Source organism: Nonomuraea rosea, from assembly GCF_039539705.1.
GTDB lineage: Bacteria > Actinomycetota > Actinomycetes > Streptosporangiales > Streptosporangiaceae > Nonomuraea > Nonomuraea rosea.
In genome coordinates, this window is record NZ_BAABDQ010000019.1 from 55,690 (window position 1) to 112,317 (window position 56,628).

Below are 56,628 nucleotides of genomic sequence, written 5' to 3' on the forward strand. Positions count from 1 at the left end.
GTCGGCGGAGCCGACCGAGAAGCGGGTGGTCAGCACGGACTCGTCGTAGAGCTCGGGGATGAACCCCTCGTCCACGTTGCGCAGCCCGTAGACCAGCTCGCCGTAACGCGGCTCGGCGGCGACGATCTGCACGCCGGGCACCCGCTCGCGCAGGAACCGCCCGACGCCCATCAGCGTCCCCGTGGTGCCGAGCCCGGCCACGAAGTGGGTGATCCCGGGCATGTCCTCCAGGATCTCCGGACCGGTGCTCTCGTAGTGGGAGCGCCAGTTGGCCGGGTTTCCGTACTGGTAGAGCATCACCCAGGACGGGTTCTCGGCGGCCAGCTCCTTGGCGACGCGCACGGCCTCGTTGGAGCCGCCGGCCGCCGGTGAGGAGATGATCTGCGCGCCCCACATGCGCAGGAGCTGCCGCCGCTCCTCCGAGGTGTTCTCCGGCATCACGCAGATGAGCTTGTAGCCCTTGAGCTTGGCCGACATCGCGAGCGAGATGCCGGTGTTGCCGCTGGTCGGCTCCAGGATCGTGCAGCCGGGCGTGAGCAGCCCGTCCTTCTCCGCCTCCTGGATCATCCAGAGGGCGGGCCTGTCCTTGATCGAGCCGGTGGGGTTGCGGTCTTCGAGCTTCGCCCAGATCCGCACGTCGGCGGCGGGCGACAGTCTCGGCAGCCCGACGAGCGGCGTGCGGCCGACCGAGTCGATCAGCGAGTCGAACCGCATGTCACCCGCCGGCCACGGCCGGCAGCACGGTCACCGTGTCGCCGTCGGACACGGGCGTGCCCAGGCCGCCCAGGAAGCGCACGTCCTCGTCGTTCAGGTAGACGTTGACGAAGCGGCGCAGAGCGCCCTGGTCCACCAGGCGGTCCTTGATGCCGGGGTGCTGCGACTCGAGATTGCTGATCAGCTCGTCGAGGGTGGCGCCCTCGGCGTCGACGGCCTTGGCGCCGTCGGTGTAAGTGCGCAGGATGGTCGGAATGCGAACCTCGATGGCCATCGCGGTCAGTCTCCTCAGGTCAGGTCGTCGTCCCATCGGCAGCAACGCCGACGGCTGGATGCGGATTCCGCCTCAGCGACAGTCGTAGACAACGACGGCGGGAGTGTGCGCGAAGAGGAAGCTCTGCACGGCCCGGACCATCATGGGAGAAACCTTACCTCTTCCTCCGTGACCACCCCATCGAGGATCCGGTACGACCGGAACTCCACCTCGTCCTCCTCCTTCGTGGAGACCAGGACGTAGTGGGCCTCGGGCTCGGAGGCGTAGGACACGTCGGTGCGCGAGGGGTAGGCCTCGGTGGCCGTGTGGGAGTGGTAGATCACGACGGGCTCCTCGTCGCGGTCGTCCATCTCGCGCCAGACCCGCAGCTGCTCCATCGAGTCGAAGCGGTAGAAGGTGGGCGAACGCTCGGCGTTCTCCATCGGGACGAACCGCTCCGGCACACCGCCCTGGCCCGCGACGACGCCGCACGCCTCGTCGGGGTGATCGGCCCGGGCATGAGCGACGATCTTGTCCACCAGTTCCTGCGAGATCGACAGCATGCCCGGAAATTACCAGAGGGCCCGTACCAGGCTGTCCTGGAGGTAGGTCAGCCAGTCGTAGGTGACGAAGGCCGGGTATCTGGGGTCGTCCTCGGACATCAGGGCGATCTCATCGTGGACCTCCTCGGTCACGTCGAGCTTGATGCCGAGCGTGAGGCGGATGTCGTTGAGCGCGCGCAGCCACGCCTGGGCCTGCTCGGGCGTGAGCTCGGCGCGACCCGACGTGGCGGTGTCGAAGACGGTCTGCGCGTCGGCCCGCTTGCCGTCGCGCAGGGTGGCCTCGGTGTAGCGGCGGAACTCGGCCGCCTCCCCCTCGTCCTCGTACGCCGAGGGGAACAGCCGCGCCAGCACCGGGTCCGACGGCACCGCGGCGTCCCCGATGCCCAGGGCGCGCTCCAGCGGGTCGTCGCTCGTCTCGCCCGGCGAGACCAGGCCGAGCATCATCGAGACCAGCGAGCGCAGCAGCGACACCTCCGCGGCCTCGAACTCGGCGAGGACGCCGCCCTTCTTGCCCTTCGAGAACCCCGAGCTCACCGGTGCCGCCTCACTTGACCGAATCCGGCTGGACCGTCGCCCAGAGGCCGTAGGAGTGGAGAATCTGCACATCGCGTTCCATCTCTTCACGTGTGCCGCTGGACACGACCGCCTTGCCCTTGTGATGCACGTCCATCATGAGCTTCTCGGCCTTCTCCTTCGTGTAACCGAAGACCGATTGGAAGACATAGGTCACGTAGGACATGAGGTTGACCGGGTCGTTCCAGACGATGGTCACCCACGGCAGATCGGGCCGGACGTCCGATGACGGACGCTCAACGGAGATTGGAGCGGTGCTACCCACATCCCCGAGTCTGCCCTATCTGAGCCGTAGTCTTCGAGTCGTGACAATGACCATGAGCACTGCGTTGCTCACAGATCACTATGAGCTGACAATGCTGCAGGCCGCCCTCCGGAGCGGGGCGGCGCACCGGCGCGCGGTTTTCGAGGTGTTCGCCAGGCACCTGCCAGGTGGGCGGCGTTACGGGGTTGTCGCCGGCACGGGACGTGTCCTGGACGAGCTGGACGGCTTTCGCTTCGGTGAGGAGGAACTCACCTACTTGCGCGAGAACCAGGTCGTGGACGACGCCACTCTGGCGTTTCTCGCCGATTACCGGTTTTCCGGGAACATCTGCGGCTATCGAGAGGGCGACCTGTACTTCCCCGCCTCCCCGATCATGGTCGTGGAGGGCACGTTCGCGGAGGCCGTGCTGCTGGAGACCATCGCGCTGTCGATACTGAACCACGACTGCGCGATCGCCTCGGCCGCCTCCCGCATGGCCAACGCCGCGGGTGCCCGGCCGCTCATCGAGATGGGCTCGCGCCGTACGCATGAGAGGGCCGCCGTGGCCGCCGCCCGGGCCGCGTACATCGCCGGCTTCGCCTCCACCTCCAACCTGATGGCCGGCCGCCTGTACGGCGTCCCCACGGCCGGTACGGCGGCGCACGCCTTCACGCTGCTGCACGACTCGGAGCGGGCGGCGTTCGAGGCCCAGATCGCCACCCTCGGCCCTGAGACGACGCTGCTGGTGGACACCTACGACGTGGCGGAGGCGGTGCGCACGGCCGTCGAGCTGGCCGGCCCCAAGCTGGGCGCGGTCCGCATCGACTCGGGCGACCTGGCCGCGGCGGCCCAGGAGGTCCGCGAGCAGCTCGACTCGCTCGGCGCCTTCAACACCCGCATCCTGGTCACCTCGGACCTGGACGAGTACGCCATCGCCGCGCTCGCCGCCGCCCCCGTCGACGGCTACGGCGTGGGCACCTCCCTCGTGACCGGCTCGGGCGTCCCCACGGCCGCGCTGGTCTACAAGCTGGTGGCGCGGGAGACGGCCACGGGCAAGCTGGAGCCGGTGGCCAAGCGCTCGGTGGGCAAGCCGTCGCGCGGGGGCCGCAAGGACGCGTACCGGCTGATGGACGAGGCCGGCCACGCCGACACCGAGCTGATCACCACCGGCGGCGTCGCCCCCGAGGGCGGCATTCCCCTGCTGCACGAGCTCGTACGCGACGGGGTGGTCGTCGGCAGGGAGCCGGTGAGCGCCGCCCGCGCCCGGCACGCGCAGGCCGTCGCCACGCTCCCCCAGGACGCCCTGCACCTGGGCAGGGGGTATGCGGCGATCCCCACGGAATTCGCCTGACGTATCGTGCTGTCTATGGGCACCGCGTTGATCATCGTCGATGTGCAGAACGACTTCTGCGAGGGCGGCAGTCTGGCCGTGGCCGGCGGCTCCGAGGTGGCGGCGGCGATCACCCGCCACGTGGCCGAGCACGGCTACGACCACGTGGTGGCGACCCGCGACTACCACGTCCAGCCGGGCGACCACTTCTCCGCCAGGCCCGACTACGCCTCCACATGGCCCGCGCACTGCGTGGCCGGCACGCCGGGGGCGGACTTCCATCCGTCGTTCGACGTGGCCGGGGTGGAGGAGGTCTTCAGCAAGGGCTCGTACGCGGCGGCCTACAGCGGGTTCGAGGGCACGTCGGGAGACGGGGTCTCACTGGCCGACTGGCTCAGCGAACGCAAGGTGCACGAGGTGGACGTGGTGGGCATCGCCACCGACCACTGCGTGCGGGCCACGGCGCTCGACGCGGTCAAGAACGGGCTGGCGGTGCGCGTGCTGCTGGATCTGACGGCGGGCGTCTCGCCGACCACGACGGAGGCCGCCCTGGCCGAGCTGCAGGACGCGGGGGCCGTCCTGCGCGGAGCGCCCGTCCTCGGCTGACACGCCGGGCGGCCGCCTCCTCCCTCCCCGATCACGGATTCCGCTGATCGCGAAGAGTACATGGTTCGCAACTCTGCGATGATGTGATATCCAAGAGAACGAACCCTCTCCGACATCGGAGTAATACGGAGAGTCAACTGTTCTCTGACTCGCGGGAGTTCTCCATGCTGGCGCTCTCTCTTGGTGTGGCCTGGCTTCTCCTCGCCCCGCTCAGCCTGTGGCTGCTGGTCAAGGGCAGCAACCGCGAGCGGGCGGGCGCGCTCGTGACACTGGCGCTGCTGGAGTGCGGCACGATCGCGATGGACTCCACCGTTCGCCCGGCGATCCCGTTGCAGCCGGTGGTGGCGCACGCGCTGCCGGCCGATCCGCTCTCCTGCGAGGCGGGGCTCCCGATCCCCCAGTCCGCCACGGCGGGCAGGGAGCTCGTGCTGACGTGGGCGGCCGGGCCGCGCGAGTGCGGCACCGCCGAGGTCGTCGTCCGCACCAGGGGCAGGAAGCTGCTGGTCTGGCTGCGCGAGAGCCCGGGGCTCGACGAGCGCAAGACGCCGCTCACGCTGCGGCACAAGGACGTCTACGCCCTGCCCGTACGCGTCGAGGACGGCGTGGCCTCGCTGGCCGTCCCCCTTGACGGCAAGCCCGGATACATCCCGATAGACGGCCGCACGGGCCGCCGGATCCCGGCCTCCGTGAGCCGCTAGCGTTCAGGTGTTCGCGACGGCCATCCGCAGCGCGTCGTCGAGCCGCGCGAACACCTCGAACGCGTGCCGCAGCCCGGTGATCGACAGCACCCGCGCCATGACGCCATGCACGCCGCCGAGCAGCAGCCTGGTGCCTCTGGTCTCGCATCGCTGCATGATGCTGATGAGCTCGTTCATCCCCATCGAGTCGCAGAACGAGACCTCGCCGAGGTCCACGATCAGAAAGGGCTTGGGGGGAAGGTCCCATATGCGGTGCAGATGCTCTTTCAGCACCGGGACCGCGTAGACGTCCAGCTCGCCGACGAGCGTGATGATGATGGCGTTTCGAGAGAGGCCGGAAGTGACGCTCAGCGTCGGCTTGCCGGTGGCCTCAGACGACATGGCTTTTAGTCCTTCTGCATATCCCAAGACAGCCAAGAGAAATTGTTGCCGCTCCTGCCGGGCTTCTAACCGGAGGCCACTGCTCTGTGACCAAATGCGCAGAGTCACGCAACGTGACTCTTACTCTCATCCGGGTCACCGTTCCGTCCGGCCCGCGCCTGACCTGGGGCGGGACTCTACGCGCGCAGCGCTGGGGGGTGGCGCGCCGCGCGCGACGGCGGCCTCAGACTGTTCCGAAGGTGATCAGATAGGCGACTACCAGCACGGTGAGGATCACGAGCAGCGCGCTCGTGCCGGTGACCACCATGACGACGTGGGTGCGCCTGAGGAGCCCGCGAATGGCCGCGAGCGACAGGGTGATCATGGTTGCCAGGATGAGGAGCGTCACGTGCTTGGTGTCGGGAAGCACGACGGAGAGGTGGGGGATGAATGGAGCCATGGATGCCCTCCCTGCTTGAACGGAGACTTCCGCGCGGGATGCCGCTCTGCTCGGACGGGGCTACGTGGCTGTGGCCATGTGGTCACCTCCGATTAAATTAACTGAAGTTCAGTTAGATTCCTTATGTACTTCTTACCCTTAACTAAACTCGCTATTCGCGCCCTCTGGCCACAGCCGTCTGGCTAGACTGGAGTTTCTTGTGGCTTCATCGCCGCACGTTGCTGTTTCGTTAGGTCCTAGCTGCAGATTCTCGATGGACTCCGCCGCCGGGCGGATGTTAACTAGACTTCCCTGAAGTTCATACGAGTGAGGCTGGCATGAGCGTCGACGATGACGCGCCGAGACGGATCACGCTGGCGGGCCGGTTGCGTGAGCTCCGTGGCCACCAGTGGCCTGATCTGCCGATCACCCAGGCGCAGCTCAGCTCCGCGCTGGAAGTGAGCGTGCCGCTGATCTCATCCTGGGAGTCGACGCGGACGAGCAGCATCCCGCCCTCACACCGGCTGGAGACGTACGCGGCGTTCTTCGCGACCCGGCGATCGGTCGCCAATGGGCAGGCCCGGGTGCTCCCGCTCTCCGAGATGACGCCTGAGGAGGCCGACGCGCACGGCACGCTGCTCGCCGAGCTGACCCGGCTGCGCAACGAGGCGCTGCGGCTCCAGAGCTCCGGCGGCCCCGTACCGGCGCAGGTCTCTTCGTACGAGGGCCCGCTGCGGTTCGGCGACGGCGAGCCGATCACGATCATCTGCTCGCAGGTCCCCGCGGAAGACCGGGCCAAGATCCCGTACGCGTCGCCGCTGACGCCCGACTACATCGAGCTCTACCGATACTCCGACCTCGACTCCCTGTTCGAGCTGCACGGCCACCTCCGGGCCGCGAACCCCGGCAGCCTGGTCACCGTACGATCCGCGGAGGACCTGCGCTCCGACGACCTCACCACCCATCTGGTGCTGCTGGGCGGGGTGGACTACAACGAGGTCACCGAGTCCATGCTGGCGCGGATCGACCTCCCGGTGCGGCAGGTGGCCGACTGGGACAAGAAGGACGGCACGTACTTCGAGGTCCTTGGGGGCGGCGACACGGGCAGGCATCACCCCGTCGTCAAGGGGACGGGCGACAAGCAGCGGCTGCTGGAGGACGTCGCGTTCTTCTACCACGGCGTCAATCCCGACAACGTCGAACGCACGTTGACCATGTGCAACGGGATGTACGGCAGGGGTGTCTACGGAGCGGTCCGCGCTCTGACCGACGAACGTTTCCGCCAGCGGAATGCCGCGTACCTGCGCGCGCGGTTCGGCGACGCGAAGTCGTACGGCATCCTCACCCGGGTCAGGATCGCCGGCACGGTCGTCGTCACGCCCGACTGGACGCTCGACTTCACGCGGCTCCACGAATGGTCCGGGCCGGCCCGTGGAGACTGAGACAGAACGCGTGAGCACCGAGCACCACCACGGCTCCCACCGGCATCTGGTGGATGTCTTCCCTTCGGACTTCGCGCCCGCGCGGACCGGCGTCGTGGACGCGATCATCGTGCCCACGATCAGGCATCACCGCTGGCTACGGCACGCCACCCGGCTGGCCGCGGCGCTCGGGTGCCCGCTCGTGTCCCTGCACAGCCGCAACTGGAGCAGCGCCGAGAACGCGGCCATCCTGATGCCGCACAACGTCCGCTTCATCGCGATCGACCTCGGCAATCCCGCCTGGCTCAACCTGCCCGATTTCGAGACGACGGCGCTGGTGAAGGCCACTCCGTTCGTCCGCATGACCGACCTCAGCTCCAAGCGCAACATCGGCCTGCTCCTGGCCCGGCTGATGGGCTGGCAGCGCATCATGTTCCTGGACGACGACATCGAGGTCGGCGGGCACGAAGAGGTCGCGCGGGCGGCGGCGCTGCTGGACACGTACGACGTGGTCGGCATGAACATCGGCGGCTATCCGGACAACTCGGTGGTGTGCCACGCGCACCGGCTGACCGGCGGGCGGCAGGACTCGTTCGTCGGCGGTGGCGCCCTGGCCGTGGAGACGACCAGGAGCCCTTCGTTCTTTCCCAACGTCTACAACGAGGACTGGTTCTACCTGCTGGGCGAGACCTCGTTGCGCAGGCTCGCGGTGACGGGGAAGGTGGCGCAACGCCCGTACGATCCCTTCGACCGGCCCATCCGCGCTCGGGACCAGGAGCTCGGCGACGTGCTGGCCGAAGGCGTCTACTGGCTGCTGGACGACGACTCCAGCGGGGGCTGGCGGGCCGCGACCGACCCGGCGCACTGGCAGCGGTTCCTGGCCAGGCGCCGTACGTTCATCGAGGACGTGCTGCGCCGCGTCAGACGGCTCCCGTCCGGGCCAAGCCGTCAGGCCATGGAGAGCTCGCTGCTGGCCGCGTTCGGCCGGCTCAACCGGCTCGATCCGGAGTTCTGTGTCTGCTATCTCAAGGCGTGGATGGTGGACCGTCACCAATGGGCGGCTCATCTCGCCAAGATTCCACAGCTCGATTCGGGTGCCGCTGACGCGATGAAATGGCTGGTCAAGGACGGTGCGAAGCAATTGCGGTGGTGGTCGTCGGTCAATATGGCCCGTTGATTCGCGCGCGCGTCAACCGGGAATCTGGTGTCCGTGGGGGCACTCGAAATACGCCAGGCCGTCCATTCCGAGCTTCCTGCCATGGTTCGGTCACTCGGCCAGTGGGCCTATTTCTCCGACCGCCTGACCAGGCAGGAGGCCGGGCACGGGCTGCTTCTCGTCGCCTGGGACAGGGGCCTGGCGGTGGGGGACGTCTATGTCTGGCTGGCGCCCGCGGAAGAGCCTGAGTTGCGCGTTCATTTACCCGGCGTCGCGCTGCTCACGCATCTGGAAGTTCTGCCGCGGCGGCGTAACCGGGGAATCGGGAGCGAGCTCTTGTGGTCGGCCGAGGAGCGGCTCTACGCCATCGGCCACGAACAGGTCGCCCTCGGGGTGGGGCTGGACAATGACGCTGCTCAGCGGTTGTATCGCCGGCTGGGATACGTCGAATGGCCGTATGGGGAAGTGGCCACCACCGAGGTCGTGTATCACCCGGACGGAGGGCACGAGTTGCGGCCGGAGTTATGCCGCATCATGGTCAGGCAGCTCGGCGAGGACCATTCCGAGAAAAGCGACGACCGCCACGCCGGTTGAGCGTTGACGCGGACTGCTGAGGGATCCTGAAACGCCCGCGAGCCCGTATCGCCGGGCTCGCGGACATTCAAAGGTCAGCGGCGTTGGGTGGCCCAGCGGCGGATGGTGCCGATGCGTTCCTGGATCTGCTCGGCCGTGGCCTGCGCGATCGGCGGCCCGCCGCAGGCGCGGCGCAGGTCCGCGTGGATCACGCCGTGCGGCTGCCCCGTACGGTGGTTCCAGGCGCCGACCAGACCGTTGAGCTCGCGCCTGAGCTCCGCGATCTGCTCGTGCGGCGCCAGCCGCTCCTGCGGCTCGTCCGCCACCACCTTGCGCTTGGCCGCCTGCTGGTCGGACTGCCGCTTGCGGAGCAGCGTGGCCACCTGGTCGGGCTCCAGCAGACCGGGCAGGCCGAGGAAGTCCTCCTCCTCGGCGGAGCCGATCTCGGCGCCCGTGCCGAACTCGCCCCCGTCGAACAGCACCCGGTCGAACGTCGCCGACGTCTCCATCGTCTCGAACGGCAGCTCGTCGCCGAGAACGTCGGGATTGTCCTTCTCCCGGTTGGCCTGCTCCAGCAGGCTGTCGTCGAGCCCGTCCTCCGGAGGCTTCCTGTTGAGCACGTGGTCGCGCTCCACCTCCATCTCGTTGGCCAGCCCCATGAGGGTGGGCACCGAGGGGAGGAAGACCGAGGCCATCTCGCCGCGCTTGCGGGCCCGCACGAAGCGGCCCACCGCCTGGGCGAAGAACAGCGGGGTCGAGATCGAGGTGGCGTAGACGCCCACGCACAGGCGCGGGATGTCGACGCCCTCCGACACCATGCGTACGGCGACCAGCCAGCGATCCTCGGACGCCGTGAACTGCTTGATCTTCTTCGACGCGCCCGGATCGTCGGACAGCACCACCGTCGCGCCCTCGCCGGTGATGTTGCGCAGGTGGCGGGCATAGGCGCGGGCGGTCTCGTGGTCGGTGGCGATGACCAGGCCGCCCGCGTCGGGAACGCCTCTGCGCACCTCCGTCAGCCGGCGGTCGGCGGCCTGCATGACCTGGCGGATCCAGTCGCCCTTGGGGTCGAGCGCGGCCCGCCACGCCTGCGAGAGCTGGTCCTTGGTGAGCGGGGTGCCCAGCGTGGCGGCGATCTCGTCGCCCGCGCGGGTGCGCCACTTCATCTCGCCGGAGTAGGCCAGGAAGATGACCGGCCGGACGACGCCGTCGTCGAGGGCCGGGCCGTAGCCGTAGGAGAAGTCGGCGATGCTGCGCTTGAAGCCCTCAGCGTCCTCCTCGTAGCCGACGAACGGGATCGGGTTGTCATCAGACCTGAACGGCGTGCCGGTGAGCTGGAGCCTGCGTGTGGCGGGCTCGAACGCCTCGCTCACGCCGTCGCCCCACGACTTGGCGTCGCCCGCGTGGTGGATCTCGTCGAAGATCACCAGCGTCCTGCGCGCCTCCGTGCGCGCCCTGTGCAGGGCGGGATGCATGGCGACCTGCGCGTACGTCACCGCGACCCCGGTGTAGTCGCGCGACGTCGTGCCCTGGCTGTTCTTGAACTCCGGGTCGATGCCGATGCCGACCTTCCCGGCGGCGTCGGCCCACTGGCGCTTGAGGTGCTCGGTGGGCGTCACGACCGTGACCGCTTTGATCACCCCGTTGGCGAGCAGCTCGCTGGCGATGCGCAGGGCGTAGGTCGTCTTGCCCGCGCCCGGCGTCGCCACGGTGAGGAAGTCACGCGGCTCGCGACTGAAGTAGAGGTCGAGCGCCTGCTGCTGCCAGGCGCGCAACTTCTGGGCGGTGCCCCACGCGGCCCGGTCAGGATAGGAAGGCGAAAGGTGGGACGCGGCGAAGGTGCTCACCGCATCACCTCTGGGATTCGTGTGCTTCGCTCTCTCACAGTGACCCAAGAGTAATCGGGCCCACCGACAAGACGTGCCGTGAGCCGTGGATTCTGGCCAAGGTCTTTCTCACGTGCTATGCCGCTTATCGGATGCTCGTCATGACCGCATCAAGCGCCTGCCTGCGGGTGTTCTCCTCGGGCTGGAGCAGTCCGACCAGCAGGACGGCCCGGCCGTCACGAGTGAGCAGCATCACTCGGAGGAAGGCCGGGCGGTTGACCACGTCCTGATATTCCGCCCGCATCGCCCGGGTGTGTCCCTCGGGAATCTGCTTGTCCTCGACGACGGTCACGCGGTCGCCCTTGAGCAGCAGCCTGGAGTACAGCTCCGCCGCCTCCGCCGTGGCCTTCTTGACGTTCTCGACCGGCCCGGGAACCGGTCTGGCCATCACGAGCCCGCCGCTCCCGTCCCTGATGACCGAGGTGAACCCCGTCACCGGCGCCACCGGCCCCGCCTGCCACCCTCGCGGCAGCGCCACCGTGATCCCGGCCAGCGAGTCGCTCAGCCGTGCCGTCTGCGGCGGCGCAGTGGTGAGGCGCAGCACCACCACGGTCGCCCCCGTCACGAGCCCCGCCGCGGCCACCAGCGCCACCAGCACGCCCGCCCAGCGCCGCAGGACCCGTCCACCGCCCCGGCGTCGCTCTCCTGGGTCGGCGGGGGAACCGTGCAGGCGGGCCGAGGGCGGCAACGAGTCCCAGGAGGCCGGGACCGTCACCTCGTCATCGCGCTCAAGGCTCCGCTCCCGTCCCCGGTCGCGCTTGGGGCCCTGGCCGAGGCTCCGGGCCGGCGCGTAGGGAGCCGCCCTGCGGATCCGCGGGTTCCACGGCTCCTCCTCCTCGGGCTCCAGGTCCATCGGATGCGGCGCCCGCGGGCTCTCACGCCTGCGCCACCCCCGGTCGGGCTCCGCCGGCTCCGGAAGCCCCCAGCCGAACTCTCCGCCGTCCGCCTCCTGGCGTCCCCATCGGGACGGGGGCGACGTCTCGGGAGGGCTTTCCGCGTCCGGCCCGGGCTCAGGCTCGGGAGCCGGGGCCGGGGCAGGGGAACGTTCCCGGTCGCGTTCGTACGGACTCACGCGCTTCGGCCGCCCCCGCCGTGGCTCCTCGTCACGGCGCGCGCCCCCCGCGGGCTCCGCGTCTTCTGGAGAGGTACGGCGATGCCTGGGCGGCCCCTGCTGAGGCGGCCAGACACGGTGATCACCCTCCATGACACCTCCTGCCCGCTGTCCTATCACTCCTCGCCACGCGGATCCGGCGAACCGTGATCGCTGTGACGGGAGGGACGGAAATCAGCGCGTGCGCCCGGCCAGGAAGGTGGCGGACAACGCGATGGCGGCCATCAGCAGGGAGATGACGACGAACCCGGTGGCGATCTCAGCGGACGAATGCCCGATCAGGTTGACCAGCGCGCCACCCACGCCGATCGCCAGCGCCGACCCGAGCATGTCCGACACCGAGAGCGCGGCGGAGTTCGCCCCCTGCTCGTTCAGCGGCGACTGCCTCAGGGCCGTCACGCTCACCGTGGTCATCCCGAAGCCCATCCCGAACCCGGCCACGATCCACGCCGGCACCGCGATCCACCCGCTCACCCCGGGAAGGACGGACGCCAGGCAGATCAGGATCCCCGCGGCGACGCACCCGGCGCCCAGCCGGATCCTCCGGTACGCCATCCCGTCCTGCTTGCTCTGCAGGTACGACCCCGCCGACCAGCCCAGCGCCCCGGTCGTCAGCGCGATCCCCGCGGCCCCCGCCTCGAACGACTTCACCTCCTGCAACACCAGCGGGATGAACGAGTTGACCCCGAAGAAGGCGGCCGAGAAGAACCCCCGCATCAGCACGGTCGTGGGCAGCCCGCGCCTGAACCGCAGCGCCCCCGGCGGCAGCAGCCGATAGAGCCCGTAGAGCAGGAGCGCCAGCCCGGCCACCGTCTCCACGGCGCCGGACACGAGATGCAGGTGCAGCCGGTCCACCCCGTACAGCAGCAGCCCGGCCCCTCCGGCGGCGGCCGTGGCGGCCAGCGTCATGGCCAGCGGCCTGGACCGCGGCCCGCCCGAAGGCTCCGCCTGAGGAGCGGAGCCGCTCATCCGCAGCGCGGGCAGGAGCATGGCCAGCGCGGGCACCACCAGCGGGATGATCCCGTAGAAGACATAGCGCCACCCCCACTGCGTCCCCACGAACCCGGCCACCGCCGGGCCCACCATCGCGGGCACCACCCAGGCGGCGGAGACGGCCGCGAACGCCTTTGGCCGCACGTTCTCCGGATACACCCGTGCGATCATCACCAGCAGCGCCACGATGGACGCCCCGGCCCCCAGCCCCTGCACGGCCCGGGCCACGAGGAACAGCGCCGACGTGGTGGCCGCCCCCGCGAGCGCCATCCCGGCCACGAAGAGCAGCACCCCCGTCAGGAACGGCACCGGATAGCCCCGCCGGTCGGACCAGAGCCCGGCCACCACGTTCGCGAACAGGCTGGCGATCAGGAAGGCGGAGAAGCTGATCCCGTAGAGGTTGAGCGCGTCGAGGTCCTTGGCGACGTCCGGCATGACGACGCCGACCGACATGCCCTCGAAGGCGATCAGCGTGATCACCAGCAGGATCCCGACCGTGGCCGTACGGTATTCGGGGCCGAAGATTCGCGGGGGGACGTGGGGAGTGTCGAGTGCTTTTGGTGCTGTCACCCACACATGGTAATTTCTCCCGACATTTAGGCAGCGGGGGTCTGCCGGTAGGCCGCCCACATCTCGTGCATCCGATCCGCCTGTCCCTGCGTGAACTCCGACATGCACCGATCGTGGGCGTAGTCCATGAAGTTGTGCATGGGGTCGGCCCCGGCCAGCGTGCAGGTGTCCTTGTCCGGCGGGCACGCCTCCGTCGGCTTCCCCTCCGCCGGCGTGTCGTCGATGCCGTCGCCGGGCAGCTCACAGCCGTTCTCGAACGTGTGGAACAGCCCGAGCCAGTGCCCGATCTCGTGTACGCCGGTGAAGCCGCGGTTGTAGTTGGTCATCGCGCCGCCGGGCAGGCTGCGCCAGTCGATCACCACGCCGTCGAGCTCGGGTGCGCTGGCGTGCCAGTAGGGGTAGCTGGCGAAGCCCAGCATGAGCTCGCTGAGCTGGGCGACGTAGAGGTTGAGCGTGCCGGCTCCGCCCTGGTGCAGTGCCTGCTTCATGGCGTCCTCGTGGCCGACCGGGTCGGTGAACCACGCGGCGTTCTCCTTGACCGAGATGCCGTCCAGCTTGAACCGGACGCCGGTGTCCACGCCGCCGAAGCCGCCGCCGTACGCGGTGTTGAGCGTGTCGATCTGGGTCTGGACCGCCTGGTCGGAGACCTTGCGCTCGCCCCGGGTGAGGAGGTGCACCCGGGTGGGCACGGTGACCTGGGACGGCGGCGTGATCCCGGCGAGCCGCCTGCCGAGCTCGGCGGTGACCTTGCCCACGTCCTCGGGCCTGGGCGAACGCGGCCCCGGCCCCCGCGGCACCGCCGCACCCGCACGCCCGGACGCGCGGAACCCCGGCAGGCGCCCAGACGCGCGGGACTCCGATGGGCGCCCGGACGCGCGGGACTCCGATGGGCGCCCGGACGCACGGGACTCCAGCGGACGCTCGAAACCGCGGGACGCCGGCAGGCTCGCGCGCCCGGACGTGCGCGACGCCCGCGCGTGCGGGACGGCGGCCCTGGCGCAACCGGCCACCCGGTCCACGCGGGCCGCCCCGGAGGCCGCAGCGGCGGCCCCGGCGGCGGAGAGGGCCGGGAGGGCCGGGAGGGCCGGCGGGTGGAGTGGCGGCGTCAGCCCGGCCGCGAGCAGGCATGCCAAAGAGACGGCGGTCGCACGCCGGGCCATTCAGTCCCCCATGACGATATGAGCTGGTCTGGCTACCGACCGTAGCTCTACGTGGAGGAATTACCGCTCAGCAACACTCACTGCTTGCCGTCGTCGCCCTCGTTACCGCCCGAGGGCAGGCCCTCGTAGATCTCCTTGCACTCCGGGCAGACCGGGTATTTCTTGGGATCGCGGCTCGGCACCCAGATTTTGCCGCACAGGGCGCGGATGGGCGTGCCGGTCACCATGCTCTCAGTGATCTTGTGCTTGTCCGCGTAGTGGGCGAACCGCTCGTGATCGCCGTCGCCGTGCGACGTCCGCGGAGTGGTCTCCTGCTCAGGGAGGATCTTCGTGCTCACCCCATTGAGTTTATGCCCGCCGGCGACCGCCTCCCCACAACACCCGCACGGTCCCCCAGGAAAGCCGTACGGCCCCCGCCGCAGGTGGCGGGGGCCGTACGTAGGAGGAAAGCTCAGCCCACGTGGACCGGCGCGCCCTCGGTCTTCCGCCCGGCCCTGACGAACAGCGTCAGGACGGCCGTCAGCACGGCGATGCCGGTGCTCACCAGGAAGGCCACGTGCATGCCGTCCATGAAGGCGAAGTGCACGGCGTCACCGATCTGCTGCGGCAGCCCGGGAGGAGCCGCGCCGAACGCGGCCGCCTTCTCCAGCCCTTCCAGCTGCGCCGGCGGGATCGCCTGGGCCGCGGGGCCGAGGTAGCCGGGCAGCTTGCTGGAGATCTCGGCGGCCATCACGGCGCCCAGGATCGCGGTGCCGAGCGCGCCGCCGACCTGCATGGCCGACTGCTGCAGACCACCGGCGACGCCGCTCAGCTCGACCGGCGCGTTGCCCACGATGATCTCCGTGGCGCCCACGAAGACCGGCGAGAGGCCGAAGGCCAGCAGCAGGAACGGGATGCCGCTCTCGATGAACGTGGCGTCGATGCTGAGCTGCGACATGAGGAACATCGACAGCGCGGTGATCAGCAGACCGGCCGCCATCGTGATCTTCGGTCCGAGCTTGCCGATCGCCATGCCCGCCAGCGGCGAGGCGACGATCATGCCGGCGCTCATCGGCAGCATGCGCAGACCGGCGTCCAGCGGGGACAGCCCGTGCACGCCCTGGAAGAAGAAGCCCAGGAAGAACATGGCGCCGAACATCGCGAACGCGACCATCATCATCAGCACGGTGCCGATGGAGATCGAGGCGTTCCTGAACAGCGACAGCGGCACCAGCGGCTGGCGGGCGCGGCTCTGCCAGAAGATGAACCCGCCGATGAGGACGGCGAACGCGGCCACGAAGGTCAGCGTGGTCGAGTCGCCCCAGCCCCACTCGGGCGCCTTGATGATCGTCCAGACGAGCGAGAACATCGCGCCGGACAGCAGCAGCACGCCGAGCCAGTCGATCCGCGCCAGCGTCTGCGCGCGGTTGTCCTTGATCAGGAAGATGCCCATGACGAGGGCGATGACGCCGACGGGGGCGTTGATGAAGAAGACGGACTCCCAGCTCACGTTCTGGACCAGCACGCCACCCACGATCGGGCCCGCGGCGCTGGACAGACCGATGATGGCGCCCCAGGCCCCCATCGCCTGGTTGAGCCGCTCACCGGGGAAAGCGCTGCGCAGCAGCGCCAGCGCGGCCGGCTGCAGCAACGCGCCGAACAGACCCTGCAGCACCCGCAGGCCGATCAGCGCGCCGACCGGCGAAAGGCCGGGGATGACGTCCGCCAGGTTCGCGCTCAGGCCGATGCCCACGGAGGAGAGCGCGAAGCCTCCCACGCCGATCAGGAAGACGCGCTTGTGGCCGAACAGGTCGCCGAGCTTGCCCGCGGTGATCAGGAACACCGCCAGCGCCAGCAGGTAGCCACTGGTCACCCACTGCAGATCCGACAACGAGGCTTTCAGGTCGGCCTGGATCGCCGGGTTCGCGATGCCGACGACCGTGCCGTCGAGCATCACCATGATGACGCCCAGACTGACCGCCAGCAGCACGAGCCACGGGTTGCCCCCGGTACCCGTCCGCGCAGGGCCGGGCGATGACGGCGCGTCGACCGCCTTCGCGTGAGCCATGAAGTCCCCCTAAGTACACATACAGCCCCGTACTGGGGCATAGATCTCTTAAGCCTCAGGTAATCTATGTCAGTCGGTGACTTATGACAAACGGGTTTTATTCGTCGGGGTATGACTTATGGCACACTGTGCCAGGAAGGTTTCGAGGGAGTGACCGCTGTGGGTCTACGGGAACGCAAGAAGGAGAAGACGCGCCTCGCGCTTCTCGACGCGGCGCTCGACCTGTTCCTCGAACAAGGATACGAGTCGACCACCGTGGAGCAGATCGCGGGGGTCGTCGATGTCTCTCCCCGCACCTTCTTCCGCTACTTCACCAGCAAGGACCACTTGGTGCTCTGGTTCCACGACCACGCGGAGGAGATCCTGCTCGAGACCCTGGAGTCCCGGCCACCCGATGAGGCGCCGTTCACCGCGATGATGCACGCCATTCGTGCGGTGATCGGCGACATGGAAGGGGGAACGCCCGAAGAGGCGGATAGATTCCAGAAACTGCGCCGGTTGATGGACACATATCCGCATCTCATCGGCCAGTCGGTGGCCAGAGGGGCGGAGACCGAGCGCCGCCTGGCCGAGATGATCGCCGGCCGCCGGGGCACCGATCCCGACGCGGACCAGCTCTCCTACCTCATCGTCGCGTTCGCCATGTCCACGATGCGGGTCGGCTTCGAGTGCCCGCGCCGCGACAGCACGATCCAGGAGGTCATGAGCCGGATGACCGAGACCATCGAGCTGGCCGAGCGCTCGCTCCGGCCGGGATGGGACCTCTAGCGGAGGTCAGTTCATCGTGGGATCGTCCGGACAGGTCGCCACGAAGGCCAGCTCACCGGGCTGCCGCCGCAGCACGTGCCGCCAGAGCGAGCCGGGGTCCCCGTGGAAGGTGTCGCCGACCTCGGAGTCGACGACGTACCAGGCGCCCTCGGCGATCTCGCTCTCCAGCTGCCCCGACGTCCACCCCGCGTAGCCGGCGAAGATCCGCATCTGCGCGATCTCCCCCTGCAGGATCTCGGGCGGCGCGTCCAGATCGACCGTGCCCAGCCGCGAGACGGCCGGGGTGCCCGCGTGCAGCCTGCGCCAGCCGAGGGGCTCCTCACCGCTCGGCACCGCCGCCAGCGCCAGCGCGCTGTCCGTCTGCACGGGCCCGCCTTCGAAGAGCACCGAGGGCCCGGTCACCAGGGGATCCCATACGGGCAGGACCTGCGTCACCGAGACGTCGCTCGGCCGGTTGAGCACCACGCCCAGAGTGCCGCCGTCGAGGTCGTGTTCGAGAATCAGCACGACGCTACGCCGGAAGTTGGGGTCATCGAGAAGCGGCGTCGCCACCAACAACCCGCCGACGTAGATCGCTTCCGCCATACATCCATCATGAAGGGTAATCAGGGGCACGCGCTCCCCCAGTGTGTTGATGTTACTTTCTGTGTTGACTTGGGCACCTTACGTAGCAAAGATCACGCCTTGGGGGGAGCGCATGCGCATCGGAACCCGTCTTGCCCTGGCCACCCTGCCGATGAGCGCGGCGCTCCTCTTTCCCACCGCCGCCGCGTGGGCGTGGCCCCGGCCCGACGCCGGCGACCCGTTCACGATGACGGTCGACGACGTGGGCTGCCGTTCCGGACGGGTGGCCGTCACGTTGCGCAACCAGACCCGCCAGCTCGTACGCTTCGACCTCCAGGCCGACGCCGTGAGCGTGGCCACCGGCTCGATCCCGGCGCGCAAGACGATCGTCCGGCAGGTGCCGGTGGACCGGGGCAGTCGCGCCGAGATCGAGGCGTACTCGGTCGCCGAGCACCACCCGGACACGCTCATCGACTCCACCAGCGTCGAGAACGACTGCCCCTGGGGCCACGCGCGCCACGGCCGCCTTCCCTACACGGGTCCGCCCGCCGACCTGATGGGCAAGCTGGCCACGGCCGGCGGGCTGGTCGTCATGGGCGGGATCTTGTGGTGGTACGGCTCCATCTGGCCGCGCGCGGCCTCCTGAGGGCCCGGATCACGCGGCGCCGGGGGCGACGAACGCGCCGGCCTTGGCGGCGGCGAGCGTGCGGGCCGCCGACCGTTCGGCCGCCTCGCGCGTCAGCGGCTCCCTGCTGACCACGAGCCGGTAGTAGAGCGGGGCCGAGACCGCGCGGATCACCTCCATGCCGTCGGTCCCCGCGGGCAGCTCGCCCCGCTTGACCGCCAGCTCCACCACGTGCGCCCACTCCCCGATGCGGCGCGAGTAGAAGGTGTGCAACGCCTGAGCCGCCTGCTCGTCACAGGTGGCGGCGGCGATCACCGCCTGGAACGTGGCCCCGAGCCTTCCGTCGGTGAGCGCGCCCAGGACGGACAGGGCGTTGGCCCGCAGATCGCCCTCGATGCTCCCCGTGTCCGCATGCGGTGAGGACTGGTTGGCCAGCTCGGTCATGAGGTCCGCGACGAGGCCCGCCGTGCTGCCCCATCGCCGGTATACGGTGGTCTTGCCGACACCCGCCCTGGCCGCCACCTGGTCCATGGTCAGGCCGTGGAAGCCGTGCTCCACCAGCTCGTCCTGCGTGGCGTCCAGCACGGCCGCCCGCACCCGCGCCGTACGCCCACCCGGCCGCACGGTTCCCGCCGAGCGGGAAAGTTGTTCCATCTAGTCTCCTCGTCAGAGATGTCCGTCCCCATCATCTTAACGGAACTCTGATCCCATTAGCTAATCTCTTCCCCCGTTCGGCAATACCGAACTCATCTGCGTTATGGTTCGGGCGTGGGAGAGACGATTCAATCGGTCGAGCGGGCCGCCGCGATCCTGCGGCTGCTCGCCTCAGGTCCGCGCCAGCTCGGGGTCGCCGAGCTGGCCAGGGCGCTGGGCCTGCCCAAGGGGACACTGCACGGCATTCTGCGCACGCTGGTCCACGTCGGGTTCGTCGAGCAGGACCAGGCGAGCGGGAAATACCGCCTCGGGGCCACGCTGCTGCATCTCGGCAGCAGCTATCTCGACGTCAACGAGCTGCGCACCCGGTCCATCAACTGGGCCGACGCCCTGGCGGGACGCAGCAGGGAGAGCGCCTGGATCGGCACCCTGCACGAGGGCAACGTGCTGGTGATCCACCACGTGTTCAGGCCCGACGACAGCATGCAGACCCTGCAGGTCGGCACCTACCTGCCGCCGCACGCCAGCGCCCTGGGCAAGGTGCTGCTCGCCCACGACCCGTACGGCGAGACGGCCGGCCCGCCGCTGGAGCCGTTCACCAAGCGCACGATCGTCGACCCTGACGTGCTCGAAGCGGAGCTCGACCTGGTCAGGACGCGCGGCTGGGCGGCCGAGACCGAGGAGCTGACGGAGGGCGAGGTGGCCATCGCCGCGCCCATCAAGGACCCGCGCGGCCTCGTGGTCGGCGCGATCGGCATCCGCGGCGCCGTCGAGCGGCTGGCCGCCGACGGCGCCCTGCACATGGAGTACGTCTCCTACGTGCGCGACGCGGCCCGCGCCATAACGCGCGACCTGGCGCGATGACTTGTACACCCACTAGGCCACCGAATAGCATTCGTTCGGCATTGCCGAACCGGAACGAAGCGAGGAACCAGTGCCTCGACCGCACTACGTCGCAGCCATCGACCAGGGCACCACGTCCAGCAGGTGCATCGTCTTCGATCAGGCCGGCAGCATCATCTCCGTCGCCCAGCGCGAGCACCGCCAGATCTTCCCCAAGCCCGGCTGGGTCGAGCACGACGCCGGCGAGATCTGGCAGGCCGTGCAGACGGTGCTGGCCGAGGCCGTCAGCGGCGCCGGCATCGAGGACGGCCAGATCGCCGCGCTGGGCATCACGAACCAGCGCGAGACGACCGTGCTGTGGGACCGCGAGACCGGCCGGCCCGTGTGTCCCGCCGTGGTCTGGCAGGACACCCGCACCGACGCGCTGACCCGCGCGCTGTCCGAGCACGAGCAGCTGTTCAAGGAGAAGGCCGGGCTGCCGCTGGCGACCTACTTCGCCGGGCCGAAGATCCGCTGGCTGCTCGACGAGATCCCGGGGCTGCGCGAGCGGGCCGAGCGCGGCGAGGTGCTGTTCGGCACCATGGACTCCTGGCTGCTGTGGAACCTGACCGGCCGCCACCTCACCGACGTGACCAACGCCAGCCGTACGATGCTGATGAACATCCACACGCTGGCCTGGGACGACGAGCTGCTCGCCGCGATGGGCGTGCCCCGCGCGATGCTGCCCGAGATCCGCCCGTCCGCCGAGGTCTACGGGCACACGAGCAACGGCGTCCCGGTGGCCTCGGCGCTCGGCGACCAGCAGGCGGCGCTGTTCGGCCAGACCTGCTTCGCCCCCGGCGAGACCAAGAGCACCTACGGCTCCGGCAGCTTCCTGCTGATGAACACCGGCCAGGAGCCGGTCGTCTCCAAGCACGGCCTGCTGACCACGGTCGGCTACCAGATCGGCGACGGCCCGGCCACCTACGCGCTCGAAGGCGCGATCGCGGTCACCGGCTCCCTGGTGCAGTGGCTGCGCGACAACCTGGGGCTGATCTCCAGCGCCGCCGAGATCGAGACGCTGGCCAAGACGGTCGACGACAACGGCGGCTGCTACTTCGTACCGGCCTTCTCCGGGCTGTTCGCGCCGCACTGGCGCTCGGACGCGCGCGGGGTGATCGCGGGGCTGACCGGGTTCGTCAACAAGGGGCACATCGCGCGGGCGGTGCTGGAGGCCACCGCCTGGCAGACCCGCGAGGTGGTGGACGCGATGAACGCCGACTCGGGCCTCGACCTCACCACGCTGCGCGCCGACGGCGGCATGACCGCCGACAACCTGCTCATGCAGACGCTGGCCGACGTGCTCGCGGTGCCGGTGATCCGGCCGATGGTGGCCGAGACCACCGCGCTGGGCGCCGCCTACGCGGCGGGGCTGGCGACCGGCTACTGGCCCGACATCGACAGCCTGCGCGCCAACTGGCACAAGGCCGCCGAATGGCAGCCCGCGATCGACGCGTCCGTACGCGAGCGCGAATACCGCAACTGGAAGAAGGCCGTGGCCCGCACGCTCGGCTGGGTAGAGCAGTAGGGACTGGAGCAAGCATGACGATCACGATCGGGACCGACAGGGCTGAGATCCGGGCGGAGCTTTCGAGCACCACCTACGACCTGCTCGTGATCGGCGGCGGCATCCTCGGCACGTCAGTGACCTGGATGGCCGCTCAAGCGGGGTTGCGGGTGGCCATGGTGGACGCGGGCGACTTCGCCGGCGCCACGTCCAGCGCCTCCTCCAAGCTCGTCCACGGCGGCCTGCGCTACCTGCAGACCGGCAACGTCAAGCTGGTCGCCGAGAACCACCGCGAACGCCGCGCCCTGGCCGCCGACATCGCGCCGCACCTGGTCAAGCCGCTCACGTTCGTGGTGCCGATCTACAAGGGCGGGCCGCACGGAGCCGCCAAGCTCGGCGCGGGCGTGTTCCTGTACTCGGCGCTGTCGGTGTTCGGCGACGGGATGGGCAAGGTGATCACGCCGCACCAGGCCCAGGCCAAGGTGCCCGCGCTGCGTACCGAGGGGCTGCGCGCCGCCGCCGTCTACGGCGACCACCAGATGAACGACAGCCGCGTCGCCGTCATGACCGTGCGCGCCGCCGTGGACGCGGGCGCGATCGTGCTCAACCACGCCGAGGTCGTCGGGCTGCGCAAGACGAACGGCAGCGTGACCGGGGCCGAGCTGCGCGACCGGCTCGACGGCGCCGAGTTCGGCGTGTCGGCCAGGCTCGTGCTGAACGCCACCGGGCCGTGGGTGGACCACCTGCGGCGCATGGAGGACCCGGACGCCGCGCCGAGCATCCGGCTGTCCAAGGGCGCCCACCTGGTCATGCGCCGCCACGAGCCGTGGAAGGCCGCGCTGACCACGCCGATCGACAAGTACCGCGTGTCGTTCGCCATCCCGTGGGAGGACCACCTGCTGCTGGGCACCACCGACGAGGCGTACGAGGGCGACCCGGCGGACGTGCGCGCCACCGACGCCGACATCGCGCAGATCCTCGACGAGGCCGGGCACGCGGTGCGCGACTCCCAGCTCAGGCGCGAGGACATCACCTATGCCTTCGCCGGCCTGCGGGTGCTGCCCGGCGGGCCCGGCCAGGTGACCTCGGCCAAGCGCGAGACCGTGGTCACGCGCGGCACGGGCGGCATGCTGTCCGTGGCCGGCGGCAAGTGGACGACCTATCGCCACATCGGCCGGCACGTCCTCGACACGCTCGCCCACCTGCCGGGCCGGCCACTCGGCGACGACCTGGCCGCCATCCTGCCCGCCGTGCCGCTGCCCGGCCTGGCCAGCCCCGACGCGGTGGCCATGCGGCTGTGGACCGAGCGGGACCCGGGCACGCGCATGGACCCGCTGGTGGCCAGGAACCTGGCCTCGCACTACGGGACCATCGCGTTCGACGTGGCCAGGCTCATCCGCGAGGACCCGGCGCTGGGCGAGCGCATCCACCCCGACGGTCCGGACATCTGGGCCCAGGCCGTCTACGCGCGCGACCACGAGTGGGCGGCCACGGTGGACGACGTCGTACGCCGCCGCACCACCCTCACCGTGCGCGGCCTCGACACGCCCGAGATCCGCACCCGCATCGCCGCCCTGCTGATCGGCTGATCCGACGGGCTGACCTGGGCTCATCTCCCCTTGCCGGGGAAGGGGAGAGGCATGAGCACTGGCATGAACGAAGCCCTGATCCGCCACTTCCGTGACCTGCGTGACGGCAACCACGGCGCGGCCGTCTCGCGGGAGGACAAGGAACGCCTGTTCGGGACGGCCGTCGAGCTTCTCGACCCGGTGGCGCGCACGGCACTCGGCGAGGTCGACGCCGACCTGCTGCTGGGCACCGGAGAGGTGGTGGCCAGCGGGGTCACCAGGTCGCACGAGGGCGGGCTCAACGCCATGTGGTCGCTGACGTGGCCGGAGCAGCGCGAGAGCGGGATCCAGCCGATCGCCGTCGTCGCCCACTACGGCAGCGACTTCCACCATCCGCATCTGCGGGGCAACACGGTCGGGGACTGGCCGCTCAACGTCTTCGACGCGGCGGACGCGGCGGCGCAGCTCGACACGCTACGGGTGATCGCGGCAGGCGACGCCCACAACCTGGTCTTCCAGGAGAGCTATCGCCTGATGCCCGCCATCACGGCCCAGACCGGCTGACCGCCGGCCCGGTGCGGCGGGTGGGGCCCGCCGGCACCGCGTACCGGATGATCTTGGTTGAAAGCTCTACGCCTCGGTGAAGCCGCGGGCGCGGCCGCCGGCGGACTCCCGGACGGCGGCGGCGACGGCGGTGGCCACGTCAGGGTGGAAGACGCTCGGCACGATGTAGTTGGGGCCCAGCTCCTCCGGCGTGACCACGGCGGCCAGCGCGCCCGCGGCGGCCAGCAGCATCTCCTGCGTCACTCCGCCCGCCTGCGCGTCCAGCAGCCCACGGAACACCCCGGGGAAGGCCAGCACGTTGTTGATCTGGTTGGGGTAGTCGGAGCGCCCCGTCGCCACCACGGCGGCGTGCTCGCGCGCGTCGTCGGGCGACACCTCAGGCTCCGGGTTGGCCAGCGCGAACACCACCGCGTCCTTGGCCATCGTCGCGATGTCGTCACCGGTCAGGATGCCCGGCGCGGACACCCCCACGAACACGTCGGCGTCCTTGACCGCGCCCCGCAGGTCGCCCGCGTAGCCCTCGGCGTTGGTGTGCTCGGCGATCCAGCGCAGCGACTCGTCCAGGTCGTCGCGCTTCTGGTGCACGGCCCCGAGGTAGTCGCACACGATCACGTTGCGCGCGCCCGACGCCAGCAGCAGCCGCAGCACGGCGTTGCCCGCCGCGCCCGCGCCCGCCATGGCGATCTTGACGTTGCTGATGTCCTTGCGTACCACGCGCAGCGCGTTGGTCAGCGCCGCCAGCACGCAGATCGCGGTGCCGTGCTGGTCGTCGTGGAAGACGGGGATGTCGAGCAGCTCGCGCAGCCGGCGCTCCACCTCGAAGCAGCGCGGCGCGCCGATGTCCTCCAGGTTGATCCCGCCGAACCCCGGCGCGATGATCTGCACGGTGCGGACGATCTCGTCGACGTCCTGGGTGTCCAGGCAGATCGGCCAGGCGTCGATGCCCGCGAACCGTTTGAACAGCGCCGCCTTGCCCTCCATGACCGGCAGCGCCGCCTCCGGGCCGATGTTGCCCAGCCCCAGCACCGCGGAGCCGTCGGTGACGACCGCGACGCTGTTGCGCTTGATGGTCAGGCGCCGCGCGTCCTCCTTGTTGCGCGCGATCGCCATGGACACCCGGGCCACGCCCGGCGTGTAGGCCATGGACAGCTCGTCGCGGTTGCGCAGCGGCACCTTCGACTTCATCTCGATCTTGCCGCCGAGATGCATGAGGAACGTGCGGTCGGACACCTTGTGGATGACGACGCCCTCGACGGCCTCAAGCTGGTCGACGATGGCCTGGGCATGGTCGGTGTCCCTGGCCGCGCAGGTGACGTCGATGCGGAGCTTCTCGTGGCCCGCGTTGGTGACGTCGAGGGCGGTCACGACGCCCCCTGCCGACTCTACGGCGTGCGTGAGCTGGCTGACGGCCTTGCCGCCGGCCGGCACTTCGAGCCGCACAGTGATGGAATACGACACACTCGGGACGGTGGCCACGTCAATCGCTCCTTCGGGACTGACCAAGAATCCATCCCATGTTAGGGGGCGTTCGGTCAATCCAGTGCCTCGGCCGCGGTGACGATCAGCTCGACGCAGGCCGGAACCGGGATCGTGGTGCTGTCGACGACCAGATGATATTGGCAGGGATCGGCGGGATCCGCCCGGTAGAAGTGGCGTACGTACGCCGTCCTGGCGCGGTCGTTGTCCTCGATGATCCGCCGGGCCTCGCGCTCGCTCAGCTCCCCCAGCGTCGCCGTCTGCCTGATCCTGCGCTTGATCGGCGCGTCGAGCCGGACGTGCAGCGCGCCGGGGTGATCGGCCAGCACCATCGCCCCCGCCCGGCCCAGGAAGACGCCTCCCTGGTTGCGCGCCATGTCCCGCAGCATCCGCTCGGTACGGCGCACGAACTCCTCGGGCGGCAGCGGCATCGCGCCGGGAACGTACATGTCGACGCCCCCGAACGTGACCGTCGGCAGCCGCATCGCCCCCGACAGCAGCCTGCCGAGGCCGTGCTCGGCCCGGTCGTCATGGGCCAGCGCCTCCTCGAGGCTGCAGCCCAGCTCCTCGGCCACGGCGCTCGGGATGGCCCGGTCGACGAAGGGCACGCCAAGCCGCTCGGCCACGGCCGGGCCGATCTGGCTGCCGGCCGTGCCGTACGTCGCCGAGATGGTGACGACCTGCATAACCTCAGGTTAGAACAGGGCGCTCGCCAATGCTCTACGCGCTTTGGCCAAAGATGGGTCGTCTGCCGGCAATGCGTCGAACAGGCCGAGCAGGTGACGCCTGGCCTGGTCGCGCTCGTCGCCCGAGGTGCGCTTGATCACGGCGATGATCCGGCTGAAGGCCTCGTCGACCGAGCCCGACAGCATCTCCAGGTCGGCCGCGAGCAGGTGGGCGGCCACGTCGGCCGGGTCCTGCAGGCGCCGCTGGACGTCGGCGGGATCGGCGTCGGCGGTCCGCTTGATCAGGCTGACCCCCGCGAGCCCCATCTTGGCGTCCTCGTTGCCGGGCGCGCGGGCCAGCAGCCGCTGATAGGCCTCCGCCGCCGCGTCCATGTCGCCGCTGTCGATGGCCTGCTCGGCCGCCACCAGGTCGGGGTCGGCGGGCGGCTCGGGGGGCGCCTCCTGCTGCTCGCCCTCGGCCACCGGGGGCCGGGCGTCGGGGTTGGCCTCGTAGAACTGCTCGACGGCGCCCATCAGCTCGTCGAGCCAGCGGCTCACCTCCTGCTCGGGCAGCACCTGCTGGAAGCCGGTCACGGCCTGGCCCTGGAAGATGGCCAGCACGGTGGGCACCGCCTGGACCCGCAGCGCCTGGGCGATCTGCGGGCTGGCGTCCACGTTGACCTTGGCCAGCACGGCTCGGCCGCCCAGGTCGCCGACCACCTTCTCCAGCACCGGGCTGAGTTGCGCGCTGCCCGGCGCCCGTGGCGACCAGAGGTCGAGGATCACTGGGATGGTCATCGACCGGTCGATGACGTCGGTCGTGAACGTCTCCTCGGTGACGTCGACGACCGAGGCCCCGGACGCCGCCTGGGGACCCGCCGTCTCCCGCCGGGTCTGCGCGTCGAGTGCCTGTTTGCGCGCGCCCAGGTCCACCGCACCATAGAGTGACCCGGGTCTAGAGAAGTCCGCCATGCTCTTCATCTTGCCGCATGGACGGGGCGGAGAAGTCACCCGCCGCCACCCGCAGCGTGCGCAACTGGTCGAACATCTGGTGAAGTTCGTCCTCGGCGTACATCGTCAGGCCGAACTCGGCCGCCATGAGGTCGCCCGTGGCCCGCCGTACGACGCCCCTGCCCGTGTCGGTGATCTCCGCGAGCACGCCGCGCCCGTCGCGCGGGTTGGGCCGCCGGCAGACGAATCCGGACTTCTCCAGCCTGTCCACCGTGTTCGTGACGCTCGTGGGGTGGACCATGAGCCGTTCGCCGATCTTCGACAAGGGGAGCGCGCCCGTCTTGCTGAAGGTCAGCAGCACCAATGCCTCGTATCTGGCGAAGGTCAAGTCATATGGCTTCAGGAGCGAGTCAAGTTGCGACAGGAGGATCTGGTGCGCTCTCATGATCGAGGTCACGGCGGCCATGGCGGCGGAGCCCCCGAAGTGGGCGCGCCAGGTCTCCGCGGCGCGGTCGATCGGGTCGAACGGCAGGTTGAGCGGCTTCGGCTGCGACACAGCGCTACGGTAGCGCGGCCCTCGTCCCGGTTCGTCTGATTACTCTCCGCGACAGGCATCCTCGCTTGACCAAGAATCCGGACATCAATCATCACGCTCAGTTATGGTTCTCGTACGAATGGTGACGGTGAAGCCAAGTCCAACAGCCGTGGGGACGGGCTGGGACTGATCGCTTCCACCTCACCGAGTGGGCACGGGGGGTGCTTGATGAACGTCAACGGGGAAACGGGTGCGTGAGCACGCGGGTGTTTCACGAGAAGAGCTGAAGCAGAGCGCGGCCGTCACTGTGGCCGTGCTCCTGGCTCTCGGCCTGGTCGCGGCGTGGAACGTCCTGATACCTGGCGTGGACGCGTGGGAGAACATCGTGGCCGCGGTCATCGGCTCGCTCCGGTTGACCGGGCCGGTGGCCGCGGCCTTCGCCGCCTGGGTGGCGCTGCGCAAGCGCAAGGCGCTGCGCGGCCGCTCGCTCACGACGTGGCGGGCGCTCAAGGCGCCGCTGGCGATCGTGCTGGTGGTGCTGGGGTCGTTCGGGGCGACGGTGCTGGTCCTGGCGGTCAAGACGGTGCTCACCGACCAGGCGGGCCGGCTGAGCCTGTCCGGCCTGGGCATGGGCATGGCGGGGCTGGCGCTCTACTCGGTGATCGGGTGGGTGGCCGGCTGGGTGCTGCCCAGGGCCTACACACCGCCGCTCGCGGGGCTGGCCTGCTACGGGGTGTTCTCGTGGCTGGCCGACGACCGCGGATGGGCCGACAAGCTGGCGCCGGGCACCGGTGAGCCGTACGACCTGTTCCAGGGGTTGAGCGGAGCACCGTTCTTCGACCAGACCATCTGGCTGCTCGGCATCACGGCGGCGCTGCTGCTCGGCTGGGCGGCGCTGGTGACCAGGCAGGCGCTGGTGCTGGCGTGCGCGCTGCTGGCTGTGCTGGCGGCGGGCATGGGCGTGTCCAGGGTGCTGGCGCAGCCGAAGCCGGCCGCCGCGGAGGACATCGCGTACAGCTGCCAGGAGTGGCCGATCACCGTGTGCGTGCACCCGGGGATGCGGGCCGGGCTGACCGAGCTGGGGGCGGCGTTCACGCAGATCGCCTCCAGGCTGGCGGGGACGCCGGCCGCGTTCACCCGGGTGGAGCAGCGGCCGCTGGACGACGATCTGAAGCCGTCCAGCGGGCTGGCGCCGGTGCACGTGCCCGACCTCTCGGCCGGGTTCGCGGAGGAGGCGGCGTACGAGTACATCGAGTCGCTGGCCACCCGCTGCCCCGGCACGGTCGCGGCCGGCTACCGGGAGATCGTGATGGCCTGGCTGCGCGGCGAGCCGCTGCCCGGCGGGCCGATGCCGGAGCACCAGTACGCGGCGTCGTGGTTCTCGGGGCTGAGCGAGCACCAGCGGCGGGAATGGCTGCGCATGTTCTACAGCGATTTCCAGCGGTGCACGCTGGCGAGCACGCACTTCGGCGGCGGCCCCGCCCGGGTCCAGGTGGCGCCGTCCGCGCGCCCCACGCCGGAGTCGAGCCACGTCTATCCGGTCTACCCGGATCCCGGCGCCACGCCCGCGGCGAACTCGGCCCCCGGCGCCCCTGGCGCCGGTTCCGCGCCGGATCCGGCCCCGGTCGGGCTGGCGCCGGAGAGGCCCGCCGGGGAGCTGCCCGGTAGGGAGGCGCCCGCCGCCGAGTGGTCGCCGGAGACGCTCGCCGTGGACTGGGCGCCCGAACCCTCCGAAACCTCCGAGACCGGATGGGGACCGGAGATGTCACCAAACAGCTGGCACTGATGATCGACGAGCGGGTAGTCATGCTCGCATGACGACATCCCAGACGACGCTGCCCGACCTGACTCCCGGGCGGCGACGCAGGTGGCGATATATAGCGGGATTCCTGGTCCTGGCGGTCCTGCTCGTGGTGGGGGGCCGCCTGGCCTGGTCCTGGCTCAACCCCATGGGCGAGCAGACCATCGACCGCAGCCAGCCCGTGCTCCTGCAGTCCATCAAGGATCTGAGCAGGTTCGAGGCCGCGACGGGGAACTTCCAGGTGGTCGTGGACCTGGAGAAGGACGCCAACTTCCTGCCGGACGCGATCAAAGGCACCCGTACGCTGTTCGTCGGGGCCGGCGGGGTGGACGCGTACGTCGACTTCTCCGCCATGGCGAAGGACGCGGTGACGGTCTCGGAGGACCGCAAGGAGGCGACCATCCGCCTGCCGCGCGCCCAGCTGGAGAAGCCGAACCTGGACAACAGCCGCTCGTACGTGTTCGCGCAGCAGCGCGGCCTGTTCGACCGCGTGTCGGACTTCCTGTCGGGCTCTCCGGGTGATCAGCGGGAGCTGTACCTGCTGGCCGAGAAGAAGATCAGCGAGGCGGCCGTCGCGAGCGACCTGCGCGCCAGGGCCGACGCCAACACCAAGGCGATGCTCTCGGGCATGCTCAAGTCGCTCGGCTTCACGAAGGTCACGGTCAAGTTCACCGACGAGCCCTGAGCGCGAGAGCGCCAGGTCAGAGGCATCGGGGCGCGACGAGAAGCCGGCCATCCCCGGCTGACCCCGCGTGCCGCCCTAGGCACCCGTAGGTGACCTAGGGGTGCTCTCACGTGCGCCTTAGTCGCCCTGTGCGCTCACCTAAGTACCTCCCTAGCTGCCGATACGTCGGGAGATAAGGCATACGCCCGATGTGCCGGGGAGGGCCTTAGGAGGAGTCTTAAGTCTGCAGGGAACAAGGAGCACGAACACAGGAGCACTCGGATGAACGCCGAACTCGAATACACCATGATGCAGCACCACGCCTCCGAGCTTCGCCAGGCCGCCGCCGAGCAGCGGCGCGTACGTGAGGCGCTGAAGGTCCGGCGGGGCGAGCGTCGCCACCGCTCGGTCTTCGCGAAGTTCCTGGCGTCATGACCGTCCACAAGCAGCCCGGCCGCAACCTCCCTCGCGGCCGGGCTGAGTCGCCTCCTTAGGGGGGCAGGTTCTGGGCCGCATTCCTGGTCGGCCCCGGACGCAGCGTCACGGAGCCCCGGTCCATATTCCTGGTTGGACCGGGGCATCGCGCTGTCCACAGACCGGGGCATCGCTGCCCGCGGACCGGGGCATCGCGCTGTCCACAGGTCACGTACTCACTCGCTGACGTGGCGCCTGCATGCCCTGGTCGCTGGGCGCCGGGGCCGCGCTGACCAGGCCGGCCGAGATGCCGGCGTTCCTGGGGACTCTCGGCACGACCGCCGCACCGGGTTCGAGGTAGCGCCGGTTGCCGAGGTGCCAGGCGACGTTCCCGCACATCCAGTTCTGCAGCCCCTCGACGTACGCCGCCACTCCGGCCCCGCCGCCGGCCAGGTCATCGCGTACGATGCGCTGAAATTTCCGTACACAGGCCGTGAGCTGGTCGTTGACGATGTCCACGGCCGTCTGCAGGTCGCATTCCAGGAAGCGGCAGACCGTCAGCACGCCGTTGTTGGGCTGACGTTCGACCTCGGTCTCCAGCCGGTAGGACACGATGTCGTTGACCAGGCCGAGGTGATCGGCGCAGGCGTGGCGCAGCTCCCGCACGGATTCGTCGTCCAGCAGCTCGCCGGGCAGGCCGAGCCGCTGGATCAGCAGCGCCAGCCGGTCGGAGCCCTTCGCCTCGCGGGCGGTCTCGATGTAGTGGATGGGGTCGGGGACCCGCCGCCGCACGCTGTTGGCCAGCTCCCACAGGTTGCCCGCGCAGCACGTCAGCACCTCGTCGCGGAGCCCCGATCGCCGTTCACGCGGCAGGCGAGGGGCCGTCCTGGCCCACAGGTCCGCCAGCCCGCGCTCGACGCAGTTGGCGGGTGCGGGCGTGACGCCGCCGTCGAGCGGCATGAATCGGGGCAGCCGGCCGGCGAAGAGCCGGGCCGCCGCCAGGTCGCCGCGCGCATGATGCTCGGCCACGAAGTGGTCGCCGAGCGCGAGGACCCAGATGAACCACAGCGCCGTCAGCTCCAGCAGCTCGGCAGAGGCGCCGGGGTTGGTCATCGCGCACCATTTGGCGAGCTCCATCGCCTCGAACCTGCCGCCCGACCACAGCCCGCCCGGCGCTCCGATCATCCCCATCTCGCCGGCCCACGCCCTGCTGGCGCGGTGGGCGGCGGCGTGGTGCGGGTTCAGGCGCACGGTCCACGGCATGTGGAAATCGGGCAGGAGGAAGGGATAGCCGGGCGTCGCCGCGGCGCCCGGGGGCCGCGGCAGCGCGGCCGAGGTGCCGAGCCCCGTCGGCCCGCCGGGCCGGCGTCCCGCCGGCGCCCCCGGTCTCACCTCACGGCCGGAGCGCTCGTGCCATTCGCGGGAGCCGGACTCGAACTCCCGCAGCGCCCGGACGAACCGGACGACCCGGGCCCGCTGCTCCGGGTCGAGCCCCTGCTCCGCCATCAGCTCGGGAAGATCGGCGGCCGCCGTTGCCTCCAACTGCCGCAACCGGGCGGTACGCAGGTCGTTCACCCGGTCGGCGGCCGTCTGCGGGTCGCAGCCCAGGAACCGCTCCAGCATCGCCACCCCGTTGCCCGGCCCGCCCTCGCGCCGGTAGGAGTAGAGGTCGTCGCACAGGTGCACGGCGTCGGCGAACGCGTCGCGCAGCACCCTGAACGGCCGCGTGCCGACGATCTCACCGGGCAGCTCGTCCGCCAGCACGTGCTCGACCAGGCCGGCCGACCAGGAGGCGCTGCCGGAGGCCCGGCGCAGGCCGACGTACTCGATGGGGTTGGGCGCCCGGCCGTCCGCCAGCAGGTCGCGCTCGCGCAGCCGGCCCTGGAGGAGTGCCCGCGTGGCGGCCGCGAACCGCCGCCGCCGGCCGGGCGGCATGCCGGTCACCGTACGCGGCCAGAGATCGGCCAGGGCGCGCTCGCCCGGGTTCGCCGGGGACGGGACGGGGGCCGATCCCTCCGGGATGAATCCGGCGAGCCCGTCCAGATACGCCTTGGCCTCCCGGCGCGGTCGCGCGCAGACCTGGGGGAAGTGGTCGTCGAGCCAGGACGTCCAGACGTACCAGCCGGTGAGCAGGTCCAGCTCCGCCGGGGAGGCGTCAGGATGGCGGTAGGCCGCCAGCAGGGCGATCCGCATCGACGCGAACGCCGGCTCGTCCCAGATCCGCGGGCCCTGGCGGTCTGAGCGGTCCAGCAGGCCCATCTCCCGCGCCCAGCTCCTGGAGCGTTCGTCGGCCGAGCTCACGTGCGGGTTCAGGCGTGCGGGGACGGGCTGACAGAGGGTGGGAAGTTCGTACGGGTAGGCCGTCATCAGGCCCTGCCTTCGCGACAAAAGAACGGGGGCTTATGCAGTTGTAGTGGCCTTGTGGGACGCAAGTGCCTCTTTGGGCACCATTATGCGCACGCACTGTAACGAGATCGCAACCCTCCGAATGCGGACTGTGCATTGTCCGTCCCCGGACGAGAGGCGATGATGGCCGGTATGGGCAAGCGCGCGCTCGTGTGGACAGGGGCCGTCGTCGCGGTGGCGCCCCTGGTCGGGCTCGGCATCTACTTCGCGCGGGTGGGCCTGGCGGACGCCGACCAGCTCGCCAGCGTGATCGGGGTGTTCGTCGCCCTGGCCGGGCTGGGCGTCTCGGTGTACGGGCTGATCACCGGCCGCCCGCCCGCGCAACCGGAGCCACCACAGAAGGAGACGCCGCCGCCCCCGCGACCGGACGTGTCGGCCTCGGGGCCGCGTTCGATCGCCATCGGGGGCGACAACAGCGGCATCGTCTCCACCGGCGACGACGCCACGAACATCCAGCGCCGCGAGCAGCCCTAGGGAACGCGGATGAGCAGCGCGTCGCCCTGACCGCCGCCGCCGCACAGGCCCGCGGCCCCCAGGCCGCCGCCCCTGCGCTTCAGCTCGTACGCCAGCGACAGCACGATCCTCGCCCCCGAAGCGCCGATCGGGTGCCCCAGCGCGATGCCGCCCCCGTTGACGTTGACCTTGTCGAGCGCGATGCCGAGCTCCTTCGCCGACTGGAGCACGACGCTGGCGAACGCCTCGTTGATCTCCACCAGGTCGAGGTCGCCGGCCGTCACGCCCTGCTTGGCCATCGCGTGCTTGATCGCGTTCGCCGGCTGCGACTGCAACGACGCGTCGGGTCCGGCGACGTTGCCGTGCCTGCCGATCTCCGCCAGCCAGGTCAGGCCCAGCTCCTCGGCCTTGGCCCTGGACATGACCACCACGGCGCAGGCGCCGTCGGAGATCTGCGAGGCCGAGCCCGCCGTGATCGTGCCGTCCGCCGCGAAGGCCGGGCGCAGCTTGGCCAGCGTCTCCACGGTCGTGTCGCCGCGTACGCCCTCGTCCTCCTTGACCACCACCGGCTCGCCCCTGCGCTGCGGGATCTCGACCGGGACGATCTCGTCCTCGAAGACGCCGTTCTTCATGGCGGCGGCGGCGAGCTGGTGCGAGCGGGCCGACAGGGAGTCCTGCTCTTCGCGGCCGATGCCGAGCCTCGCGTTGTAGCGCTCCGTCGACTCCCCCATCGCGCACTGGTCGAACGCGCAGAACAGGCCGTCGTGGGCCATCGAGTCGAGCACGTCCGACGAGCCGTACTTGACGCCCTTGCGCAGGCCGGGCAGCAGGTGGGGGGCGTTGGTCATGGACTCCATGCCGCCGGCCACCACGATGTCGAACTCGCCCGCCCTGATGAGCTGGTCGGCCAGGGCGATGGCGTCCAGCCCCGACAGGCAGACCTTGTTGATGGTGACGGAGGGGACGGTCATCGGGATGCCCGCCTTGACGGCGGCCTGGCGGGAGGGGATCTGACCGGCGCCCGCCTGGAGGACCTGGCCCATGATCACGTACTCGACCGCCTCGGGCGCCACCCCCGCGCGCTGGAGCGCGGCCTTGATCGCGATGCCCCCGAGGTCCACGGCCTGCAGGCCGGACAGGGCGCCGAGGAGCTTGCCGATGGGGGTGCGAGCTCCGGCCACGATGACGGAACTGGACATGACAACGGCCTCCTGTGCTCGCGTCGGGTTCTTTGACACCATACCCACGAGTAGTACGCCGCTCGCTATGGAGGTAGGCCACACATGTTCATGCGGATCGACCACATCGGCATCGCCTGCAGGAACCTCGAGGAGAAGATCGCCTTCTTCTCCGAGACGTTCGAGCTGACCGTCGTGACCCGCGAGGTGAACGAGGAGCAGGGCGTCAAGGAGGCCATGCTGCACATCGCCGACGGCGAAGGCGGGAGCTCCTACATTCAGCTCCTGGAGCCTCTCTCCGAAGACTCACCTGTGGGAAAATTCCTGGCGAAGCGGGGCGAGGGCGTCCATCATGTTGCATTCGGTGTACGCGACGTCACGCAAACCATGGCTAAGATCAATGAGAAGGGCGTGCGGCTGCTGGACGAGCACCCGAGGCACGGATCGATGGGCTCGGAGATCGCCTTCCTGCATCCCAAGGATGTAGGGGGAGTGCTGACGGAATTGGTCCAGGCGGCTGAGCGCTGAAAACACGCAAAATCGGTCATATGTAACTAGTCACGCAGAAAGTTGGACGGGGCTTCGCAGGCGGCACCAGCGGAGTACGCTTGACCTTCCACCGGACAAGGAGCCTGCCGAGAGGCACAGGCTTCTGGCTCGGATGCCCCGAACCCCCCGTCCGGCCCGTGTAGCCGTCTCGACAACCCAGGATCGAGCCTCCATGCAGTCCGACATCGACGCCCAGCTCAACAATTTCTTCGAAGACGCTCCAGCGCGCGAGTTCGACGTGGTGCTTCGCGGTTACGACCGGCATCAGGTCCACGATCATCTGAAGCAGCTCGATGGAGAGCTACGCCAGTCCCGCGAGCAGCTAGCCGGCCTGCAGCGCGATCTGTCCGACTCCCAGCGCCAGCTACAGGAGCAGGAGCGTCCCACCTACTCCGGTCTCGGCGCGCGCATCGAGCAGCTGCTGCGCCTGGCCGAGGAGCAGGCCACGGAGCTCGTGCAGGCCGCCAGGTCCGAGGCCAACGAGATCAAGGCCGCGGCCAAGGTCGAGGCGGCCGACCTGCGTGCCGCCGCTGAGGCTGAGGCGGCCGACAAGCGCGCCCAGGCCACGCGCGAGAGCGACGACATGCGCACGACCGCGGAGCGGGAGGCCGAGGAGATCCGCTCGACCGCCCGCCGCGAGGCCGACGAGCTGACCAACACCACCGAGCGCGATGCCGCCAAGCTGCGGGCCACCGCCGATCACGAGGTCGCGGAGAAGCGGGCCGACGCCGAGCGCGAGATCGCCAAGCTGCGCACCACCACCGAGCGCGAGGTCGCCCAGCTCAGGGCATCGACCAAGCGCGAGCGTGACGAGGTCCTGACCACCGCCAAGCGGCAGGCCGACGAGATGCGCGCGCAGGCGCAGCGGGTGCTGGAGGAGTCGGAGGCCAAGCGGGCGCAGGACGAGGCGGAGTTCGAGATCCAGCTCGCCTCCCGCCGCGAGGATGCCGAGCGCCAGGAGGCCGAGCGCCACTCCACCGCGCAGGCCGCCACGCAGAAGCTGGTCGCCGAGGCCGAGCAGCGCGCCGCAACGGCCGAGTCGAGGGCCACGAAGGCGACGCAGCAGGCCGACCAGACCCGCCGCGAGGCCGATCTGCACGCCAAGCAGCTCGTCGCGAACGCACGCAAGAGCTCCGAGTCGATCGTGTCCGAGGCCAAGTCGAGCGCCGACACCATCGTCACCGAGGCGAAGAACGAAGCCGAGCGCACCCGCTCGGCGATGCAGCGCCAGGTCGACGAGCTCACCCGCCAGCGCGACAGCATCACCAGCCACCTCGCTCAGCTGCGCCAGCTCCTGGGCGGCGCCGCTCTGCCGGGCCTGGAGCCGGAGCCCGCGGTCACCGCGGCCCCGCCGAAGCCCGCGATCGCCGCTCCGGTGATCGAGGCCCCCGTCCCGGCCCCGGCCGCGACGCCCGCCCCCAAGGCACAGGCCAAGTCCGAGGACGACGCCGAATGGTGGCAGGAGTAACGGCCGCCGCAGCGGCAGCGCGTGCTAGGGGCAGGCACGCGCGGGCTCACGGGGGCTGAACAACGGCTGTTTTGACGGCTGGAGAGAGTCTGGCGATCCGATGGTCGCTAGGCTCTCTCTTTGTTGTTGACGGGCCCGTACGAGCCCGTCGTGTGATGCCACCGATCGTGGGGAGCCCCCTTGTCCGCAGACGTCGAGCCCCCGCTGGCCGAATCCCCGCCGGCCGAACGCCCCAAGAACGTCAGTCCCGAGGACGGCGCGCCCAAGGACGGCGCAGGCGAGTCCGACCAGCCGTACGGCCTGCCGGGCAAGCCGCTCGCCCGCGGCCCGTTCCTGTTCGGGCTGGTCGGCGGCCTGGGCGTGCTGACCGCGATCGCGATCGCCCAGATGGTGGTCAACTCCCTGAGCACCATCATCCTGGTCGTCGTGGCGATGTTCCTGGCCGTCGGGCTCAACCCGGCCGTCGAGGCCTTACAGCGGCGCGGCCTGGCCAGGCGTGGCGCGATCTCGATCGTGTTCACCGGGGTCATCGTGGCGTTCGTGCTGTTCGGGCTGGCCGTGGTGCCGCCGGTGAGCAAGCAGCTCACCGAGTTCGTGGCGGCGGTGCCCGGCTACATCACCGAGCTGAGCAACAATCCGACGTTGCGCCAGCTCGACGCCGACTACGGGATCCTTTCGCAGCTGCGCTCGTTCGTGACGAACACCCTCGGGCCGTCGCTGGCCAGCGGGATCATGGGCGCGGGGCTGGTGGTGCTGAACGGCCTGTTCACCACGGTGACGCTGCTGGTGCTCATGCTCTACTTCCTCGGCTCGCTGCACACGATCAAGGTGTACCTGATCAAGCTCGTACCGGCCTCCCGCAGGTCGCGGACGAGCGCGATGAGCGAGCAGATCCTGAGCGGCATCGGCGGATACGTGGCCGGCAACGTGCTCATCTCGGTCATCGCGGGCCTGCTGACGTGGATCTTCCTGTCGATCATGGGTGTCCAGTACGCGCTCGCGCTCGCCCTGGTCGTGGCCCTGACGGACCTGATCCCCCTGGTGGGCGCCACGATCGGCGCGGTGCTCGTGTCGGGGGTCGCGCTGCTGCAGTCCGTGCCCGCCGGAATCGCCTGCGCGATCTTCTTCCTCATCTACCAGCAGGTCGAGAACTACCTCATCTATCCGAGGGTGATGAAACGCTCGGTGGACGTGACGCCGGCCGTGACGGTCATCGCCGCGTTGTTCGGCGGCGCGCTGCTCGGCATCGTCGGCGCCCTGCTGGCCATCCCGGTGGCCGCCGCCATCTCGCTGATCATCCGCGAGGTCGTGCTCCCCCGCCAAGATCGGTCTTGAGGAACTCGGTCACGGCGGCGTTGAACGCCTCGGGCTGCTCGACCGCGCTCAGATGACCGGCCTTGGGGATGATCTCCAACCGGCCTTCCGGTACGGCCCTGGCCATCGCCTCGGCGTCGGAGGGCGGCGCCAGCTCGTCCTCCTCGCCCACGACGACCAGCAACGGCACCTTGAGTGCCCCGAGCGTCTCGAACGAGTCAGGTCGCGCCGCCATGGCCCGCTGGGCCCAGGCGACCGCGCCGGGCGGCGCGGACTGCACCAGCCCCTTCACCCGCCCGAACACCATGGCCCGCCGTTCCTTGGTCGTGGGCCCGATGAGCGCCGGGAGCACCTCGCTGACCAGCACCTCGCTGCCGCCCGACAGCACGGCCTGCGCGATCCGCTCTCTGTTCTCCCGCGCCGGCGGCGGATCGGGGCCCGCCTTCGTATCGGCCAGCACCACGCCCAGCATCCGGTCGGGATGCCGGCGGCAGAACGCCATGGTCACATAGCCGCCCATCGACAGTCCGCCGATCACTGCCCTGTCTATGCTCTCCTCGTCGAGCAGCCTGGCGACGTCGTCGGCCATCAGGTCGAGTGACGGCTCGTCATCGCCCAGCCGCGAACCGCCGAAACCGCGCAGGTCAGGAGTGATGACCCGGCAGGTTCTGGCCAGCCCTTCCCGCTGGGCCAGCCACATGGCCGACGACAGCGGGAATGCGTGAAGCAGCACAACCGGGAGCCCGGTCCCGGCCGATCTCGTGTAGAGCTGCACGGACACACGTTAGCCCGGTTGGCGGCGACAATCACTCAAAGGCGTATCCCGATATCTCCGACAAACCTGACCGCTTCTCTCGCAGCCCGATAAAGCGTGCAATTAGCCGTTCATGCTCAGAAATCTGACATTGCCCGGCAGATCCTGTCCGCGCACACTCAAAGGGACAGTCCGCTCGCAACGAGGTGACGTGATGGCCGGAACCCGTCCCGCACTGCCCGACGCCACCAACGGCGGTTTCCTCTCCGAGGCGCTGGCCGAGGCGAACGCCTACCGCGCCAAGCACCACGCGCCGCCGCTCGCCATGGACCCGCTGCTGGTCGAGTACGCCAGGTCCAGAGCCGCCTCCCGCTCCGAGCACGAGAAGCTGGGCGCCGGGCACGACGGCCTGCGCGCGAACACCGGCGAGAACCTCTTCTGGGCCGCGGGCTCCGAGATGAGCGGCGCCGGGGAGGCGGTCGCCACCTGGTACGCCGAGGCCACGGCCTACGACGGGGCCGGCACGAGCGGCCACTTCACGCAGCTCGTCTGGAAGGGCACCACGAGGATGGGCGCGGGACGCGTGGCCGGTCAGGGCTCCGAGCACTTCGAGACGTACATCGTCTTCGTGTTCGAGCCCCCGGGCAACGCCGGCGGCGGCCACGCGGAGAACGTCCTGCCCGCCTGATCAGATCGCGGTGGCCCCGCCGTCCACGAACAGCACCTGACCCGTCATGTACGCCGCCGCCGGGCTGGCCAGGAACACGGCGGGCGCGGCCATCTCCGCCACGGTCCCCCACCGCCGCATGGGCACGGTGGCCACCGTGGCCGCGCCGGAGGTCTCGTCGTCCCAGAGATTGCGGTTGAGGTCGGTGGCCGTCCAGCCGGGGCACAGGGCGTTGACCCGCACCCCCGCCGCGGCCCACTCGACGGCCAGCGTCTTGGTGAGCGCCACCAGACCGGCCTTGGCGGCCGCGTAGGGGGCCAGGAACGGCGCGCCCAGGGCGGCGACCGACGCCACGTTGATGACCGTGCCGCCGCCGCGGCCCAGCAGGTGCGGGGCGACCGTGTGGCAGACGATCATGGCGGAGTCGAGGTTGAGCCGCATCAGCTTGTCCCACCCGGATAACCGCAGATCCTTGAACTCGACGAGGAAGTTCGACCCGCCGGCGTTGTTGACCACGATGTCGAGATGGCCGAGCCCGGCGATCGCCGCCGTCACGGACGCCGCGGCGGCCTCGCGGTCGGTGAGGTCCGCGGGGATGACGACGGCCCGCCTGCCCAGCGCCTCGACCTCCTTGGCGACCTCGGTGAGGGCGTCGGCCGACCTGGACACCAGTGCCACGTCGGCCCCCGCCTCGGCGTACGCGAGCGCGATGGCCCGTCCGATCCCCTTCGACGCCCCGGTGACCAGGGCCTGCTTGCCACTGAGATCGAACGCGCTCACGCCGCCTCCTCTTGTCGAAACCGAACAAGATTCTATGGATGCCGGGACCCGAGCGCCACCGTCGCGGGACCCCGGTAAAAACGCCACCGGCGCGGAGCCACGAGGGCTCCGCGCCGGTTCGCGGGTCAACGCGGGGAGGGCGTCAGCCGCCCAATCCCCAGATGATGATGTCTATCGCGTCGCCCAATCCACTCTTGTCCATCCAGTTGGTGACCCTGCCGCCGGCTTCGGCGACCGTGCCCGTCCTGGTGTTCTCCGGCTCCACTCGCTCGGGCCGGTAGATCTGCCTCTCCCCCTGGCCGGAGCCGCCGGACCGGGGTGCCGGTGGCGGACCGTCAGGGTACGTCCGGCCGTTGCGGTAAACGGTGTAGGACTGGGTCGGCTGGGTGGTGCCGTCGTTGCGGTAGATCTGGCTCGGCCGTGGCTGCATCGGCTGCCTGCTGTCCCTGGGCGGGGACTGCCGCTGCTGCGCCCGATGACTCGTCGGCCGCTGCGCCGGACGCTGCCGTGCCCGCGCGGTCCCGTTCGGGACCCGCCCGGCCCGCCTGTTGCGCGCCCTGGCCGCGGCCGAAGCCCGCCTGGCCGCCGCCGCGTCCTTGGCCTTGCGCTTCGCCTCTCTTCTCGCTGCCGCCGCGGCCCGCCGCTGCGCCCGCGCCGTCGCCGCCTTCCTGGCCCGTTCTGCGGCCTTCTTCCTGGCCTGCTCCTGAAGCTTCTTCCTGGCCGCAGCCGCGGCCCGCTTCTTCGCCGCCTCCGCGGCCCGTTTCTTGGCCTCCGCCGCGGCCTTCCTCTTGGCCGCCGCGATCGCCCGGCGACGCGCCGCCGCGAGAGCGGCCCGTCTGGCCGCCGCACGTGCCGCCGCGATGGCCGCTCGCCTGGCGGCGGCCGCGGCCAGCCTCCTGGCGATGATCTGCGCCGCGATCCTGGCGCCGATGGCCACGGCGAACCAGAACAGCTGTCCGTCGGGGTCGCTCATGGTGACGGGGCTGTTGTTGGCGTAGGCGTAGGCGTTGAGCTGCTGCGGGTTCTCGTCCTCCATCACGGGGTCGACCGACAGGAAGCGGCCGTTCTTGGGGTCGTACTCGCGGGCGCCGAGGTGGACGAGCCCGGTCGTGGGATCCTGCGTGCCGCCCACGAACCCGCGCTGCCCCGGCCAGGACGCCGGTGGCGAGCCCCGGTTCTCGCCGAACGGAGTCGTCCTCCGCATGGCCAGCTCACCGGTCGTGGCGTTCACCGCGGCCTGCGAGGTGCCCTGGTGGTCGTTGACCAGGAAGGAGACCTGGTTGTCCGGCGTGCGCACCGCGATGGGCTCGCCGCCGATGGTGTAGTAGCGGGTCTGCTCGACCGCGTCCTTGGCGAAGTCGAAACGCAGCTCCATGTCGTCGATGTAGAGCGTGGAGTCGGTCGGTGTCTTGCGGATCAGCCGGTCGCCGTCCGCGTCGTAGAGGAAGGACGTGGTCTTGCCCGCCTCCGTCACCGACTCCAGGTTGCCCTCGGCGTCCCAGACCAGGGCCTGGTCGGAGGTGCCGACCTTGCGCCGGGTGGTGTTGCCGGCCGCGTCGTACTCGAACAGGTCGGAGCCGACGGTCTGGAGCGCGTGCGGCTGCTTGCCGCCCGCCGCCGGGTAGGCGGAGGTGCGCACGGTCTCGGGCGCGCCGCCCCAGGCGTGCTTGGTCTCCTTGGTCCGGTTGCCGGTGGCGTCATAGGTGTAGCTGACCGCGTACGGGGCCACGCCGCCGATCTTGCCGGCCGTCGGGGTGCCGCTGGCGCAGTCGTCGGTGGCCGTCCACGCGGAGGTCATCCGGCGCAGATGGTCGTACTTGAAGCACTGCGTGTCCTGGCCGCCGGCCTTGTCGGCGATCTTGGTGATGTTGCCGATCGCGTCGTAGGTGTAGTTGATGTCGAGGTCGGTGGCCGCGGCGCCTTCCCGGTCGAGGCGCATGCTGTTCAGCCTGCGGGTGCCCTCGTCATGGGTGTAGGTGAGCCAGGCCTTCTTGGTCCCTTCGCCCAGCTCGTACTGCAGGGTCTCGCCGAGCTTGGAGTAGCGGGTCGCGCTCACGTACGCCGACAGGCCGGTGACCTTGGTCGGCTGGCTGAGCGCGTCGTAGCTGTAGACGACCGACTCCTCGGCCAGCCCGCCGCCCGCGGGGAAGCTCACGGACTGGACCTGGTCGTCCAGCGTGTAGCGGGTGTTGAGCACGTACGAGCCGGCCAGCTTGCCCTCCCGGTCGGGGACGGTCACGGTCTGGCGCAGCGCGCGGTAGTCGGTGTCGATGGCGTTGATCTCGGCCTTGTACGCCTGCCCGCCCACGTAGCGGATGCTGGCGTTCATGTGGCCCTTGGCCAGCGCGTCGTACTTCCACTCTGCGAGCACCGTGCCGGTCGCGGAGCCGTCGCGCAGCTCCTTCTTGCGGCCGAGCTCGTCGTAGACGTACCACAACGTCTTGCCGCGCGCGTCAGTGGTGCTGACCAGCTCGTCGGCGTCGTTGTACGTCATCGTGGTGACGCCCTTGTCGGGGTCCTCCAGCTTGATCTCGCGACCGCGCATGTCGTAGTGGTGGCGCCAGACGTTGCCCGCCGGATCGGTCACCGTGGACAGCCGGCCCGCGTGGTCGTAGGCGTACTTGGTGGCCTCGTACTCGCCGGTCGGGGTGGATCCCTTGTACTGGCGCAGCTCGATGAGCCGGTCCTCGGCGTCGCCGATGCGGGTCGTGGCGGTGCCGCCGGGCGGCGGCGTCACGTGCATCCGGTCGCCCTGCTGCGTGGTGCTGATCCGGAACTTCTCCGCGCCCTTCGTCTTCAGGATCTGGGCGTTGACGTCACCGCTGCCGTCGAAGGTCGACACGACCTGGTTGGGCACGTCGGTGTCGGCCACCGCCAGCAGGTCCGTGGCGGGTGTGCCGACGGCGAAGTAGCCGGTGTTCGACTTGTACTGCTCGCCCTGCGAGTTGTAGAAGGTGTCGGTGATCGTGCGGCCGTCACGCAGCGCGGGATCGGCCGCCTGGTCGTCGCGGGGCGCCGGCTCCTGCGTCTGGCGCTTGCGCATCAGGCCGTCGTACAGCTCGTGGCTGGAGCTGTACGTGCCGTCCGCGCCCAGCGTCTTCGTGGTGACGAAGCTGGGGCCGTCGGTGCGCATCGTGTAGGCGTACTCGGTGCTGGGCGACTGTCCCGACGACTTGCTGCGGTCGGCCTGCCAGACCTTCACCAGCCGGCCGAGCGCGTCGTACTCCAGGTCGACGCGGCGGTTGTTCGCGTCGACCTCGGCGATCGGCTCGCCCCAGGCCGGTTCGAGCTGGGTGCGCTCGACGTGCCCGAGCTGGTTGGTCTCCGTGATCTCGGTCGCGGGAGCGCCCGCGGCCGGGGTGTAGGTGGTGACGGACTTGGTGCCGACGGCGTCGGTCTCACTCGTCTCGCGGCCGTAGGCGTCGAAGGTGTGGGTGCTCTCGGTGATCGTCGCGCCGTCCCCGGAGACGGTGTGCTGGACCAGGGTCACGTCACCCTTGGTCGGCGCCTGGCCGTAGGCCTTGCCGTCGTACTGGACCTTCTCGTCGGAGATCACCTCACCGGCGGCCAGCGTGGACACGGCGGTGCCGCAACCGGCGGCGACCTTCTGGATCCTGCTGGTGTAGTCGAGCATCCAGGACGTGTCGTTGCGTGCGTAGGTGTAGCGGGTGCACTGGTCGTCGGCGGTGCTGGTCAGGTCGCCCTTCTCATCCACCTGGGTGAGCAGGCCCTTGGCGTCGTACGCGCGTTCCTCGCCGGTACGCCGCCACTTGCCGCCCTCCAGCGCGGTGCGGGTGGCCATGGTCTTGGGCTCGACCACGTACGCGGCCTTGGTGACGCCGCCCTGCGTGGACTCCGCGGTCTTCAGCGACCACGGCTCCTCGACGGTCGAGGTCAGGAGGGTCCCGCCGTCGCCGTCGAAGAGGATCTCCTCGCGCTCGAAGCCCGCGAGCTGGTCCAGGTCGTCGAGCTTGACGCCCTCGGTGTCCTCGACCTGCGCCGTGCGCTTGGTGCCGTCGGCCAGCTTGTCACCGTGCATGCCACGGAAGTACCTGTACTCCGTGAGCGTGCGCTTGGCGTCCTGACCGTCGCCCTGGCGCACCCGTACCTTGCCGAACCCGCGGAAGTCCGACCACGTGCGGTGCTCGGCCTTGACGAGGGCGTTGTCGGCGTAGTGCCAGGCGGTGCCGTCGAGGTACTCGTAGTCGGTGACCACGTTCGGCGAGCCCGCCACCCGGTCGACCTCGATCGTCTGGGTGACCACGTACTTGTGGAACCAGTCCGTGACCTCGCCCTCGTTGGGCGGCGCCCAGCGCTGCGGGAAGCACCGCCTGGTGTTCTTGTCGGCCGTGGGCACGTCGCCCGGCTTGCAGTCGGCGGCCGCGTAGTTGACGCGCAGCTCACCGCCGCTCTCGTTGTTCACGGCCTGCACGCGCCACTTCACCAGCGGGGCGCGGCCTTCGTTGGCGTCCACCCGGTTGGCCAGCTGGACACCGATGAACGTGGTCTTGGGCAGCGTGAGCGTGCCGCCCACGTGACCGGTCTGCTGGACCGACGCCAGCCACAGCGACGGGCTCATGCCGTCGCCCGAGGCCGGGAACTGGTGCGTCAGCGTCCACGAGTCCACCGCGCAGTACTGCGCGCCCGAGCACTTGGCGGTGTCGGTGTTGAGGACCTGCGTGGTGATCTTGGCCAGCCGCTTGCGGGTGAAGAAGGTCGGCGACAGCCGGTCGGTGCACTTCACCCCGGAGTCGCAGATCTGGTCGAACGGCACGTCCGGCCAGCTGCTGGCGGTCTCCTTCTTGAGCTGGTCGGCGGCACAGGTGATGGTGCCGCTGGGCAGGCAGCGCTCGGCCACGTCGAAGACGATGCGGGAAGCGGGGACCTTGGTGAACAGCTCGTTCTGCAGGTAGCCGTAGTCGATGCGGGTGAGGTACCCGGCGCGGTCGTACACGGTGCCCAGCTCGGGCTTCATGTTCCGGCCGTAGTAGTTCTTCTCCTGGGCGTACCAGTAGGTGGTCGCGTTGCCGTGGGTGTCCACGGCGAAGTCGAGGTTCCACCGGTAGGCCTGCTGGCACCAGGCGTTGGCCGGGGTGCTGCTGTAGCAGGGCTCGCCGCTGTTGTTGCCGAAGACCGGGGCGGTCTGCACCGACTTGGTCTCGGCCTTGCCGGTGGCCCAGCCGGGCAGCCGGTTCAGGCCGAAGGTGTACTGCGAGCCGTCGGCCGCGGTGACCCGCCAGTACTCGCCGTTGTTGTCGCCGTTCGTGGCCCCGGTGAGGTATTCGATCCGGGTGCCGTCGTCGCGCTTGGGCCGCCACAGCTTGGTCGTGGCGTCCTTGACCAGCTCGACGGCGGAGTTGCCGAGCGACAGGGTGACGTTCTCGCCGTCCCAGCACAGGTCGCCGGTCTTCTTGCCGTCGATCATGCAGGACTTGTAGCGGCGCTCGACGTAGCCGCTGGGGTTCAGCTCGAAGCCCTCACCGGCCCAGGAGGGCTGGTTGTTGGTGGAGGCCGTGCGGCCGTCCACGCTCTGCGAGGAGTAGTCGAGCGAGATCTCCGGCTCGTCGCCGCCCAGCGCCGGGGGCGTGCGCATGTCGTAGCCCCAGTTGAAGTCGCCGGACTGGGTGCCGACGCTCCAGCTCGCTGAAGGGGCCAGCGAGGTGGCCGCGTGGTCGCCCGAGGGGCCCGCTGCCGCGGCGGTCACCGCGTACAGGCCGGAGGTCGCGACCTCCGCGGTCAGCGTGCCCGCGGTGGCGTTGTTGTCGCCCTTCACCGGCTGCGGCGCCGGGCAGTTGGTGGCGGCGGCGTCGAGCGCGCACTCCTCCAGCTTCACCATGTGCAGGCGGGAGCCGTAGTCGCCGCCGTAGGCGTAGCGGAAGCCGGAGTAGTCGACTTCCAGCCGGGTCTTGCCGGCCGCGTCGGCGGCCTTCAGGCCCTGGCCGGGCGACACCCGCATCGCCAGGCCGAGGCGGCCGGACTTGGCCGTGTCGAGCAGCTCGACGCGCACCGGGTCCTGCGCCGCCGCCTTGGCGGCCACGCCCTGCTGCGGGGCCAGGCGGACCGGGAATCCGGTGGCCAGGGTCGTGGCCGCGGCGGCGCCGCCGAGCTCGGCGGTCTGTGGTTTCGGCCAGGCCGTCCCTGGCGGCGCTTTCCACGCCTGTTTCTGTACGGGATCGGCCAGCGGCGGCAGTACGGGCACCTTCCCGCCCTTGACCGGCGTCTCCTTCTGGGTGGCAGGAGCCGGGCGGGCGGCGGCGGACGCGGGTATCGCGTACGCCATCGGGATCATCAGGACGACCGACAGAACGGTGGCCAGTCGCCGGGGCCAGGGAGACTCGGGCTTGAAATCCTGGAGGAGATTCCAGCGGGAGTCTGGAATGTCTGGTTCGTCGGGAACTTGGGAACGGTTCCAGCGGGATTCGGGCAGGTCTAACTCACTCGGCAGGTCCATGACCTCTCCCAGTCGGGGGTGCTAACGGGACGGTTACTGGGACACTTGGTGGGTTTATTGAGCGGCTAGTTGGGCGATCTGCTCGGCACTCAGGACGCCGTCATAGGTGCGGACGTCGTCCACGGTTCCCGGCCAGTAGCCGGTGAAGACGCCGGCGGTCTTGGTCCGGCCCAGTTGCAGCGCGCCGGTGGCCTTCCACGCGCTGACGTGCGGGGTGACGGTGGTGGTGGACAGCCGGCCGTTGACGTAGACGCGGAGCTCGCCGGCCAGCGGGTCGTAGACCCCGGCCACGTGCGTCCACTCCAGCGGCGCGGGAATGGCATCGGATCGGGTGCGTACGAGGGCGGCGGCGTCGGTGTCCGCGGCGGCCATGCCGAGGACCCAGCGCCCCTGTGCCTTGTCGAAGCCGAGCTGGAAACCGGCCGCGCGGGTGCCCGGCTGGGCGACGGCGGAGGTGTCCGCGGTGGGCAGGTAGTCGAGCTGGGTCCAGGCGCTCACGGTGAAGCCCGACTGGGTGTTGAGCACGGGCGCGGTGGTCTGGGCGTAGCCGTTGACGCCGTCGAGCGCGAGCGCGCCGTCCAGCCAGCCCGATGTCCACGAGGCGGCTCCGGACAGCGTCGCGGCGGTCGCCCGGCCCGAGGAGTCGGCGGCCGACGTGCCGGACTCTTCGTCCAGCGTCCAGTGGCCCACCAGCGTGGCAGCGCTGTTGACCAGATCGGCTACCTCGTCGGCGAACATGGCGCGGCCGTACACCCGCACCTCGTCGACGTCCCCGGGCCAGTAATCCGAAGCCGCCCCGTTGACCTTCCCTCGGCCGATGGTCAGGGGGCCTGTGGCCTTCCATGGAGCCGTGACGGCGGCCGTGCCTTCCAGCTTGCCGTTCACGTAGAGCGAGATCTGGCCGGCCGCGGAGTCGTAGACGCCGGTCAGGTGGGTCCATTCGTTCAGCCTCGGAGCGGCCGCGGACAGGGCGCGCACCGACGTCGCGCCGTCCGCGTCCGAGCCCGTCACGGCCAGCGCCCAGCGGCCGTCGGTCTTGAAGTACTGCAGGGCGAAGGCTCCCGTCCTGCCGCCCTCCTGGGTGACGGCGGTGGCGGAGGCGGTCGTGCCGGTCAGGCGGGCCCACGTGGTGACGGTGAAGTTGCGGCTGGTGTCGGCGGCGGGGCCGGTGGTCTGCGCGTAGGTGTTGGCCAGGCGCAGGCCCGTGCCGGTCTTGCCGCTCGTCCAGGTGGCCCCGTACAGGGTCGCGGGGTGGGTGCCGGCGCTGTCGGCGCCGACCGTGCCCTGGCCCTCGTCCAGTGCCCAGTGGCCGGCGGCGGTGCGGCCGGAGTTGACGTTGAAGACGTAGGTGCGGATCGGGCCGAGCTGGCCCGCGCGGTCCCTGCTGCGCACCGACAGGACGTTGGGGCCGTCGTGGCGCGGAGTGAGCTGGATCGTGGCCTTGCCGTCCGTGCCGGGGGCCACCTCGGTCTTGGGCGTGGTGTCCAGCCCGTAGACGTAGGCGGCCACGTCGGTGATGCCGTTGGGGTCGAACGTGAACGAGCCCGCCAGGCCGACGCCGTCGCTCCAGCCGTTCTCGGTGAACTGGGGCGAGGTGACGATCGGCTCCCTGCCCGGGGCCGTGGCGTCCACGGTGGCCTCGCACCAGGGGCTCCACGCGCTGTTGGCCTTGCCGTCCTCGCCGCGGACCCGCCAGCGGATCAGCGCGCCGTCGGCGTAGAGGCTCAGCGGGATCGTCGCGTAGAAGGCGGTGCCGGTCGAGCCGAGGGCGGTGACGTACTCACCGGTCTTGGTGCCGGCCGCGTTGTACCACTCGAAGCGGCCCTTGACCGAGTTGTCGGCGTCCTTCAGCTTGGCCCACAGCTTCGGCGTGGCGGTGCTGATGACCGGCCGGCCGTCGCCGGAGACGCAGGGGCCGCCCGGGTCGGACCAGGCGTCGGCGGCCACGGGGTCGGCGGGCAGCGAGTTGTACTCGATGACCAGGCTCGGGTTGTTCTTGAACTTCTTCCAGGCGTACACGTCGGTCTCGCTCGTGGCCCGGATGCCGATGGTGATGTTCGCCCACTTGTTGGCGGCCGCGTTCACGACCTGCGGGGTGACGTCGAACTCGACGCCGCCGGGCAGGCAGGACGCGCCCCAGCCCTTGGCCACGTTGACCGTGGACAGCTTCGTGACCCAGGTGGGCTGCTTGGCCCAGGTGGTGGTCTTGCTGATCGTGTTCGTCGCCCAGGCCTCGACCTTGCGGGCGCTGCACGAGTACGACCACGTCTCGTACATGCGCAGCGTGCCCTTGATGATCTGCTTGCCGTGGATCGTCGTGCCGGTGTTCATCTGGAAGAACGAGCGGTTGGTCTGCGAGTTGACGTGGCCCGCCCTGGCGACGTCGCTGGAGTTGAGGTAGTTGGAGTTGGGCCAGTTGCTCCAGACGGCCGTCCACGCGCCGCGCGCGGCCGAGAAGTACGGGTCCAGGTAGACGGGGAAGCGCGTCTTCGGGTCGGACAGCATCTTCCTGTCCGGCCGCAGGCGCAGCGTCCTGCCGGTCAGCTCCACGCCCATCTGGGCCTGGCGGGCCTCGGGCGCGCGGCCTTCCTTGACCGCCTGCCGGCTCGGGGCGCCCTCGGAGTCCCACATCGTCGGGGTCGGCGCGATGAAGATCGTGCCGCCGTTGTCGTCGACGGCTTCCAGGTTGCCCGCCTTGTCCGACTCCAGCGACAGGCCGGTGGCCGAGAGCGGGAACGTCAGCTCGCTCAGCGCGCTGTTGAGCGCGGCGGCCCGCGACTTGACCACCAGGAGGTGGGAGAAGCCGTCCACGTCCGCGGTGACCTGGAGGTCCACGCCGGGCATGACCTCGGCGTAGGTGGCGGTGTCGCCGTTCAGCGTGGGCTTGGGCAGGGTGCCGGTCCAGCCGAGTTCGAGGGTCTTGCTGCCGCGCGCCAGGCGGGCCAGCGGGGCGCTGCCGCCGCCGGAGAAGGCCAGGCCGACCGCCGCGGCGACGGGCTCGACCGCGCCGTCGGGGCGCAGGCGCAGGGTGGTGTCCACGGGGACCCAGCGGTCGCCCTGGCGTACGCGCACCGGGCGGACGTACTGCTCCATGGTCAGCGCGCCGTCGGGCTTGGCGAAGACCTGGCGGGTCTCGCTGCGCAGGGACTCGACCTCGACCGGCTGACCGGCTGAGCGGGCCTGCGCGATGGCGCTCTCCTCAGGTGGAGCCGCCCTTTGTACCGTCGTTTTCACTGGTGTCACCGGCTCGGGCTCGGCGGTTGCCGTATCAGGCACCGCCGAGATCGATAACGCCAACACTGCCGCGACCAACCCACGCACTACCCGCATCGATCCTCGCCCATGGTGAGCAGGGGTTACGCGCGGGACGGGACGTACCCGGCGTCTCCACGATCTTCGGTTGACGATCGGATTCTCACCCGCGTCAGTGCCCGCGTCCAGGTTTTGGTCATTCTGCTCAAAGTTTCCTTCATAAACCTGACAAGTCCAAAAATATCCGTCAGACCAGTAGGTCGTCCCACCTCAGACCTCGACCGGCAACGGATGGGCGGCCGGGTTGACCCGCTTGACGATCTCGTTGAGCGCGATGCGCACGTACGGCTCGCCCACCCACAGGTGCTTGGCCCCGTCCACCCCGATGACCTCGGCCTGCGGCACTCGCGAGAAGCGCGCGCGGGCCTCCTCCGGCCGCAGGTAGTCGTCGAACTCGGGCACCAGCGCCACCAGCGGCCGCCCGAACCGCGTCCAGGCGTCCAGGTCGTCGTCGGTGGCCCGGTGCAGCGGCGGCGAGAGCAGGATCGCGCCCTCCACAAGAGGATCGTGCGCCCACTTCAGCGTCAGCTCGGTGCCGAACGACCAGCCGACGGCCCAGACGTGCGGCAGATCGTGGTATTCGGCGTATTCAAGCGCCGCGGCGACGTCGAACCGCTCGCCCTCTCCCCCGTCGAACGCGCCCTCCGAGGTGCCGCGCTCCGAGGACGTGCCGCGGGTGTTGAAGCGCAGCACCGCCAGGTCGGCCAGCGCGGGCAGGCGGTTGGCCGCCTTCTTGTAGACGTGGCTGTCCATGAAGCCGCCGTGGGTGGGCAGCGGGTGGAGCGTCACCAGCGTCGCCACGGGGGGCCGGTCGAGGGGCAGGGCCAGCTCGCCGACCAGGGTCAGGCCGTCGCCCGTGTGCAGCTCGATCGGCTCTCGCCGGGCGGGCAGCACCGTGGCCGCGCGAATCTCCACAGGGATCCCTTCAGTTGCCGCCGCGGCGTGCGCCACGGCCGTCAGTAGCGGCTGCGGCCGGGGCCGCGGTCGAGTCTCTTACGCCAGCAGGCGGTGTGCCAGTGGCGGCGCTCCTCGTCGCCGCCCGTCCAGTTGGGCCAGGCCACGAGGTGCGGCTGACCGCCGCGGATCTCCTGGTCGCAGCCTGGGCACCGGTAGTTCTTCGTCGAGGAGGAGCCGTTGAGCATGCGGACTTTCCACTCGCCGTCCGGCCATTCCTCCACCTTGTCCAGGCTGGTCGGAAAGCCGAAAGGGCGGGAGGACTCCCTCCGGCGGGCGCGGCGGGGGCTCATCCGCGGGGGAAAGCGCTCAGGCCGGCCGTGACGAGCTGGTCCAGTAGGGGTGCAGGGGCGTAGGAGGGCTCCCGGTGCTCGGCGTAGAGCGCTCGCAGGCCGTCTCTGACCCGGGCGAGCCCCAGGGACTCCAGCATCTCGAAGGGGCCCGACGGGTAGCCGCAGCCCAGGCGCATGGCCGCGTCGATGTCGTCGATCGAGGCGTAGCCGGACTCGTACATCCTGACGGCGTCGTTGAGGTAGGGGAACAGCAGCGCGTCCACCACGAAGCCCGCCCTGTCCTTGCACGGGACCGGGGTCAGGCCGGCCACCTTCATCAGGTCACGGGCGGCTCTGGCGGCGGCGTCCGAGGTCAGCGCGGTGGCGGCCAGCTCAGCCACCCGGTCGCCGACGAGGTGGACGCCGACCATCCTGGAGGGGTCCTGGAGGCGTACGGCGTGCTCGATCACCGGCCGGTCCGTCGGGCGCAGCACGACGCCGGGATCATCGGACGGCTTGAACCCGGCGGCCCGCAGCCGCCCGGCGAGCTCCTCCGACCCCGGGCCCGCGACGTCGAACGTGACCGCCCCCGACATCGGCCGCTGCTCCTCCTGCGCCTCATCGCCGTAGAAGCCGCGCCCGGACTTGCGGCCGAGCAGCCCGGCGGTGACCAGCTCGCGCAGCAGTGGCGCGGGCGCGTGCCGCCGGTCGCGCGTCTCGTCGAACAGCACCCCCATGACCTCGTACGCGGTGTCGAGGCCGATCAGGTCGAGCAGCGTGAACGGCCCCATCGGCAGCCCGACGCCGAGCTTCATCGCGGCGTCGATGTCGTCGCGCCCGGCCATGCCCTGGTCGACCAGCACGGCGGCGTGGTTGAGATAGGGCAGCAGCAGCCGGTTGACCACGAACCCCGCCCGGTCGCCCACCGCCACGGCCGTCTTGCCCAGCCGGCCCGCCAGCTCCGCGATGCCGGACACCACGCCCGGCGCCGTCACCACCGTCCCGACGACCTCGACCAGCTTCATCACCGGCGCGGGGTTGAAGAAGTGCATCCCGACCACCCGCCCGGGACGCCCGGTGGCGGCCGCGATGGCGGTGACCGGCAGCGAGGAGGTGTTGGTCGCCAGCACGGTCTCCGGCTTGCAGATCCGGTCGAGCTCCTCGAACAGCGAGACCTTGTAGCGCAGGATCTCCGGGCTCGCCTCGATCACCAGGTCCGCGTCGCGCAGGTCTTCGCGCGAGGTGGTCAGCGTGACGCGGCCGAGTATCTCGGCCTGCCGCTCGCGGGTCAGCCTGCCCCTGTCGACCGCTCTGCCGGTGGAGCGCTCTAGATGCCCGCGCCCCCTGGCCAGCGCCTCGGCATCGGCCTCGACTCCGATCACCCGCAGCCCGGCCCGCGCGAAGACCTCGGCGATCCCGGCACCCATCGTGCCGAGCCCGACCACTCCCACCCGTTCAAACGCCATGCGTCCAGTTTTCCAGAGCCGCTAAGGTTGGGCGTCATGCGGCTGGTCATCGCGCGATGCAGCGTGGATTACATCGGACGGCTCACGGCGCATCTGCCGATGGCGCCGAGGCTTGTGCTGATCAAGGCGGACGGCAGCGTGAGCATCCACGCGGACGACCGCGCGTTCAAGCCGCTCAACTGGATGAACCCGCCGTGCAAGCTCAAGGAGGACGGCGAGACCTGGACGGTCACCCACGGCAAGACCGGCGAGAAGCTGGTCCTGACGATGGCGGAGATCCTCCATGACTCCAGCCACGAGCTGGGCGTGGACCCCGGGCTGATCAAGGACGGGGTGGAGGCCCACCTGCAGGAGCTGCTCGCCGAGCACATCACGACGCTGGGGGCCGGCTATTCGCTGATCCGCCGCGAATACATGACGGCGATCGGGCCGGTCGACATCCTGTGCCGCGACGGGGTGGGGGCGACCGTGGCGGTGGAGATCAAGCGCCGCGGCGAGATCGACGGGGTGGAGCAGCTGACGCGTTATCTGGAGCTGCTCAACCGCGACCCGCTGCTGACGCCGGTGCGCGGGGTATTCGCGGCGCAGGAGATCAAGCCGCAGGCGCGCGTGCTGGCCGCCGACCGCGGCATCGACTGCGTCACCCTCGACTACGCCGCTCTCCGCGGCATCGAGCCGGAAAATCCCACCCTTTTCTGATCCTGTACGTGTCTCCAGGTCAGCCACCCCCCGCACGGGGCTGGTGACCTTCCAGGAAAACGGCCGCTGACCCGTCAGCGGCCGTTCGCCGTTACGAAGCGCCAGGTTACGCAGCTCCGTGGTGACCCATGCCCCGACATTCCACTATTGACAGGTCTACCGTGAACGTTCTAGTTTAGACCTATCACGATTGGAGCGTCTCCCATGACCCTGCCCGACTACCTCACCGGCTACCTGGCCCCCGTTCCCGACGAGATCGAAGCCCACGACCTGCCCGTCACCGGCGCGCTGCCGCCCGAGCTGTTCGGGCGCTACTTCCGCAACGGGCCCAACCCGCGCCCAGGAGAGGACCCCGGCCACTGGTTCGGCGGCCACGGGATGCTGCACGGCGTGCGGCTGCGCGACGGCCGCGCCGAGTGGTACCGGAACCGGTGGGTGCGCACCAGGATGTTCACCGAGTCCGCGCCGTTCGTCGGCGAGACCGGGGTCGACCACAGCGCCGTCTCCGCCAACACGCACGTGATCCGGCACTCCGGGCGGATCCTCGCCCTGGTCGAGAACGGCTTCCCCTACGAGGTGACGCCGGAGCTGGAGACCGTGGGCCCCTGCGACTTCGGCGGTCGGCTGACCACCGCCATGACCGCCCACCCCAAGCAGGACCCCGTCACCGGCGAGCTGCACTTCTTCGGCTACGGGTTCCTCCCGCCCTTTCTCACCTACCACCGGTTGTCGGCGGCCGGCGAGCTGGTCGAGAGCAGGGAGATCGAGGTGCCGGGGTCGACGATGATGCACGACTTCGCCGTCACCGAGCACCACCTGGTCTGGCTGGACCTGCCCGTGGTGTTCGACCTGGCACGCGGGGGCATGCCGTACGACTGGGAGGACGGCTACGGCGCGCGGATCGGCGTGACGCCCAGGGCCGGCGGGCCGACCCGGTGGTTCGACATCGACCCCTGCTATGTCTTCCATGTCGGGAACGCCTGGGAGGACGCTCACGGGCGCATCGTCCTCAACGCGGCCCGGTACACCCGTGGCGCCTTCACCTCCGCCTGGGGCCAGATCAGCGGCTCCACGGACCCCGCCAGGCAGGCCGCCGCGTCCGGTGACGCCGTGCTGCACCGGTGGACGCTCGACCCGGCGTCCGGGGCCGTCAAGGAGGAGCCGCTGGACGACCGCGGCGTCGAGTTCCCCACGTTCAACGAGGACCTGCTCGGGCGGGAGAGCCGCTACCTCTACACCGTGGGGGACGACGCGGTGGTCAAGTACGACCAGCGCGACGGCGCCGCTCTGACGAGGAAGACGGGAGGCGACACCGGGGAGGCGGTCTTCGTGCCCGCGGCGGGCGGCGCCGGCGAGGACGAGGGCTGGCTGCTGTCCGTCGTGACCTCGGGCGACTCCTCCGAGCTGCTGGTGCTCGACGCGCGCGACCTGTCGGACGTGGCCTCCGTACGGCTGCCCCGCCGCGTCCCCGCGGGCTTCCACGGATCCTGGCTCGCGGACGACTGAGCACACGGGCGTCGCACCCTAGTAAGCGATGGCTTACCGGTTTATCGTGGCGCCATGACGACGCTGACGTTCGATTCACTCAACCCGGCTACCGGCGCGATCGTCGGCAGTCACCCCAAACACACCGCGGACGCCGTCCACGAGGCCGTGGGCCGGGCCGAGCAGGCCGCCGCCTGGTGGGCGGCGCTCGCCCCCGCCGAGCGCAGGACGCGCCTGCTCGACTACAAGGCCGTACTGACCCAGCACCTCAGGGAGCTGGCCGGCCTGGTCCAGGAGGAGACCGGCAAGCCCGCGGGCGACGCCGCGCTGGAGATCGTGCTGGCCGTCAACCACCTCGACTGGGCAGCACGCAACGCGGCGAAGGTCCTCGGCCGCCGCCGCGTCTCGACCGGCATGATCGGCGTCAACCTTGCCGCCACGCTCGAATACCTCCCGCTCGGCGTGGTCGCCGTCATCGGCCCGTGGAACTACCCGGTCTTCACCCCCATGGGCTCCATCGCGTACGCGCTGGCCGCGGGCAACGCCATCGTGTTCAAGCCGAGCGAGCTCACCCCCGGCGTCGGGGTGCGGCTGGCGGAGCTGTTCAAGGAGTCGGTGCCCGAGCAGCCGGTGTTCCAGACCGTGACGGGGCTCGGCGAGACGGGCGCGGCGCTGGCGGCCGACCCGCGGGTGCGGAAGGTGGCCTTCACCGGCTCGACCGCCACCGCCAAGCGCGTCATGGCGGCCTGCGCCGAGAACCTCACCCCGCTCGTGGCCGAGTGCGGCGGCAAGGACGCGTTCATCGTGGACGCCGACGCCGATCTCCAGGCCGCCGCCGACGCCTGCCTCTGGGGCGCGATGTCCAACGCCGGGCAGACCTGCGCGGGCGTCGAGCGCGTCTACGTCGTCGACTCCGTCTATGAAACTTTCATGCGCGAGCTGTCCGAGCGTGTGACCAAGGTGAAGGCGGGCGAGGACTACGGCCCGATCACGATGCCCGGCCAGGTCGACATCATCAAGCGGCACATCGACGACGCCACCAAGTCGGGCAGGGTGGTGACCGGCGGGCCGGATTCCGTGCGGGGGGCGTACGTGGATCCGGTGATCGTCGAGGACGTGCCGGAAGACTCCCCGTCGGTGCGCGAGGAGACGTTCGGGCCGACCATCACCGTGCGCCGCACGCGCGACGCGCAGGAGGCACTGGAGCTGGCCAACGCCTCCGCGTACGGGCTGGGCGGCACGATCTTCGCGCGCGACAGGCGCAGGGCGACCGAGCTGGCCCGCATGATGCGTACCGGGATGACCGCCATCAACTCCGTCATTTCCTTCGCCGGCGTCCCGGCGCTGCCGTTCGGCGGAGTAGGCGATTCCGGGTTCGGCAGGATTCACGGAGCCGACGGTCTACGCGAGTTCGCCAGGCCCAAGGCCATCTCACGACAGCGCTTCGCGTTGCCCGGGATGAACCTGACTTCGTTCACCCGGGGCCCTGAAGAGCTTGAGCGGCTGATCAGACTTGTCACGTTCTTGCACGGGCGACGTAAGAGATAATCTTCGCACCCTTTCCCAAAACCGATCATCCGTCCATAATTGTGTGCTCTGGGGGCCACGATCATGTTGGACGGGTGGAATGTGAACCGGTCTTACCGGGGAATGTCGGCTGAGCAAAGGCTGGCAGACAGACGGGAGCGGCTGATGACGGCCGCCTACACGCTATACGCGAAGCCGGGTTTCACGGCGACGACCATCGAAAGGCTGTGCTCGGAGGCCAGGATCTCCAACCGCGCCTTCTACGAATGTTTCGGCGGCCGCGAGGAGCTCCTCCAGGCGCTGCACGAGCGCTGCGTGGAGGAAAGCCTGGCGGTCGTGGCCAAAGCGTTACAGGAGGCGCCTAACACGCTTGACGACAGAGTCAAAGCGGGGATTCGCGCCTATATCGAGTTCACCACGGCGGACTGGCGCCGTGCTCGCATCATGCATGTGGAGGTCCGCAGATCAGGCGATGTCCTGACGCTGTCGCGGCAGCGCGCGGTGGACGCGTTCGCGCGACTCATCGAGGACGCCTCAGCGGATTTCCCGCAGGCCGCC

The 56,628-nt window shown here is 70.1% G+C and carries 52 protein-coding genes (2 of these 52 cut by a window edge); 24 read left to right on the forward strand and 28 right to left on the reverse strand.

The annotated features are described in order from the left end of the window. From ABEA43_RS35870 to clpS, 5 genes are all read right to left on the reverse strand, one after another. Positions 1 to 714 carry the 5' portion of a PLP-dependent cysteine synthase family protein gene (locus ABEA43_RS35870; RefSeq protein ID WP_345568937.1) on the reverse strand. It extends 234 nt beyond the left edge of the window, so the window shows 714 of its 948 coding nt (coding positions 1-714); its start codon is at positions 712 to 714; its stop codon lies beyond the left edge, outside the window. A 1-nt stretch (position 715) separates the two neighbouring features. Further along, on the reverse strand, positions 716 to 988 hold the full coding sequence (locus ABEA43_RS35875; RefSeq protein ID WP_345568939.1) for a MoaD/ThiS family protein: 273 nt from the start codon (positions 986 to 988) through the stop codon (positions 716 to 718). A 140-nt stretch (positions 989 to 1,128) separates the two neighbouring features. Further along, positions 1,129 to 1,530 carry a M67 family metallopeptidase gene (locus tag ABEA43_RS35880; RefSeq protein ID WP_345568940.1) on the reverse strand — a complete coding sequence of 134 codons (402 nt, stop codon included), beginning with the start codon at positions 1,528 to 1,530 and terminating at the stop codon, positions 1,129 to 1,131. 9 nt (positions 1,531 to 1,539) lie between these two features. Continuing rightward, positions 1,540 to 2,064, reverse strand: coding sequence for a DUF2017 domain-containing protein (locus ABEA43_RS35885; protein WP_345568942.1), 525 nt, complete (start codon positions 2,062 to 2,064; stop codon positions 1,540 to 1,542). A 10-nt stretch (positions 2,065 to 2,074) separates the two neighbouring features. Then, a complete protein-coding gene (gene clpS, locus ABEA43_RS35890; RefSeq protein ID WP_345568944.1) occupies positions 2,075 to 2,368 on the reverse strand; it encodes an ATP-dependent Clp protease adapter ClpS in 294 nt (97 codons plus the stop codon). Between the two features lie 46 nt (positions 2,369 to 2,414). Between clpS and ABEA43_RS35895 the strand changes: the two genes are divergently transcribed. The 3 genes from ABEA43_RS35895 (at position 2,415) to ABEA43_RS35905 (ending at position 4,981) form a co-directional block, all read left to right on the forward strand. Further along, entirely contained in the window at positions 2,415 to 3,698 is a 1,284-nt protein-coding gene (locus tag ABEA43_RS35895) for a nicotinate phosphoribosyltransferase (protein ID WP_345568946.1), read from the forward strand. Between the two features lie 15 nt (positions 3,699 to 3,713). Continuing rightward, complete coding sequence (locus ABEA43_RS35900; protein ID WP_345568950.1) at positions 3,714 to 4,283, forward strand: nicotinamidase; 570 nt, start codon at positions 3,714 to 3,716, stop codon at positions 4,281 to 4,283. A gap of 164 nt (positions 4,284 to 4,447) precedes the next feature. Then, the gene (locus tag ABEA43_RS35905) at positions 4,448 to 4,981 is read left to right on the forward strand and encodes a hypothetical protein (protein ID WP_345568951.1); all 534 of its coding nucleotides are present in this window, start codon (positions 4,448 to 4,450) and stop codon (positions 4,979 to 4,981) included. A 3-nt stretch (positions 4,982 to 4,984) separates the two neighbouring features. Here the strand turns inward: ABEA43_RS35905 and ABEA43_RS35910 are convergent, their stop codons facing one another. After that, positions 4,985 to 5,362 (reverse strand): STAS domain-containing protein, encoded by a 378-nt coding sequence (locus ABEA43_RS35910; RefSeq protein ID WP_345568952.1) that lies wholly within the window; start codon positions 5,360 to 5,362, stop codon positions 4,985 to 4,987. Between the two features lie 223 nt (positions 5,363 to 5,585). After that, a complete protein-coding gene (locus ABEA43_RS35915) occupies positions 5,586 to 5,801 on the reverse strand; it encodes a hypothetical protein (protein WP_345568954.1) in 216 nt (71 codons plus the stop codon). Positions 5,802 to 6,118: 317 nt separating this feature from the next. Between ABEA43_RS35915 and ABEA43_RS35920 the strand changes: the two genes are divergently transcribed. The 3 genes from ABEA43_RS35920 to ABEA43_RS35930 are packed head-to-tail and all read left to right on the forward strand — an operon-like array spanning position 6,119 to position 8,951. After that, positions 6,119 to 7,222, forward strand: a complete 1,104-nt coding sequence (locus tag ABEA43_RS35920) for a helix-turn-helix transcriptional regulator (RefSeq protein WP_345568955.1) — start codon at positions 6,119 to 6,121, stop codon at positions 7,220 to 7,222. After that, positions 7,212 to 8,378 (forward strand): hypothetical protein, encoded by a 1,167-nt coding sequence (locus ABEA43_RS35925; protein WP_345568956.1) that lies wholly within the window; start codon positions 7,212 to 7,214, stop codon positions 8,376 to 8,378. Before ABEA43_RS35920 ends, ABEA43_RS35925 begins: the two co-directional genes overlap by 11 nt. A 33-nt stretch (positions 8,379 to 8,411) precedes the next feature. Further along, positions 8,412 to 8,951, forward strand: coding sequence for a GNAT family N-acetyltransferase (locus tag ABEA43_RS35930; protein ID WP_345568958.1), 540 nt, complete (start codon positions 8,412 to 8,414; stop codon positions 8,949 to 8,951). Between the two features lie 74 nt (positions 8,952 to 9,025). Here ABEA43_RS35930 and ABEA43_RS35935 read toward each other — a convergent pair whose 3' ends face one another. The 6 genes from ABEA43_RS35935 to ABEA43_RS35960 all read right to left on the reverse strand — a co-directional run bounded on the left by ABEA43_RS35935 (position 9,026) and on the right by ABEA43_RS35960 (position 16,697). Beyond that, positions 9,026 to 10,777, reverse strand: a complete 1,752-nt coding sequence (locus tag ABEA43_RS35935; RefSeq protein ID WP_345568960.1) for a DEAD/DEAH box helicase — start codon at positions 10,775 to 10,777, stop codon at positions 9,026 to 9,028. 124 nt (positions 10,778 to 10,901) lie between these two features. Continuing rightward, positions 10,902 to 11,888, reverse strand: a complete 987-nt coding sequence (locus ABEA43_RS35940) for a hypothetical protein (protein ID WP_345568962.1) — start codon at positions 11,886 to 11,888, stop codon at positions 10,902 to 10,904. Between the two features lie 213 nt (positions 11,889 to 12,101). Continuing rightward, complete coding sequence (locus ABEA43_RS35945) at positions 12,102 to 13,490, reverse strand: MFS transporter (RefSeq protein ID WP_345568964.1); 1,389 nt, start codon at positions 13,488 to 13,490, stop codon at positions 12,102 to 12,104. Positions 13,491 to 13,516: 26 nt separating this feature from the next. Next, positions 13,517 to 14,650 carry a zinc metalloprotease gene (locus ABEA43_RS35950; RefSeq protein ID WP_345568965.1) on the reverse strand — a complete coding sequence of 378 codons (1,134 nt, stop codon included), beginning with the start codon at positions 14,648 to 14,650 and terminating at the stop codon, positions 13,517 to 13,519. 77 nt (positions 14,651 to 14,727) lie between these two features. Next, positions 14,728 to 14,988, reverse strand: a complete 261-nt coding sequence (locus ABEA43_RS35955) for a DUF3039 domain-containing protein (protein WP_345568967.1) — start codon at positions 14,986 to 14,988, stop codon at positions 14,728 to 14,730. Positions 14,989 to 15,101: 113 nt separating this feature from the next. Then, complete coding sequence (locus tag ABEA43_RS35960) at positions 15,102 to 16,697, reverse strand: MFS transporter (RefSeq protein WP_345568968.1); 1,596 nt, start codon at positions 16,695 to 16,697, stop codon at positions 15,102 to 15,104. A gap of 159 nt (positions 16,698 to 16,856) precedes the next feature. Between ABEA43_RS35960 and ABEA43_RS35965 the strand changes: the two genes are divergently transcribed. Then, positions 16,857 to 17,465 carry a TetR family transcriptional regulator gene (locus ABEA43_RS35965; protein ID WP_345568970.1) on the forward strand — a complete coding sequence of 203 codons (609 nt, stop codon included), beginning with the start codon at positions 16,857 to 16,859 and terminating at the stop codon, positions 17,463 to 17,465. 6 nt (positions 17,466 to 17,471) lie between these two features. Here ABEA43_RS35965 and ABEA43_RS35970 read toward each other — a convergent pair whose 3' ends face one another. Next, positions 17,472 to 18,050 carry a YqgE/AlgH family protein gene (locus tag ABEA43_RS35970; protein ID WP_345568972.1) on the reverse strand — a complete coding sequence of 193 codons (579 nt, stop codon included), beginning with the start codon at positions 18,048 to 18,050 and terminating at the stop codon, positions 17,472 to 17,474. A 112-nt stretch (positions 18,051 to 18,162) separates the two neighbouring features. Here ABEA43_RS35970 and ABEA43_RS35975 point away from each other — a divergent pair, with 112 nt between their 5' ends. Then, complete coding sequence (locus ABEA43_RS35975) at positions 18,163 to 18,675, forward strand: hypothetical protein (protein WP_345568973.1); 513 nt, start codon at positions 18,163 to 18,165, stop codon at positions 18,673 to 18,675. A 9-nt stretch (positions 18,676 to 18,684) separates the two neighbouring features. On the opposite strand, the gene ABEA43_RS35980 is transcribed toward ABEA43_RS35975, so the two are convergent. Next, positions 18,685 to 19,308, reverse strand: a complete 624-nt coding sequence (locus tag ABEA43_RS35980; protein WP_345568975.1) for a TetR/AcrR family transcriptional regulator — start codon at positions 19,306 to 19,308, stop codon at positions 18,685 to 18,687. A gap of 114 nt (positions 19,309 to 19,422) precedes the next feature. Between ABEA43_RS35980 and ABEA43_RS35985 the strand changes: the two genes are divergently transcribed. The 4 genes from ABEA43_RS35985 (at position 19,423) to ABEA43_RS36000 (ending at position 23,829) form a co-directional block, all read left to right on the forward strand. Further along, entirely contained in the window at positions 19,423 to 20,172 is a 750-nt protein-coding gene (locus ABEA43_RS35985) for an IclR family transcriptional regulator (RefSeq protein WP_345568976.1), read from the forward strand. 70 nt (positions 20,173 to 20,242) lie between these two features. Next, positions 20,243 to 21,718 carry a glycerol kinase GlpK gene (glpK, locus tag ABEA43_RS35990; RefSeq protein ID WP_345568977.1) on the forward strand — a complete coding sequence of 492 codons (1,476 nt, stop codon included), beginning with the start codon at positions 20,243 to 20,245 and terminating at the stop codon, positions 21,716 to 21,718. A gap of 14 nt (positions 21,719 to 21,732) precedes the next feature. Next, positions 21,733 to 23,286 (forward strand): glycerol-3-phosphate dehydrogenase/oxidase, encoded by a 1,554-nt coding sequence (locus ABEA43_RS35995; protein ID WP_345568979.1) that lies wholly within the window; start codon positions 21,733 to 21,735, stop codon positions 23,284 to 23,286. Positions 23,287 to 23,337: 51 nt separating this feature from the next. Then, a complete protein-coding gene (locus ABEA43_RS36000; RefSeq protein WP_345568981.1) occupies positions 23,338 to 23,829 on the forward strand; it encodes a hypothetical protein in 492 nt (163 codons plus the stop codon). A 66-nt stretch (positions 23,830 to 23,895) separates the two neighbouring features. Here ABEA43_RS36000 and ABEA43_RS36005 read toward each other — a convergent pair whose 3' ends face one another. The 4 genes from ABEA43_RS36005 to ABEA43_RS36020 are packed head-to-tail and all read right to left on the reverse strand — an operon-like array spanning position 23,896 to position 27,477. Beyond that, positions 23,896 to 25,305: an NAD-dependent malic enzyme gene (locus tag ABEA43_RS36005; RefSeq protein ID WP_345568984.1), complete on the reverse strand. Its 1,410-nt coding sequence runs from the start codon at positions 25,303 to 25,305 to the stop codon at positions 23,896 to 23,898. Between the two features lie 56 nt (positions 25,306 to 25,361). After that, positions 25,362 to 25,991, reverse strand: coding sequence for a cytidylate kinase-like family protein (locus tag ABEA43_RS36010; protein ID WP_345568986.1), 630 nt, complete (start codon positions 25,989 to 25,991; stop codon positions 25,362 to 25,364). A gap of 9 nt (positions 25,992 to 26,000) precedes the next feature. Beyond that, a complete protein-coding gene (locus ABEA43_RS36015; protein ID WP_345568987.1) occupies positions 26,001 to 26,942 on the reverse strand; it encodes a tetratricopeptide repeat protein in 942 nt (313 codons plus the stop codon). Then, complete coding sequence (locus ABEA43_RS36020) at positions 26,926 to 27,477, reverse strand: MarR family winged helix-turn-helix transcriptional regulator (RefSeq protein WP_345568989.1); 552 nt, start codon at positions 27,475 to 27,477, stop codon at positions 26,926 to 26,928. Before ABEA43_RS36020 ends, ABEA43_RS36015 begins: the two co-directional genes overlap by 17 nt. A gap of 229 nt (positions 27,478 to 27,706) precedes the next feature. Here ABEA43_RS36020 and ABEA43_RS36025 point away from each other — a divergent pair, with 229 nt between their 5' ends. The 3 genes from ABEA43_RS36025 (at position 27,707) to ABEA43_RS36035 (ending at position 30,356) form a co-directional block, all read left to right on the forward strand. Next, the gene (locus ABEA43_RS36025; RefSeq protein ID WP_345568991.1) at positions 27,707 to 29,242 is read left to right on the forward strand and encodes a hypothetical protein; all 1,536 of its coding nucleotides are present in this window, start codon (positions 27,707 to 27,709) and stop codon (positions 29,240 to 29,242) included. Positions 29,243 to 29,270: 28 nt separating this feature from the next. After that, complete coding sequence (locus ABEA43_RS36030) at positions 29,271 to 29,942, forward strand: DUF4230 domain-containing protein (RefSeq protein WP_345568993.1); 672 nt, start codon at positions 29,271 to 29,273, stop codon at positions 29,940 to 29,942. A gap of 261 nt (positions 29,943 to 30,203) precedes the next feature. Further along, positions 30,204 to 30,356 (forward strand): hypothetical protein, encoded by a 153-nt coding sequence (locus tag ABEA43_RS36035; protein ID WP_345568995.1) that lies wholly within the window; start codon positions 30,204 to 30,206, stop codon positions 30,354 to 30,356. A gap of 207 nt (positions 30,357 to 30,563) precedes the next feature. On the opposite strand, the gene ABEA43_RS36040 is transcribed toward ABEA43_RS36035, so the two are convergent. Continuing rightward, positions 30,564 to 32,702: a terpene synthase family protein gene (locus ABEA43_RS36040; RefSeq protein WP_345568997.1), complete on the reverse strand. Its 2,139-nt coding sequence runs from the start codon at positions 32,700 to 32,702 to the stop codon at positions 30,564 to 30,566. A 171-nt stretch (positions 32,703 to 32,873) separates the two neighbouring features. Between ABEA43_RS36040 and ABEA43_RS36045 the strand changes: the two genes are divergently transcribed. After that, positions 32,874 to 33,215: a hypothetical protein gene (locus ABEA43_RS36045; RefSeq protein ID WP_345568999.1), complete on the forward strand. Its 342-nt coding sequence runs from the start codon at positions 32,874 to 32,876 to the stop codon at positions 33,213 to 33,215. On the opposite strand, the gene ABEA43_RS36050 is transcribed toward ABEA43_RS36045, so the two are convergent. After that, entirely contained in the window at positions 33,212 to 34,393 is a 1,182-nt protein-coding gene (locus ABEA43_RS36050) for an acetyl-CoA C-acetyltransferase (RefSeq protein WP_345569000.1), read from the reverse strand. The two genes, ABEA43_RS36045 and ABEA43_RS36050, sit on opposite strands and share 4 nt — an antisense overlap. An 84-nt stretch (positions 34,394 to 34,477) precedes the next feature. Between ABEA43_RS36050 and mce the strand changes: the two genes are divergently transcribed. From mce to ABEA43_RS36065, 3 genes are all read left to right on the forward strand, one after another. Next, a complete protein-coding gene (gene mce / locus ABEA43_RS36055; protein WP_345569001.1) occupies positions 34,478 to 34,900 on the forward strand; it encodes a methylmalonyl-CoA epimerase in 423 nt (140 codons plus the stop codon). Positions 34,901 to 35,093: 193 nt separating this feature from the next. After that, complete coding sequence (locus ABEA43_RS36060; RefSeq protein WP_345569002.1) at positions 35,094 to 36,389, forward strand: DivIVA domain-containing protein; 1,296 nt, start codon at positions 35,094 to 35,096, stop codon at positions 36,387 to 36,389. A 180-nt stretch (positions 36,390 to 36,569) separates the two neighbouring features. After that, complete coding sequence (locus ABEA43_RS36065) at positions 36,570 to 37,724, forward strand: AI-2E family transporter (RefSeq protein WP_345569003.1); 1,155 nt, start codon at positions 36,570 to 36,572, stop codon at positions 37,722 to 37,724. On the opposite strand, the gene ABEA43_RS36070 is transcribed toward ABEA43_RS36065, so the two are convergent. Next, on the reverse strand, positions 37,684 to 38,478 hold the full coding sequence (locus tag ABEA43_RS36070) for an alpha/beta fold hydrolase (protein WP_345569005.1): 795 nt from the start codon (positions 38,476 to 38,478) through the stop codon (positions 37,684 to 37,686). The genes ABEA43_RS36065 and ABEA43_RS36070 overlap by 41 nt on opposite strands. A 193-nt stretch (positions 38,479 to 38,671) precedes the next feature. Here ABEA43_RS36070 and ABEA43_RS36075 point away from each other — a divergent pair, with 193 nt between their 5' ends. Beyond that, positions 38,672 to 39,145, forward strand: a complete 474-nt coding sequence (locus ABEA43_RS36075) for a CAP domain-containing protein (RefSeq protein ID WP_345569007.1) — start codon at positions 38,672 to 38,674, stop codon at positions 39,143 to 39,145. Here the strand turns inward: ABEA43_RS36075 and ABEA43_RS36080 are convergent, their stop codons facing one another. The 6 genes from ABEA43_RS36080 to ABEA43_RS36105 form a co-directional block, all read right to left on the reverse strand. Next, a complete protein-coding gene (locus ABEA43_RS36080) occupies positions 39,146 to 39,904 on the reverse strand; it encodes an SDR family NAD(P)-dependent oxidoreductase (protein ID WP_345569009.1) in 759 nt (252 codons plus the stop codon). A gap of 142 nt (positions 39,905 to 40,046) precedes the next feature. Continuing rightward, positions 40,047 to 46,184, reverse strand: coding sequence for an RHS repeat domain-containing protein (locus ABEA43_RS36085; protein WP_345569011.1), 6,138 nt, complete (start codon positions 46,182 to 46,184; stop codon positions 40,047 to 40,049). 225 nt (positions 46,185 to 46,409) lie between these two features. Continuing rightward, on the reverse strand, positions 46,410 to 49,589 hold the full coding sequence (locus ABEA43_RS36090) for a LamG-like jellyroll fold domain-containing protein (protein ID WP_345569013.1): 3,180 nt from the start codon (positions 49,587 to 49,589) through the stop codon (positions 46,410 to 46,412). A gap of 288 nt (positions 49,590 to 49,877) precedes the next feature. Continuing rightward, a complete protein-coding gene (locus tag ABEA43_RS36095; RefSeq protein WP_345569015.1) occupies positions 49,878 to 50,582 on the reverse strand; it encodes an alpha/beta hydrolase in 705 nt (234 codons plus the stop codon). Between the two features lie 41 nt (positions 50,583 to 50,623). Continuing rightward, positions 50,624 to 50,845, reverse strand: a complete 222-nt coding sequence (locus ABEA43_RS36100) for an ATP/GTP-binding protein (protein ID WP_345569017.1) — start codon at positions 50,843 to 50,845, stop codon at positions 50,624 to 50,626. Positions 50,846 to 50,910: 65 nt separating this feature from the next. Next, positions 50,911 to 52,359, reverse strand: coding sequence for a 3-hydroxybutyryl-CoA dehydrogenase (locus tag ABEA43_RS36105; RefSeq protein WP_345569018.1), 1,449 nt, complete (start codon positions 52,357 to 52,359; stop codon positions 50,911 to 50,913). Between the two features lie 36 nt (positions 52,360 to 52,395). Here ABEA43_RS36105 and nucS point away from each other — a divergent pair, with 36 nt between their 5' ends. The 4 genes from nucS to ABEA43_RS36125 all read left to right on the forward strand — a co-directional run. Continuing rightward, on the forward strand, positions 52,396 to 53,058 hold the full coding sequence (nucS, locus tag ABEA43_RS36110) for an endonuclease NucS (protein ID WP_345569019.1): 663 nt from the start codon (positions 52,396 to 52,398) through the stop codon (positions 53,056 to 53,058). 204 nt (positions 53,059 to 53,262) lie between these two features. Continuing rightward, positions 53,263 to 54,564 carry a carotenoid oxygenase family protein gene (locus tag ABEA43_RS36115; RefSeq protein WP_345569021.1) on the forward strand — a complete coding sequence of 434 codons (1,302 nt, stop codon included), beginning with the start codon at positions 53,263 to 53,265 and terminating at the stop codon, positions 54,562 to 54,564. Positions 54,565 to 54,618: 54 nt separating this feature from the next. Beyond that, positions 54,619 to 56,091, forward strand: a complete 1,473-nt coding sequence (locus ABEA43_RS36120) for an aldehyde dehydrogenase family protein (RefSeq protein ID WP_345569023.1) — start codon at positions 54,619 to 54,621, stop codon at positions 56,089 to 56,091. Between the two features lie 144 nt (positions 56,092 to 56,235). Continuing rightward, positions 56,236 to 56,628: the 5' portion of a TetR/AcrR family transcriptional regulator gene (locus ABEA43_RS36125; RefSeq protein ID WP_345569025.1), read on the forward strand. The gene runs 150 nt beyond the window's last position; only the first 393 of its 543 coding nucleotides appear in the window; its start codon is at positions 56,236 to 56,238; its stop codon lies beyond the right edge, outside the window.

Bases quoted from the DNA above. Each gene is read 5' to 3' on its own strand.
- ABEA43_RS36010 (WP_345568986.1), bottom strand. From the start codon at position 25,991: ATGCAGGTCGTCACCATCTCGGCGACGTACGGCACGGCCGGCAGCCAG.
- ABEA43_RS35895 (WP_345568946.1), top strand. From the start codon at position 2,415: ATGACCATGAGCACTGCGTTGCTCACAGATCACTATGAGCTGACAATG.
- mce (WP_345569001.1), top strand. From the start codon at position 34,478: ATGTTCATGCGGATCGACCACATCGGCATCGCCTGCAGGAACCTCGAG.
- ABEA43_RS36015 (WP_345568987.1), bottom strand. From the start codon at position 26,942: ATGGCGGACTTCTCTAGACCCGGGTCACTCTATGGTGCGGTGGACCTG.
- ABEA43_RS36040 (WP_345568997.1), bottom strand. From the start codon at position 32,702: ATGACGGCCTACCCGTACGAACTTCCCACCCTCTGTCAGCCCGTCCCC.
- ABEA43_RS35960 (WP_345568968.1), bottom strand. From the start codon at position 16,697: ATGGCTCACGCGAAGGCGGTCGACGCGCCGTCATCGCCCGGCCCTGCG.
- ABEA43_RS36075 (WP_345569007.1), top strand. From the start codon at position 38,672: ATGGCCGGAACCCGTCCCGCACTGCCCGACGCCACCAACGGCGGTTTC.
- ABEA43_RS36120 (WP_345569023.1), top strand. From the start codon at position 54,619: ATGACGACGCTGACGTTCGATTCACTCAACCCGGCTACCGGCGCGATC.
- ABEA43_RS36000 (WP_345568981.1), top strand. From the start codon at position 23,338: ATGAGCACTGGCATGAACGAAGCCCTGATCCGCCACTTCCGTGACCTG.
- ABEA43_RS35900 (WP_345568950.1), top strand. From the start codon at position 3,714: ATGGGCACCGCGTTGATCATCGTCGATGTGCAGAACGACTTCTGCGAG.
- ABEA43_RS36050 (WP_345569000.1), bottom strand. From the start codon at position 34,393: ATGTCCAGTTCCGTCATCGTGGCCGGAGCTCGCACCCCCATCGGCAAG.
- ABEA43_RS35915 (WP_345568954.1), bottom strand. From the start codon at position 5,801: ATGGCTCCATTCATCCCCCACCTCTCCGTCGTGCTTCCCGACACCAAG.
- ABEA43_RS35975 (WP_345568973.1), top strand. From the start codon at position 18,163: ATGCGCATCGGAACCCGTCTTGCCCTGGCCACCCTGCCGATGAGCGCG.
- ABEA43_RS35970 (WP_345568972.1), bottom strand. From the start codon at position 18,050: ATGGCGGAAGCGATCTACGTCGGCGGGTTGTTGGTGGCGACGCCGCTT.
- ABEA43_RS36115 (WP_345569021.1), top strand. From the start codon at position 53,263: ATGACCCTGCCCGACTACCTCACCGGCTACCTGGCCCCCGTTCCCGAC.
- ABEA43_RS35920 (WP_345568955.1), top strand. From the start codon at position 6,119: ATGAGCGTCGACGATGACGCGCCGAGACGGATCACGCTGGCGGGCCGG.
- ABEA43_RS36060 (WP_345569002.1), top strand. From the start codon at position 35,094: ATGCAGTCCGACATCGACGCCCAGCTCAACAATTTCTTCGAAGACGCT.
- nucS (WP_345569019.1), top strand. From the start codon at position 52,396: ATGCGGCTGGTCATCGCGCGATGCAGCGTGGATTACATCGGACGGCTC.
- ABEA43_RS36105 (WP_345569018.1), bottom strand. From the start codon at position 52,359: ATGGCGTTTGAACGGGTGGGAGTGGTCGGGCTCGGCACGATGGGTGCC.
- ABEA43_RS35875 (WP_345568939.1), bottom strand. From the start codon at position 988: ATGGCCATCGAGGTTCGCATTCCGACCATCCTGCGCACTTACACCGAC.
- ABEA43_RS35880 (WP_345568940.1), bottom strand. From the start codon at position 1,530: ATGCTGTCGATCTCGCAGGAACTGGTGGACAAGATCGTCGCTCATGCC.
- ABEA43_RS35980 (WP_345568975.1), bottom strand. From the start codon at position 19,308: ATGGAACAACTTTCCCGCTCGGCGGGAACCGTGCGGCCGGGTGGGCGT.
- ABEA43_RS35910 (WP_345568952.1), bottom strand. From the start codon at position 5,362: ATGTCGTCTGAGGCCACCGGCAAGCCGACGCTGAGCGTCACTTCCGGC.
- ABEA43_RS36035 (WP_345568995.1), top strand. From the start codon at position 30,204: ATGAACGCCGAACTCGAATACACCATGATGCAGCACCACGCCTCCGAG.
- ABEA43_RS35995 (WP_345568979.1), top strand. From the start codon at position 21,733: ATGACGATCACGATCGGGACCGACAGGGCTGAGATCCGGGCGGAGCTT.
- ABEA43_RS36030 (WP_345568993.1), top strand. From the start codon at position 29,271: ATGACGACATCCCAGACGACGCTGCCCGACCTGACTCCCGGGCGGCGA.
- ABEA43_RS36085 (WP_345569011.1), bottom strand. From the start codon at position 46,184: ATGGCGTACGCGATACCCGCGTCCGCCGCCGCCCGCCCGGCTCCTGCC.
- ABEA43_RS36045 (WP_345568999.1), top strand. From the start codon at position 32,874: ATGGGCAAGCGCGCGCTCGTGTGGACAGGGGCCGTCGTCGCGGTGGCG.
- ABEA43_RS35905 (WP_345568951.1), top strand. From the start codon at position 4,448: ATGCTGGCGCTCTCTCTTGGTGTGGCCTGGCTTCTCCTCGCCCCGCTC.
- ABEA43_RS35950 (WP_345568965.1), bottom strand. From the start codon at position 14,650: ATGGCCCGGCGTGCGACCGCCGTCTCTTTGGCATGCCTGCTCGCGGCC.